Below are 54,763 nucleotides of genomic sequence, written 5' to 3'. Positions count from 1 at the left end.
CAGGGCCAGCTCCAGAATCATCGACACGCGATGAATCGAGCTGGCGAAGGTGGTGACAATCACTCGCCCTTCGGCATTGGCGATGTGGCGATCCAGGTTGGGGAAGACGGAGCGCTCCGGCGGGCAGAAGCCAGGAACCTCGGAGTTGGTGGAATCGCTGAACAGACAGAGGACGCCCTTGTCACCGTAGTGAGCCAGGCGGGCCATGTCGAAGTTTTCGCCGTCGACCGGGGTGTGGTCGAACTTGAAGTCACCCGTGAAAATCACGGTCCCCACCGGTGTGGAGATGGCCAGCGAGAAGCTGTCGGCCATCGAGTGGGTGTTGCGGATGAACTCCACGGAGAAGTGCTGACCCACCTTCACCACATCGCGCGGACCGACGGTCTGCAGGGTGGTGCGGTCGCGGACACCGGCCTCATCCATCTTGCCGGTGAGCATCGAAAGGGCCAGACGCGGCCCGTAGATCACCGGAATGTTGAAGTGCTTGAGGTGATGGGCGATGCCACCGATGTGGTCTTCATGACCATGGGTGACGATCATGCCGCGGATCCGCTTCTGGTTCTCGCGCAGGAAGCTGGTGTCGGGCAGCACCACATTCACCCCGTGCATGCCGTCGCTGGGGAAGGCCAGACCGGCATCCACCAGCATCAGGTCATCGCCGTACTCGAACACACAGGTGTTCTTGCCGATCTCGTGGAGACCACCCAGGGGAATCACCCGAAGGAAGGGCTCCTGACCCTTGCTGGATCGCGCGTTGTTGGCCATGGAAAACGATGGGTAAAGAACGGGTTGCGTGAGCCGATAAGCCGGACCGGGCTAGGTCTGACGGAGGGCGGCCATGGCGGTGGAGAGCGAACGTTTCATGTCGTCAGAGAGGGGGCACAGGGGCGGACGGGGCGCACCGACAGACCAGCCATTGAGTTCCAGGGCAGCCTTGACGGGAATCGGATTGGTGGTGGCGAACAGGGCCTTGAACAGGGGAATCAACGCGTCGTGCAGGGCGAGTGCGGAGGCACCATCGCCGTTCAGATAGGCCTCGATCATGGCGCGGATCTCAGGGCCCGCCACATGGCTGCCCACACTCACTACGCCCACGGCACCCACCGCAAGCATCGGCAGGGTGAGGCCGTCGTCACCGCTATAAATCGCCAACTGCGGACCGCAGGCCAGCCGCAAAGCCGTGACCTCTTCCGTAGTGCCGCTGGCGGCCTTGAAACTCACCACATTGGGGCAGTCCATCAGCCGGGCCACCGTGGCCGGGGCGATGCTGCAACCGGTGCGGCCAGGGATGTTGTAAAGCATCAACGGCAGCTCAGGTGCCGCTTCAGCGATGGCCCGGAAATGGGCCTCCAGACCCTCCTGGGGAGGCTTGTTGTAGTAGGGCACCACAACGAGAGCGCCATCGGCACCGGCCGCCGCCGCTTCCTTGGTGGCCTCCACCGCTTCCGCTGTGGAATTGCTGCCCGTGCCCGCCAACACCTTGGCGTCACTGCCCACGGCATCACGAACGGCCTGCAGCAGTTGCAACTGCTCGTCCCAGCTGAGGGTCGGCGATTCACCGGTGGTGCCGCACACCAGCAATCCTTCGGATCCCTGATCCACAAGATGCCGGGCCAGGTTTGCGGCAACGCTGAGATCCACAGCACCGCTGGCATCAAAGGGGGTCACCATCGCGGTGACCACACGGCCGAAGGGAGTTGGGGAGAGGGTGGCGGCCTGGGTCATCACTTTTGAATCAAGAGTTCAGCGATCTGAACAGCATTCAGCGCCGCTCCTTTGCGGATCTGGTCCCCACACAGCCAGAGCTCCAGAGCATTGGCATCACTGATGTCCTGACGGATCCGGCCGATCGCCACCGGGTCGCGACCGGTCACATCCGTCGGCATCGGGAAACGGTTCGCCGCCGGGTCGTCAATCAGCTCCACACCAGGTGCAGCCGCGAGCAGCTCACGTGCCTCATCAACCGGGAAAGGGGACTCGAACTGGATGTTCACCGCTTCGGAATGGGCCCGCAGCACGGGCACTCGCACGCAGGTGGCGGTGAAGCGCAGATCCGGCAGACCCATGATCTTGCGGGTCTCGTTCACCATCTTCATCTCCTCCTCGCAATAGCTGTTGGCCTGCAGGGGAGAGTTGTGCAAAAAGAGGTTGAACGCCAGGGAGTAGGGCAGCACCTCTCCTTTCGGAGTGCCGCCGTCCAGCACAGTCTGCGACAGGTTTTTCAGCTCCTCCATGGCCCGGGCACCGGCACCACTGGCGGATTGGTAGGTGCTCACCACCACCCGGCGCATCGCCCGCTTGGCCGCCAAAGGAGCCAAAGCGAGGGTGAGCAGGATCGTGGTGCAATTCGGATTGGCGATCACGCCCTTGTGGGAGAAGGCCGCATCGGGGTTGACCTCGGGCACCACCAGCGGCACACCCTCCTCCATCCGGAAGGCACTTGAGTTATCCACCATCACCGCACCGGCGGAGGTGATCGCCTCGCGCCACTGCTTGGAGACAGAACCACCGGCTGACGCCAGCACCAGGTCGACCCCCTCAAAGGATTGGGCCGAAACCTCTTCCACTGTGAGGGTGCGGCCATTCCAGGTTTGGGTCTGGCCGGCCGAACGGGCCGACGCCAGCAGCTTCAGCTCGCCAACGGGGAAACGGCGCTCTTCAAGCAGCAGCAGCAGTTCCTGGCCAACAGCACCGCTGGCTCCGAGAACTGCAACGTTGAGAGGGCGATTGGGAAGGGTCGAAGACAAGCGGTGGAGTGAACGATCTGAACGAAAACCCGTCGTTTCTCAGATCTGACATCACTGCGTAGAGAACGTGATGTCGATCGAGCGACGCGCTCAGCTTACCGATCCAGCCTGAATTCACCCGTTGCATAAAGTGCTGGGCTGCCCTTTCCCTTCCCCCATGAGCGCTGCAGCCCTGAAGGTGACCACCGAAGCCCGACCCAGCAGCCGCCTGGCGGTGACGGTCACCGTTCCTGGGGAGCGCTGCAAGACGAGTTACGAAGACGCCATCAACAGCCTCAGCCGCAGCATCAACCTGCCGGGCTTCCGCAAGGGCAAGGTGCCGCGCACGGTGCTGGTGCAGCAGCTGGGAGGCGTGCGGATCAAAGCCACGGCTCTGGAAAAGCTGATCGATAACGCCTGGCGTGACGCCATCCAGCAGGAATCGCTGGAACCGATCAGTCAGCCTGATCTGAGCAGTGGTTTCGACGGTCTGCTGGAGAGCTTTGAGCCCGGCAAGGAACTCACCTTCACCCTGGAAGCCGACGTCGCCCCGACGCCGAAGCTCAAAACCACCAAGGGCCTGAAGGCGGAATTTGAAACCGTCGCCTACGACGCCTCACGGGTCGACGCGATGCTTGAGGACTCCCGCAAGCAGATGGCCACGGTCGTTCCGGTGGAAGGTCGTGCCGCCAAGAACGGCGACATCGCTGTGCTCGGCTTCAAAGGCATCTACAGCGATGACGGCAGTGAGATCGAGGGCGGCAGCGCCGATTCGATGGATGTGGACCTGGAAAACGGCCGGATGATCCCCGGCTTCATCGAAGGGGTCATCGGCATGAAGGTCGGCGAGACCAAAACCGTGGATTGCCAGTTCCCTGACGACTACCCAAAGGAGGACGCCCGCGGACGTAAGGCCGCCTTCGAGATCGAACTGAAGGACCTCAAGACACGCGAACTGCCCGAGCTGGACGACGAATTCGCCAAGCAGGCCAGCGAGCAGGAGACTCTGGCGGACCTGCGCAAAGATCTGGAGCAGCGACTCAAGGACGACGCCGAACGCCGTCAGACCAGCAACCGCCGCGATGCCCTCGTCGCCGCCCTGGTGGAGCAGCTGGAGGTGGAGCTGCCGGAAGCCCTGATCCAACAGGAAAGCCGCAACCTGCTGGAGCAGACCGCAGCCCAGTTCGCCCAGCAGGGCATGGATGTGAAGTCGCTGTTCACTCCTGATCTGGTGCGCAACCTGATGCAGAACTCCCGCCCTGAGGCCGAAGAGCGTCTGCGCCGCAGTTTTGCCCTCACCGCCCTGGCTGAAGCGGAGGACATCAAGCTCGACGACAAGGACGTGGACGCCAAGATCAAGGAGGTGAAGAAAGAGCTCTCCGCCGACGCCAAGATCGATCCCGAGCGCCTGCGTCAGGCCGTGATGGACGACCTGATGCAGGATCGTCTGATGGGCTGGCTGGAGGAGAACAGCACCCTCACCGAAAAGGCACCGGCTGCGGATGACAGCAAGCCTGCGGCTAAGAAAAAGCCCGCCGCCAAGAAGACCGCGGCCAAGAGCAAGTCCAAGGCGGACGCCAAGGACTGAGCAACGCCCATAGATTGGCCCAACTTCACCGCATACCGATCGCGTGATCGACGCCCGCAGTCACCACCCCATCCAGAACCGCTGGCGGGCCGCCATGCCCGTCTCGGCACCGGGGCCGCTGCCCACGGTTGTGGAACAGTCCGGTCGCGGCGACCGCGCCTTCGACATCTATTCCCGCCTGCTGCGGGAGCGGATCATCTTCCTTGGCACCGGCGTGGATGACGCCGTTGCCGATGCCCTGGTGGCACAGATGCTGTTCCTCGAAGCCGAGGATCCCGAAAAGGACATTCAGATCTACATCAACTCACCAGGCGGTTCGGTCACGGCTGGCCTGGCGATCTACGACACGATGCAGCAGGTCACCCCTGACGTGGTGACCATCTGCTATGGCCTCGCCGCCAGCATGGGTGCCTTCCTGCTCTCCGGAGGCACCAAAGGCAAGCGACTCGCCTTGCCGAATGCCCGGATCATGATTCACCAACCCCTTGGTGGCGCCCAGGGGCAGGCGGTGGACATCGAGATCCAGGCCAAGGAAATCCTCTACCTCAAGGAAACCCTGAACGGGTTGATGGCGGAGCACACCGGCCAGCCGCTCGACAAGATCTCGGAAGACACCGACCGTGACTACTTCCTTTCTCCGGCAGAAGCGGTTGAATACGGCCTGATCGATCGCGTGGTGGACAGTTCCGGGGACGGAGGAATCATTACGGAGGGCTGACAGACGCCCTTCCGTTCTCGATCCTGTGTGTTCAGGGAGACCCCATCGGTTGATTCCTGAGTTGTTCTCCTGTGTGGTGCCCAGCGTTCGATGGCCAAGTTCGACGCCCATCTGAAGTGTTCGTTCTGTGGGAAATCCCAGGACCAGGTGCGCAAGCTGATCGCCGGACCTGGCGTTTACATCTGCGACGAATGCATCGATCTCTGCAACGAGATCCTGGATGAAGAGCTGGTGGATGGTCAGGGCAACCCCCGCCACAGCCATGAGCCGAGCCGAAAGGCCACCCCAGCCGCCCGCAAGAGCAGCAAACCGGCCCCGACCCTGGCCTCCATTCCTAGGCCTCAGGACATCAAGAGCTTCCTGGATCAGCAGGTGGTCGGCCAGGACGCGGCCAAGAAGGTGATGTCTGTGGCGGTCTACAACCACTACAAACGTCTGGCCTGGCAGGGAGATGGCCAGGGCGAAACCGAGGAAACGGCAACCCGGCTGCACAAGAGCAACATCCTGCTGATCGGACCCACCGGCTGCGGCAAGACGCTATTGGCCCAGACCCTGGCCGAAATGCTGGACGTGCCCTTCGCCGTGGCCGATGCCACCACCCTCACCGAAGCGGGCTACGTGGGTGAAGACGTGGAAAACATCCTGCTGCGGCTGCTGCAGAAGGCCGATATGGATGTGGACCAAGCCCAGCGGGGGATCATCTACATCGATGAAATCGACAAGATCGCCCGCAAGAGCGAGAACCCCTCAATTACAAGGGATGTGTCCGGCGAAGGTGTGCAGCAGGCCCTGCTGAAAATGCTGGAGGGCACGGTGGCCAACGTGCCGCCCCAGGGCGGGCGCAAGCACCCCTATCAGGACTGCATCCAGATCGACACCAGCCAGATCCTGTTCATCTGCGGTGGTGCCTTCGTCGGTCTGGACGACGTGGTGCAGAAACGCATGGGCCGCAATGCCATCGGCTTCATGCCCAGCGACGGCCGTGGACGCAGCCGCGCCAATCGCGACCTTCAGGCCGCCCAGGTGCTGCGGCACCTGGAGCCGGATGATCTGGTGCGCTATGGCCTGATCCCCGAATTCATCGGCCGGATGCCGGTGAGTGCCGTGCTGGAGCCCCTGGACGAAAGCGCCCTGCAATCGATCCTCACCGAACCCCGCGATGCTCTGGTGAAGCAGTTCCGCACCCTGCTGAGCATGGACAACGTGCAACTGCAGTTCGCCGATGACGCCATCGAAGCGATCGCCCAGGAGGCTCACCGGCGCAAGACCGGGGCCCGCGCCTTGCGCGGCATCGTTGAGGAGCTGATGCTAGACCTGATGTACGACCTGCCATCCCAGACATCGGTGAAGGAGTTCACCGTCACCCGGGCGATGGTGGAGGAACACACGGGCGGCAAAGTGCTGCCCCTGCCTGGCGCGGAACAACAGAAGACCGCCTGAAGTCTTGGCTGCCGCTGACCACCTGGAGGTGCCGCGTCAGCACGGCCTGTTCAACCACCACGGCATCGACCTCGGGGACGGAACCGTCGCCCACTATCTGGAAGGGCGTGAAATTCTGCGCAGCCCCTTGGAGGAGTTCAGCCAGGACCAACCGCTGCGGGTGATCAACTACGTCGAGGCGTCTCCGCAGGGTGTGACCCTGCGCCGGGCCATGGGGCGTCTGGGAGAGCAGGACTACAACCTGCTGTTCAACAACTGCGAGCACTTCGCCACCTGGTGCAAAACCGGACGTCATCGCAGTGGCCAGGTGGACTCCGTGCTGGAACGGGCCCGCCACTGGAGCGGGCTGATGCCTTCGGCGCTGATGCGGGGCCTGGAGCTCCTGATGCAACGGGGCCTGCTCGATGACGACGCCCGCGCCATGGCCAGGCGAGGCGTGGAGAAGCTGGAACGCCTGCGCCTCTCGCTGCTGCACAAGTTGGAGGGTCTGCTGGAACGAGCAGGAGAGGGAACCGATCGCCGGCTGTTGCTCACGGGCCAGAGCCTGGCCGATGAACTGGCCGCCGTCGAAGACCTGAAACAACGCATTGATGCCCTGCTCCAGCAGCACCCCGCCCTCCCAGGCTCCGATTCCTCTGAGTAATCTCCTCTCAACGCTCGCGGCGCATGAGTTCGGCCTACCAGCCGCTGCATCACAAATACCGGCCCCAGCGCTTTGATCAGCTGGTGGGGCAGGAGGCGATCGCCGCCACCCTGGGCCACGCCCTCACCAGCAATCGGATTGCCCCGGCCTATCTGTTCAGCGGCCCCCGCGGCACCGGCAAAACCTCCAGCGCCCGCATCCTGGCCCGCTCGCTCAATTGCCTGAACAGCGAGGGGCCCACTCCAGAGCCCTGTGGCACCTGTGAGCTCTGCACCACGATCGCCGCCGGCACCGCCCTCGATGTGATCGAGATCGATGCCGCCTCCAACACCGGCGTCGACAACATCCGCGAGCTGATCGAACGCTCCCGCTTCGCACCGGTGCAGGCCCGCTGGAAGGTGTACGTGGTGGACGAGTGCCACATGCTCTCCACAGCAGCCTTCAACGCCCTACTGAAAACCCTGGAGGAGCCCCCGCCGCAGGTGGTGTTCGTGCTCGCCACCACCGACCCGCAACGGGTGCTGCCAACGATCCTCAGCCGTTGTCAACGCTTTGATTTCCGCCGCATTCCTCTGGATGCCCTCAACAAGCATCTGAGCTGGATCGCCGCACAGGAAGCGATCGAGATCAAGCCTGAGGCCATTCATGTGGTGGCTCAGCGGTCTCAGGGAGGCCTGCGTGATGCGGAAAGCCTGCTGGATCAGCTGAGCCTGCTGCCGCCACCGATCGAAGCCGCTGCGGTATGGGATCTGCTGGGGGCCGTGCCCGAGCAGGAACTGCTGGAGCTGGTGGGGGCCATGAGCAGCGCCGAACCTGTGCAGCTGCTGGAGGCCACCCGCAACCTGCTGGACCGGGGCCGGGATCCCGGGGCCGTGCTGCAGGGTCTGGCCGGGATGCTGCGCGATCTGGTGCTGATGGCCGCCGCTCCGGAGCGACTGGAACTCACCAGCGTGTCGCCCCAGTTCCGCGAGCAGCTGCCCGCCCTCGCCAAGACCATCGGCAGGGTCCGCTTGCTGCAATGGCAGGCACAACTGCGCGGCACCGAGCAACAACTGCGCCAAAGCGTGCAGCCGCGCCTGTGGCTGGAAGTGCTGCTTTTGGGGTTGCTGGCGGAACCGGTGGCGGCTCAGAGCGCAGCCGCAGCGCCGGCCCCAAGACAACCAGCAACAACGCAGCCGGCAGCAGCAAGCCCACCGACAACACCAGTCGCCCCTCCTGCTCCCACGGCTTCCGCCGCAGCCCCTGCAGCAACCCCAGCAATCGAGGCGCCCAGCCCCAGCCCAAAACCTGGCCCTGCGCCATCACCGGAACTGCCGGCGGTCTCCACCCCTGCAACGGCCGCCAGCACCAACCTGCCCGAGCTCTGGCAACAGATCCTGGGCAGCCTCGAACTGCCCTCCACCCGAATGCTGCTGTCGCAGCAGGCCCAACTGGTGCGCCTTGATGCCAACCGTGCCGTTGTGCAGGTGGCAGGCAACTGGATGGGGATGGTGCAGAGCCGAGCATCCCTGCTGGAACAGGCCGTGGCCAAAGCGCTTGGAGGCTCGCGGCAGCTGGTGCTGGAGGCCAGTAACAGCGCCATGCCACCTCCGCTGGCAACAGCCCCGGTCACACCACCATCAATCACTCCACCGACCACACCCCCCCCGATCGCTCCGGACATCACAACCATGCCGGTCGGGACAGCCCCGGTCGCAACAGCCCCAGCAGCGGTCGAGCCCCCAACTCCGGCACCCTCAGCAACACCAGCGTCAGCTCCGGTGTCAGCGCCAGAACTGCCGCACACCCAAGCCAAACCATTGGACGCCAACCCGGCAACTGCACCAGCAGAACCCAACCCTCAACCCAGTCCTCCCTCAGGCCTGGATCGTCAGGCCCGCAACCTGGCGGACTTCTTCAATGGTCAGGTGCTCGACGTTGACGACGTCAACTGAGTGAACGTCGATTCAACGACCCTCGCCACGGTCATGCCGTTCAACAGGCAACAACCTCAGGCCTGAACCGGATGCTCCTGACCATGGCTGGTTTTGGCCCAGACCAAGCGTTTGGGGAGCAGTGACATCCGCAGCGTCACCCAGGGAATCACCACAAACCAGTGGCCGAGGTAGGCGATCGCCACAAGGAGATTGGCCAGGCTCGCTGAGGGGATCTCCGGCCCTTCGCTGCCACCACGACAGCCGCGCCAGTAAGCCAGACCCGAAACGCTGAAGGCCACAACAGACAAGGGCCAGTAGACCGGCAGGCTTCGGGTGATCAGAGCCGTGCTCAGATCAGCGAAGGACACCACCGGCAGGGCGTACTGGAGCAGAAAAAAGGCCGTCAGATCCCAACGCTGGCGAAAACTGAGCTGGGCCGAGGTCAGCACCGGCCAGTAATCAAAGAAGCGCTGCAATCCGCCTTCCGCCCAGCGCTGCCGTTGTTTCCACAAGGCATGGAGACCAGGAACCGCCTCTTCCTGGACCGGAGGGTCCCACAACAATCCCACCAAGGCCCCATGGGTCAGCAGGCGGAAGCTGAGATCCAGGTCATCGGTGACGGTGTCTTCATTGAAACCACCACTGGACTCGAGCACGGAGCGCTTGATCAGCTGTCCGTTCCCCCGCAGTTCGGCCACGCCTCCATTGGCCAGTCGGCCCGACTGGATCACCGAATCCAGAGCCATCTCCATCGCCTGGGATCGGGTCAACCAATTGCGATCGGCATCAATCACGGCCTTGCGCAGCTGCACCGCCGACCAGCCACCCTCCACGGCGTAGGGAACAAGGCGCTCGAGTAAGTCGTCCTGCAACTGAGCATCCGCATCAAGCACCAGCAGCCACTCACCTTTGAGGCAGCCCAAAGCGGTGTTGAGCGCACCCGACTTGCCCCCACCGGCATTGCGCTGGCGATGGATCACGTTCAGCTCAGGGTGCTGGCTGGCCAGATCGTCCAGCAGCTCAGAAGTTCGGTCAAGACTGCCGTCGTCGATCACACAGGTGGTGAGCTGCCCGGACGGATAACGCAGTGAAGTAAGCCGTTCCACCAAACGCGGCACCACCGCCTCTTCGTCGCGGGCGGCCACCACCACATCCAGGCTGGGAAGCTTCGTCCGATCAATCTCCGGCATGGACACCGATGACCCACGCATCAGCTGCCCGCGCATGACGGAACGGAGGCCATAGCCCCCAAGCATCAGGGCAAGACTGATGGCGGGCCAGAGCGAACGGGCGGAGTCCAGCCAGTGGGGAGCAGCACCAGCACATCCGCATGCGAACAGGAACGCTGCCGATTTCACCCGACGGTGATCACCCGATGTGGCGTTCGAGCTCATCCAGCTGCCCAGGTGGGAAGGACTTTAAGGGGACTGCACCAGTGTTGAGAGTGGGCCGTAGACAGTCCCTGGGTAGTAATGGCTCAGGATCCGCTCCACAGGCCAGCCACGCCAAGCCAGATCAATGGCTCCAGCCTGCGACAAACCAGCCCCATGGCCAAAGCCACCACCAACCACCAACCAGCGTTCAGTCCCCTGAGGCTCCAAGACGAACAGGGTGCTGGGCAGCGTGCGGAGGGTCCGGCGAATGGCATCCAACTTGAGGATGACCGGAGCGGCGTCGCTGCTGCCTGAGATCTGCAAGGCCAGCACCCTGCCGCTGGCGCCCCGCTCGAGCACCTTCAATTGCAAAGGCGAAACCAGCGGGTCTGCGGCTGCGCCAAGGGCCTGACGCAAGGTCGGGCCCGAAAGGATTCGGGTCCAGCGGAAGCGGGGGTGCCGCTGGCCAAAGGCCCCGCTGCGATCCGCCAGCAGCACCTGCACCGCCTGGCGCTGCTGCAGGGGCAAGGGATGACGGTTGCTCCAGCCCTCATCCCCATCCGGCTGCGCACGCAAATAAGTGGTGGGCTGCATGGCCCAGGCTTCCGGCCCGGCAGCCATCACCCCGCCGTTGGTGGCGTGATACACGGCGCTGATCGGCTGATTGTTCAGGCTGAGCAACTTGCCCTGGGTGGCTGCAATCGCCTCGCGCACAGCAGCTCCCGCATGGCGGGGATCGCTGTAGACCTGACACTGGGTGTCGCTGCAGAGGTGATAGCCATCAACGCTGAAGCGATGGCTGTTGGCCAGAGCCCAGGTGCGCGCCAGAACGGTCTGGGCCTGCAACGCCGCCATCGGTGAACCGGCACCGATCTCATGGGGCACCACCCCCTCGAGGTAGCGCTCCACCGGCACCTGCTCCACAAGGGTCCAGCTGCCATAGGCATCCATTTGCAAGCGGAAGGGCCCTTCAAAACGTCCACCCGCCCAGAGCAACCCATCCGAGGCCTCAATCAAGAGAGGTCCTTGCAGGGGGCGCTCACCCTCCAGCGTCTGCAACACCGGTTCGACGGTGCTGGTGACGGTGCTTTGCCAATCGCGCACGGCCAGACCATCGGGAACAGGCGAGCCCTCCGGCGCCCACACCTCCCACTCCTTGGGATGGGCCACCTCGGCCGCAACTCCAAGAGCACGCCAACGGGAGGCAACACGATCCGCCGACTCAAAGCTGGCGTAGGGACCTGCAATCCGGCGGGCCAACTTGAGCGGACGGGCCAAGGCAACGCTTCGCCAGGTGATCACGAAACCTGAACCAATCCCTTGCTCCCCGGTGGCGTCGCGAAGAGTGAGCGATCCGGCAAAGGCACGCAGGTTCAAAGCAGCGGCGGTCGCCGTGGCACCAAGGTGATCCTCCAAGGCCACCCAGAGCACCGGTTCATGACCTTCAACCCGCGGTGGGTCAGCGACAGAACGGTGCGTCGCCCGCTGAACCGGTTCCACCACCGGGGGCTCAGACACGGCGGATTGCAGGCCATCACCCTGCTCACGGGCGCGGCAGCCCAGGCCCACGCAAAGCAGCAATGTGAGCGTCAGGAACCGAATCATTCAGCAGGGGGCACGTCGGGACGTATTGTTGTCGTTTGTGTCCGAACGAGCAGACCAATGCCCAAGCTGAAGACCCGCAAAGCTGCCGCGAAGCGGTTCAAAGCGACCGGCACTGGCAAATTTCTGCGTCGTCGCGCTTTCCGGAACCACCTGCTGGACCACAAAACGCCCAAGCAGAAGCGTCATCTGGCCACCAAGGCCGTGGTGGACCGCACCGATGAAGAGCGCGTGACCCTGATGATGCCCTACGCCTGAGCACAGCTGCTCAGACGAGACCGTTCAACAAGACCTGATCCAACCCTTCCAACCTCATGGCCCGCGTCAAGAGAGGCAACGTCGCCCGTAAACGCCGCAACAAGATCCTGCGTCTGGCCCGTGGCTTCCGTGGTGGCAACGGAACCCTGTTCCGTACAGCAAACCAGCGGGTGATGAAAGCCCTCTGCAATGCTTACCGCGATCGTCGTCGTCGCAAGCGTGATTTCCGTCGCCTTTGGATTGCCCGCATCAACGCAGCTGCCCGCCTCAATGGTGTGAGCTACAGCCGTCTGATGGGCGGTCTCAAGAAGGCCGATGTGCGCCTGAACCGCAAGATGCTGGCTCAGCTAGCAGTTGTTGACCCCGGCAGCTTCACCAACGTCGTGGCTGCAGCTAAGAGCTGAATTTCCCAACCGTGAACCTGCTGCCCCAGACCTACCTGCTGGGCCTGGTCGGCCTGCTTGCCATCGTTGCGGTGGTGGTTGGCCGACAATTTTTTCGTGTGCGTCGTGATGAAGCACGCCTGATTGAGCTCGAGAAATCCGACACGGCCTCGTCACGACAGGCGTCTGACCTCTACGAACTCGGATCCGTTCAATTGCGAAAGCGGTTGTACCCGCAGGCGGCTGCCACCCTGAAGCAGGCACTGAAACGCCTGAGTGGTGAGCCGGATGAAGCCCGTGCGCTGATCGAAAACGCTCTTGGCTTTGCTTTGGCAGCACAAAAGGATTACTCCGGTGCCACCAAGCATTACAAGCTTGCTCTGAAGTCGAAAGCGGACTACCCCGTAGCCCTCAATAACCTGGCTTTTGCTCAGGAGAAGCTGCTGAAGGACGCTGAGGCGATCTCCCTCTATGAGCAGACACTTCAACTGGAACCCGACAACGCCACTGCAAAGAAAGGGCTGAAGAAACTCAAACGGCGGAACAGCTGAGTTCTTTCAGATCTCCTTGTTGCCTCACAAAAATATGGTCACCAGAGCGGCTGAACCGGGGGTTCTTCCTCACAGCCACTGGTCAATGCCAGACGTCCACCCACTCCAGTGCTGGGATTGGCCACGTTGATCAGACGAGGTGCCTGCCAGCTGGTGGGACTGAACATCTGCAGGCCAAGGAAGACGCCACCAGGCTCAAGGCCTGCAATCAAAGGATCCGCCAAGGGAATGAGATCAAGCTGATCCGACCTGGCATGGAGATTGCCTTGTACCGGTGTGGTCACGGAGCCAAGGGTCATCGTGCCCCGAAGGTCCACCATCTGGCCCATGGCCGTCATCTGGGTGATGTCCAACGTGACATCAACGGTGGGATTTCCATCAAAGGGTTCAAACGTGCCGCACCATTGGCGGGGCAGCGATACCGCCAGCTCAGCAGCGCGTGCGACAGGGTCGAAGCTCTCGACTTCGATGGCATCGAGCTCCAGAGGAACCGCCAGCTGAATCGGATCCAGAGGCAGCTGAGGGTTGGTCTTAAACGGCACCTGGCTGCCAGCCGGGAGATCCATGGCGAGCAGGAGCGGCATGGAAGACGATGGATGATGCAGGAACGGTAGGCCCTTTTGCTCAGACGCGTCATGGATTCGCCCTCCCCCAGCTCCGACCCCCTGACCATCGGCGGACGTCAGTTCAACAGCCGCCTGTTCACGGGCACCGGCAAATATCCATCCATGGCATCGATGCAGCAGAGCATCGAGAGATCCGGCTGCGACATGGTCACGGTGGCCGTGCGCCGGGTGCAGACCGTGGCCGCAGGCCATGAGGGCCTGATGGAAGCCATTGATTGGCGGCGGATATGGATGCTGCCCAACACGGCGGGCTGCACCGATGCCGAAGAGGCAGTGCGCGTGGCACGGCTTGGACGGGAGCTGGCCAAGCTGGCGGGACAGGAGGACAACACCTTCGTGAAGCTGGAGGTGATTCCTGACTCCCGGCATCTTCTGCCCGATCCAATCGGCACCCTGAACGCCGCAGAACAACTGGTGAAGGAAGGGTTCACAGTTCTGCCTTACATCAATGCAGATCCCCTGCTGGCCAAACGGCTGGAGGAGGTCGGATGCGCCACGGTGATGCCTCTGGGCTCTCCGATCGGCTCGGGTCAGGGACTCAACAATGCCGCCAACATCGGTCTAATCATCGAAAACGCCGGGGTTCCAGTGGTGGTGGATGCCGGCATTGGTGTTCCAAGCGAGGCGGCACAGGCCCTCGAGATGGGCGCCGATGCCGTGCTGGTCAACAGCGCCATCGCCCTGGCGGGCGACCCCGCCGGAATGGCCGAGGCCATGGGTCAGGCAGTGATGGCCGGGCGGACCGCCCACCTCTCCGGGCGCTTGCCGCGGAGGGATCAGGCCTCTGCCAGCTCACCGACCACGGGCCTGGTGCAGTCACCCCAATGAAGTGAAGAGACGTGAAGTGAGGTGAAGCCTGCTTCACAAAGGCAGGCAATGAGCATTTGGACTCATAAGGTCCGACCAGTCGCATTGGACCCATGTCGGTCACCACGGAAGACGGCGGTCGTCTCAACGCCTTCGCCAAGGAGCCACGCATGGAGGTGATGGACGTCGCCACCAGCCAGAGCCGTAACCGCAGCTCAATGATGATGTTGGTGAGCGGTGGATTGATCGTGGCCGCGATGGTGGCGGTGACCGTCGCCATCAGCTGAGACGGTTCACACTGAAAATCCCTGTAGTAGCTTGCCAAGACTGAGCATCACGCTCGTTCCAGCAGGAGTTTGGGGTGAAAGTTCTCGTTCTCGGCGGTGACGGCTTCTGCGGCTGGCCCTGTGCGGTGAACCTGGCGGATCAGGGCCACGACGTTCTGATCGTGGACAACCTCAGCCGTCGCAAGATCGACATCGACCTTGAAGTTGAGTCGCTGACACCGATCGTGAGCATCGGTGAGCGCCTCAAAGTCTGGGAGGAAACCGGCGGCAAGCCGATGAGGTTTGTCCACATGGACATCGCCCATGAGTACCAGCGGTTGCTGGATCTGCTCCGGGACGAGCGCCCCGATTCCGTGGTCCACTTCGCGGAACAGCGGGCCGCCCCCTATTCGATGAAGAGCAGCGCCACCAAGCGCTACACCGTCGATAACAACGTCAACGGCACCCACAACCTGCTGGCGGCCATCGTTGAAAGCGGTCAGGACATCCACGTGGTGCACCTCGGCACCATGGGTGTCTACGGCTATGGCTCCCACCGCGGCGCAACCATCCCTGAGGGCTACCTCAAGGTAGAGGTGCCCCAGCCCGACGGCAGCCGCTTTGAGGAGGAAATCCTCCACCCGGCAAGCCCCGGCAGCGTCTATCACATGACGAAGACGCTCGACCAGCTGCTCTTCCTCTACTACAACAAGAACGACAAGGTCCGCATCACCGACCTGCACCAGGGCATCGTCTGGGGAACCAACACCGATGCCACAGACCGTGACCCGCGACTCACCAATCGCTTTGATTACGACGGCGATTACGGCACGGTGCTGAACCGCTTCCTGATGCAAGCCGCCATCGGCTATCCGCTCACCGTTCATGGAACCGGGGGCCAGACCCGCGCCTTCATCCATATCCGCGATTCCGTGCGCTGCGTCCAGCTGGCGCTGGAGAACCCTCCGGAACAAGGGGAGCGGGTGAAGATCTTCAACCAGATGACCGAGAGCCATCAGGTGGGTGAACTGGCCAAGAAGGTGGCTGCCCTCACCGGGGCTCAGGTCAACAACCTGCCCAACCCCCGCAACGAGGCTGTTGAAAACGATCTGATCGTGGACAACCGCTGCTTCATCGAGCTGGGCCTCGACCCCACCACCCTCGATGACGGCCTGCTGAAGGAAGTGGTGGAAATCGCCACCCGCTACGCCGACCGTTGCGACCGCAATCGCATCCTCTGCACCTCCGCCTGGACCAAAACCCAGGCCCAGGCCATCGGCACCGCGTCCTGATCGAGCTTCATCCTTGAAAGTCGCCTTCTTCACCGAAACTTTCCTGCCGAAGGTTGATGGCATCGTCACCCGTCTGACCAAGACGGTGAAGCATCTGGTGGACGCCGGCGATGAAGTGGTGGTCTTCTGCCCGGAGGGCTGTCCAGATGAGTACATGGGGGCACGCCTGATCGGTGTTCCGGCAATGCCGCTGCCGCTCTATCCCGAGCTCAAACTGGCCTTGCCTCGCCCGGCGGTGTCCGACGCGATCGATGCGTTTCAACCCGATCTGATCCACGTTGTGAACCCGGCGGTGCTGGGTCTTGGCGGCATCTGGCTCGCAAAAAACAAAGGCATCCCCCTGGTCGCGAGTTATCACACCCACCTGCCCAAGTACCTCGAGCACTACGGCCTGGGAATGCTGGAGCCCCTGCTTTGGGAAATGCTCAAGGCCGCCCATAACCAGGCCCTGCTGAATCTGTGCACCTCCACCGCCATGGTGAAGGAGCTCAGCGACAAAGGCATTCAGCACACTGATCTGTGGCAGCGGGGCGTGGACACGGAGTTGTTCCGTCCCGAGCTGCGCAGCGCGGAATTGCGCCAACGGCTTCTCGGGGGCCATGACGACCGTGGAGCGCTGCTGCTCTACGTCGGCCGCCTCTCGGCGGAGAAGCAGATCGAACGGATCCGCCCCGTGCTGGAGGCCCTTCCCGATGCACGACTGGCCCTGGTGGGCGATGGTCCCCACCGCCAACAACTGGAGAAGCACTTCGAGGGAACAGCCACCACCTTCGTCGGCTACCTCGCCGGGGACGACCTGGCAGGGGCCTACGCCAGCGGCGATGCCTTCCTCTTCCCCTCCAGCACCGAAACGCTGGGGCTGGTGCTGCTGGAAGCTATGGCAGCCGGCTGTCCGGTGGTCGGCGCCAACCGTGGCGGCATCCCCGACATCATCACCGACGGCGTCAACGGCTGCCTCTATGAACCCGACGGCGCCGATGGTGGCGCTGCAAGCCTGATCGAAGCCACCCGCCGCCTGCTGGGCAACGACCTGGAACGCCAGGCCCTGCGCAGTGCTGCCCGCGCCGAAGCCGAGCGCTGGGGCTGGGCAGGCGCCACCGAACAATTGCGGACTTATTACCGCACGGTGCTGTCAGCGCCTCAACTCACGGCCGCCTAGCGCTGCCGGGTGCGCTCCCACTCGGCCAGCACCTTCTTGGCCATGGGTAGAGCGTGAACCGATCCCCCGCCAGGAGTGTTCTGGGCAAAGGCCACCACAACGATCTTGCCGTCGGAATATGGGGCATAGCAGACGAACCAGGCGTGATCAGGGCCTCCCGTGCTGTCTTCAGCCGTTCCGGTTTTGCCAGCGGCCACAGGAATGCCAGGGCCATTGAGTCCGGCACCGGTTCCGGCCTCCACCACTTTGCGCAGGCCCTCCCGGATCGTTTGCAACGTTGATGGCTTCATCGACACCTTGGTGCGGTGCTCCGGACTCAGCCAGTCGATGTCACCGGCGGCGAGATGGGGCGTCACCAACCAACCACCATTGGCGAACACCGCATAAGCACGGGCCAACTGCAAGGGAGTGATCTGCACCACGGACTGGCCAATGGAGGCACTGGCCATGTCCTCCGGGATCCATGGAGTGGTGCCGGGATCGGTCCAGCCGCGGCCGCGGGCAGCCCAGTCTTCATCCCCCACAAGCCCGACACTCTCTTCCCAGCCGATCTCAATGCCGGTTTTCTGCTGGAAGCCCAGCTGATCAGCCGCCTGTTTGAGAGCTTTGGAGCCAACCCCTACGCCCACTTGATAAAAAAACGTGTTGCTGGAAAAGCGCAGGGCATCGGCATAGCCGATATGACCGAAACCAGCACCGTTGTGATCCGAGAAGCAATGGCCGCCGTAGGTGATGCAGGCCGTGGTGTAGAGCTTGGTGTCGGGCGGGAATTGGCCCGACTCCATGCCCGCCATCGCCGTCACCGGCTTCCAGGTGCTGCCGGGGTCATAGGGATTCATAGCCCGGGACAGCAACGGCTTCTTCGGATTGGAGAAGAGGGCGTCGTACTCCTTCTGGGTAGTGATCAGCTTGGAGAAGAAATTCGGATCAAAACTGGGACGGCTGGCCAAAGCCAACACGGCACCCGTTGCCGCCTCCAACGCCACCACGGCGCCACCGGGCTTGTCGGCCAGCGCCTGCTCCGCCACCCGCTGCAGATCCAGGTCGAGGGTGAGCACCAGATCCTTTCCTGCTTGAGACGGTCGATCGCCCAGATTGCGCTGGACCTCGCCCATGGCATTCACCTCGAGCATCTGGCCGCCCCACTTCCCACGCAGATGGCGCTCGTAAGCCGCTTCAACACCGGTACGACCAATGCGGTCGCGAATCTTGTATCCCTTCTCCGCCAGGATTTCGAATTCGCTTTCCGTGATCGGCTGGGTGTAGCCGAGGGCATGGGCCGCCAGGGTTCCATTGGGATAGGAGCGCAGGATGTCGACATCCACCTGGGCACCCCGCAACCCCAAGGCCTGTTCCCGGAAGCGCAGCACCTGTTCCGGCTTGAGATCGAGGGCCAACGTGGTGCGGTAACCATCCCGATCCAGGCCCTTTTGCCGGCGCTGGTCGAGCAGATCAGGCTTCAGGCGCAACAGCCGTGCCAAGCGTTCCCGCAGATCAGGCCAGTCGTCATCGCTGACCAGACGCGGCTCGAGGTACAGGGAGTAAGTGAGTTTGCTGGTGGCCAGCACCCGGCCTTTGCGATCAAGCAACCGACCGCGAATGGGCGAGCGTGGCACCAGACGGATGCGATTTTCATCCGCCAGTTCACGAAAGCGCGACCCCTCCAGCAGCTGCATCCAGACCAGGCGGCTAACCATGGCGCTGCAAAACAGCAGCACCAACACCAGCAGCACCAGAGGTTGCTGACGCAGACCGGTCTGACGCTGCTGGGCGGAACGGGTCATTCCTGTTGCTGCGCTGGCAAACGGCGGCGCAACTCCTCGAGGCGCTCTTCGATCCGCCGCAAGGTCGGCAGCAAATCGTCGGGCCCGTCCTGTTCAACCGTTGCGGGTTCGTCCACAGAGACCGAAACCGGCATCACCGGATTGCCCAGCCCGGGGCTCACGGCATCCAGCTGTTCTCGCACGTCGCGCGCCACGGGCTCACCCTCCTGACGCAAATCAGCGATGGGGTCCTCCGAGCCGGCCGTAAACACCTCCATCACCTTGCCGGGACCCCCCTGACGGGCACGTTCCAGCACGGCCAGCCCCACTGGGAGCACATCCTGCATCAAAGACAGACGCAACTGGTCGAGCGGGTTGTCGGAGTTGGAATCAGCGGCCATGGGGCCAGATCAACGGACCCCAGTCTGTCCCGAAGGAAGCGCCAATGTCGGACAAGCGGCACGGTCCGCCGCCAGGGACCATCCCATCACGCCACTGAGCACCATCAGCATCACGACAGGCACCAGGGCTTTCTGGGTGGTGTCCAGCAGAATCCACTCGCGCCAGGCACGCCAGAAGCGGCTGCGCTCAAAGCGGCGGTGCTCACGGGTTTCGTCGCGCTGACGCCGCCGGATCGCCTTGTCCACCCAACGCTCGAAGGCCCGCTTCTTGGTGATCGTCATCTTGCGTTCCACCTCGAGCATCTGCCCGGAACCCAGTTCGGGATGGAAGGTGCTGATCAGCTCCAGGCTCTTGAGGAACATCTCCACAGCGCCATCGTGGACTGCGGTGGCGTGATCATCCAGCTGTCCCCAGTCGAGTTCGGGGTAAAAACGGCTGCGGTTGGCCGTGATCTGATCCTCCGTCAGCTGGCCGGGCTCCCGCAGCCAGCGATCGGTGTTGCTGTCGAACCGCCGCCAATAGAGGAAAGGGTTCAGATAGATCGTGCGGCCACCCAGCTGAATGCTGTCCTGCTGCAGCCGACGCTGCAGCTGAACATCCTGCTGTTGTGTCGCCGTCATTTCCCAAAGGCCGGTGGCCCAAGGTATCGGTGATGCAGGGCCGTCGCCAGCTGTGATTCAGCCTGCGTCAGCCGCGAGTTATTCCCACTCGATCGTGCCGGGGGGCTTGCTGGTGATGTCGAGCACCACCCGGTTCACCCCCTTCACCTCATTCACGATCCGATTGGAGATGGTCTCCATAAGGTCGTAGGGAAGTCGGGACCAATCGGCGGTCATGCCGTCCTCACTGGACACACAACGCAGCACGATCGGCCAGGCATAGGTGCGTTTGTCCCCCATCACCCCAACCGAACGCACGGGCAGCAGCACGGCAAAGGCCTGCCAGATGTCGTGATACAGCCCTGCTTCCTTGATTTCCTGGCGAACAATCAGGTCGGCATCACGCAGGCAGTCCAGCTTCTCGTCGGTAACTTCACCCAAGATGCGGATGGCCAGACCAGGCCCCGGGAAGGGATGGCGGCGCACGATCTCCTCGGGCAGGCCAAGGCTGCGGCCCACCTTGCGCACTTCATCCTTGAACAGCTTGCGCAGGGGCTCCACAAGCTTGAACTGAAGGTCTTTGGGAAGACCGCCCACGTTGTGGTGGCTCTTGATCTTCACGGCAACCCGCTCGCCCGTCTTGGGGTCCACGTTGGTGCCGGCGCTTTCGATCACGTCGGGATAAAGCGTGCCCTGGGCCAGGTAATCGAAGGGCCCGAGCCGCTTGCTCTCCTCTTCGAACACCCGGATGAACTCGGTGCCGATGATCTTGCGCTTCTCCTCCGGATCGGTGATGCCCTTCAGCTTGCCGATGAACCGCTGACGGGCATTGATGTACTCCACATGGATGTTGAACTTCCGATCGAAGAAGTCCATGAGGAACTCGGGCTCACCCTTCCGCATGAAGCCCTGGTCGATGAACATGCAGGTGAGCTGATCACCAATCGCCTTTTTGAGCAGGAAGGCGAGGGTGGATGAATCCACCCCACCGGAGAGAGCCAACAGAACGCGCTTGTCGCCCACCTGCTCCCGCACCAGGCCAACGGCCTCATCGATGAACGCCGCGGTGGTCCAATCCGGATCACAACCGCAAACGTGATACACGAAATTGCGGATCAGGGCCATGCCGCAGGTGGAATGCACCACCTCGGGGTGGAATTGCACCCCGTAGAGCTTGCGTTGCAGGTGCGCCACCGCCGCCTCCGGCGTGTTGGCGGTGTGGGCCAGACGCACAAACCCATCGGGCAGAGCCTTCACTGAGTCGCCATGGCTCATCCACATCGTCGAACCGTTGTCGACATTGGTGAGCAGGTCCGTGGGGTCGTCCACTTCCAGGGGCGCCTTGCCGTATTCGGCCTTGCCCGTGGCGGCTTCCACAACGCCCCCAAGCTGCTGCACCATCAGCTGCATCCCGTAGCAAACCCCCAGCACGGGAATGCCCAGATCCCAGATGCCGGGATCGCAGAGCGGCGCATGTTCGGCGTACACGGAACTGGGACCACCGCTGAGGATGATTCCCCTCGGAGCCATGCGTCGCAGCTCCTCGGCCGACGTGCTGTAACCGAGCACCACCGAGAACACCTCGGTCTCGCGCACGCGCCGGGCGATCAGCTCCGAATACTGGGAGCCGAAATCAAGGATGACGATGGCCGGCTGACGCTGACCGTCGGACGAGGGCTGGGACATCGATCCTGGGAGGTATCGCTCGCGGACGAGCGTCAATCCCTCAATGTAAAGAAGCGCTTCTCCCCCTCCGGTCCCCACCAGCGCAGGGTGCGGCTTCGATCGAACAGGGCAGCACCAATCCGCATCGACCAGGCGCCGTAGCGATCCACATAGGACTGGCTCCGCCGCTCCACGATCGCGGCCAGATGCTGGCCAAGGGCCATGGCTTGATCGGCCTCCAGTGCCTGAAAGGCCTCCTCAACGGATGCAGCACCCCGCAGTTGCAGCAACTTGGCCACCGACAGACCGGCATCCAGCCCCAGGGCCACAAGCACCTCCAGACGGCCGTCGGCCAGATGGTGATGGGTGTGAAAAATGCCGCCAGCCAGCTTGATCAATTTGCCGTGATAACCCAGCAGCAGCAGATCGCGAACACCGGCCTCCGCCGCGGCCACCAGCACGGGCCCCACCCAGTTCCCCACCTTCAACACGGGCCCCAGACCCTGCTGGCAGGCCAGATCCAAGCCGTTCTCACCGATTACCAGAACGAGGCGTCCCTGAAACGCCGCATCCGCAGCGAGCGCCCTCAGGTCTGCCAACACCTGCTGCAGTTGATCCGGTGCAGCGCTGCGCTGCACCTCCGCCTGGGTACCGATCAACGCCAGACCATCAACAACACCGAAAGCGGCATTGCTGGTGCGTTCGGCCAGGACGCGGCCCCTCGGAAGAATCGGCTGCACCAGCAAGCCCCGACCCGGCGGCACCAGGGGCAACAGATTCCGCTCCAACAGCCCACGGGCAAAACCGGAGAGGCAAACGTCCCCCTCAGCGCCAAAACGACCCACCCCTTCTCCGGCCTGCAGCTCGAGCACCGGCTGGGATGCAGCGATCCAGGCCACCCGCACCCAGACCTCAAGATCGCGCGTCAGATCAAGGCCAGGCCCTGGATCACAACGGCTGATGCCCAGGGCCTCTCCTGGGGCCAGAGGAGCCGCTGAGCAGACCGGCACCTGCAGAGACGGTTGATCTGAGCCTTGACTCAACTGCTGCTCAGGCTCAAACGTCTCACCAAGCAACACCTGCAGGGCCGCCTTGGCCGCCGCCGCCACCCACACCGGCAGGGTCAATCCAGAACTGGAGGGGGCGATGGAACCGGACAAGCTGTTTTCTAGAGTCGCCGATTGGCATCCCCCGCGCCATGCAGGACAAGCTCACCCTGATGATTCCGGGCCCCACCCCGGTGCCGGAAACGGTGCTGAAGGCCATGGGTCGTCACCCCATCGGCCACCGCAGCGGGGAGTTCCAGGCCATCGTGCGGCGGACCGCCGAACAGCTCAAGTGGCTGCACCAGACGACAAGCGACGTGCTGGTGATCACCGGCAGCGGAACCGCCGCCATGGAAGCGGGGATCATCAACACCCTCAGCCGCGGCGACAAGGTGCTCTGCGGTGACAACGGCAAGTTCGGCGAACGCTGGGTCAAGGTGGCCCGCGCCTACGGACTGGATGTTGATGTGATCAAGGCGGAGTGGGGCCAACCCCTCGATCCCGAAGCCTTCCGCTCAGCGTTGGAAGCCGACAGCGCCAAAGCGATCAAGGCCGTGATCCTCACCCACTCGGAAACCTCGACAGGGGTGATCAATGACCTGGAGAGCATTGCCCGTCACGTGAAGGCCCACGGCACGGCCTTGACCCTGGCGGACTGCGTCACCAGCCTTGGTGCCACCAACGTCCCGATGGATGAATGGGGACTGGATGTGGTGGCCTCAGGCGCGCAGAAGGGCTACATGCTTCCACCGGGACTCAGTTTTGTGGCCATGAGTGCACGGGCCTGGGAGGCCTATGAGCGCTCCGATCTGCCCAAGTTCTATCTGGATCTGGGCCCTTACCGGAAAACGGCGGCGAAGGACAGCAACCCCTTCACCCCGGCCGTGAACCTCTACTTCGGCCTGGAAGCTGCTCTGGACATGATGCAGAAGGAAGGTCTGGACGCGATCTTTGCCCGCCACGCCCGCCATCGCGCTGCCGCCCAGGCAGGCATGAAGGCGATGGGCTTGCCCCTGTTTGCCGCCGAGGGTTGCGGCAGCCCGGCCATCACCGCAGTGGCCCCCGAAGGCATCGATGCCGAACAGTTGCGTAAAGCCGTGAAGGAGAAGTTCGACATTCTTCTGGCTGGAGGACAAGACCATCTGAAAGGTCAGGTGTTCCGCATCGGCCATCTCGGCTACGTCTGCGACCGGGATGTGCTGACCGCCGTCGCTGCGATTGAATCCACCCTCCAGTCCCTTGGGCTGCACAAAGGCAGCATGGGAACAGGGGTGGCTGCAGCCTCCGCCGCTCTCGGCTAAAAAACAGATGGCGAGAGCGATCTCGTCCCTTTGCGGGTGTAATTCAGTGGTAGAATGTCAGCTTCCCAAGCTGGACGTCGCCGGTTCGAGTCCGGTCACCCGCTTGAACAAATTTCAAACGTTCATCAAGAACGAGACTTAACGAGCTGAAGAACCTGAGGCCCGGCAGATCCAGCACGGCGTTCGTGTCCCAGTGCCTGCAAGATCAACGAGCCCGCCTCATTGATTCGGCCATCTTCTGCGCAGTGGCGAGCCTTGATGAACAGATCCTGAGCTGCCGATTCATGGTCATGACGTTGTTGTGCAGCCGTCTCCGATTGTTTTGTTTTCGTAAGCGTCAGGGTCAACGTTCGAATTCTCTTATCAACAAAAGATTAGCTCTAATTGATATTTAGACCATCCCACACGCGATCTGCCCGGTTGTTGATCAACCCCGTCGATCGCTTGAATTCAGATCAGGTACCCGGTTCCTCTGCGTTGCCCCCCAGATCGGCAATCCGGTCACGCAACTGCGAGCAACGGCGCTGATCGCCTTTGGCTTCAGCGAGGGCGAGCGCGAATTCCAGCTTCTCGAGCTGATGACCACCTTCAAGGAAACCTGACCGGGTCCAGATGGTCATGCCATGCAAGGTGCGAGAGGCACAAGCATTGGAGGCAGGGATGGTGATCGCCATAGTTGCCTTTCTTTTTATTTTGGCACCGCGCGCCACCCCTACGCGACATCGCGGCTCGCTTCTGTTTCGGCCTCCTGACCCCAGGCATGGTTCTGGGAGGACTCTTCAGCCATTTCAGGCTCTGGGATCGGAGCTGTGCTCTCCAAGAGCTCCCGCGTTTCCCGCAGCAGAGCTTCAACGCCCTCGAGCGTGGAGATCTCTTCGTCTGGAACAGCATTAAGATTCTGCTGCTGCTGGCGCAGTTGCAGCTCAAGCGCTTCCTGACGCTGTTCCAGTTTCACCAAACGCTGCGACAGAGCCGTGATGGTTTGCGCGAGATCTTCCGCAGTGCGGGTGATCCGAAAGGACACGGAGGACGTCATCACCGAAAGCTGATGGTTGCGCTGATGACAACACAGGAGCGCCGCTGTCTCAAGATCAAGCTGACATGACGCGATCGAGACCGATGCCTTCCTTGGCAACGCTGGCGCTGTACCTGCTGGCTGGAACCGCCATCGGACTGCTGGCTCTGTTCAGCGGCATTCCCGCCGCACCTTTGGCAGGGGCCTTGCTGGGTGCTGGCATCGTCAGCATGAGCGGCCAGCTGGAACCAGCCACATGGCCAGCGGGAACGCGCACAGTTCTGGAGATCGGCATCGGCACCGTGATCGGAACTGGCCTGACGCGAGCATCCTTGGAGCAACTGCAACTTCTCTGGAAACCAGCGGTTCTGATCACCCTGGCGCTGGTGCTGACAGGACTGGTCGTCGGCCTCTGGACCAGCCGCTTGCTCGGTATTGATCCCGTCGTGGCCTTGCTGGGCGCTGCCCCGGGTGGCATCAGTGGCATGAGCCTGGTCGGTGCCGAATTCGGCGTCGGTGCCGCGGTAGCCGCTCTCCATGCCGTGCGGCTGATCACCGTGCTGCTCGTGCTGCCGCTGGTGGTGCGGCTGATCGTGCCCTCGACAGCTGGAAGCTGATCGATACCTTGGGATCAATCCACAACTGACGTAATGGGTCCCATCAGGTCATCGCTGGTTCTCTCCGCCGCGGCCCTGATCGGCGCTCTCAGCCCCATGATCTCCCCCCTGCAAGCGGCCGAAGCCACCGAAGAGAAGGGAGCCAAGATCTATTGCTTTATGCGGTCCAGCGGCAACGACCACGAGGTGAGCTGGAAAGCCGCCTACGCGGTGATCAAACGGCAGCGCAGCGGCGTGTTCAAAACATCCCCGGAGCATGCCTCGGTGATGATTACGGAAGCCGTCGTCCAGGACCCCGGCAATTTCCCCGACTGTGGCCAGTTCCTTGGTGATCTGTTCGGCGGGAACACCCAACCAGCCACCGCTGCCGCCCTTGCAAACTCCTCCTCCGTCACCGAAAGCAGCATCGAGAGCAGCCACGACACCACGCGCTACAGCTACTGAGCCCTCAGGGCTACTGGGGCTGACGCTTCTGGCTGCAGTGTTGGTGGCTGGCTGCCAGAGCAAGCAACCCGCGACGCCTGCCAACACACCGACGCCGCTGGTCTCCAGTTGCCTCAGCGGGTTCCGCATGGATGAGCTTGAGCTGATGGTCAAACGCTGTGATGAGGCCATCGAGCAGACACCGGATCAGGCCGATCTGCATCGCGACCGCGCCCTGGTCTTGACCCTGCTTGGCGATCAAGCCAAAGCCTGCGACGACGTCGCAACGGCAGTGTCTCTGCTGAAGCGGTCGAGCCAGCCGGTCGACCCGATGCTGCAGCACGAACTCCAGGTGCGTCAGAGCAATTGCAAGCAATCCCGCACCATGGCGGGGAGTGATTGACGTTGCAGCGACAAACGCCGGGGCCCCAGCAACACCTCGATCCGTTCCGCCTTGCTCGCCAACAAGCCATCCACCAGCTGGTCGGCTGCGCCGAGTTGCAGCCAATGACAGGTCAGGCCATCTCCCATTCCCAGACGATGACAGCGGTCTTCGGCTTGGTCGAGATCGCCCGGCGTCCAGGGGCGTTCCAGCAACACCACATGACGGGCCCGGTGCAGGGTGAAGCCAAGGGCACCGGTGCCGAAGGTGGCCAACAGACAATCGTTCTGACCCTGCTGGAACCGATCCACACTCCCCTGGCGTTCAGCAGGGCGCTGACGACCGGTCAACAACTCGCCACCAAGGGTTTGCTGCAACAGCTGCAATGGGGCCACGAAGCCACTGAACAGCACTACAGCCTCGCCTTGCCGGCGCAGTGACTCCACCAGCTGCTGGGCCGCCGGCAATTTGAATTCCGCAGCGATCTGGCGCATGGAGGTGAGCAAAGCCAGGTGCTCTGCATCCCGTCGCACCTCTCCGAGCTGAGCCCGATGCCGGTAGTCGTCCAACACCAGCTCGACACGATGGTCGAAACCCGTGAGCTCAGCCTCCGACAGCGCCACGGGGTGAAGACGTCGCTGCTTGGGAGGAAGGTCCACCACCTGCTGCTTGCGGCGATGCAGGATCAATGGTCGAGTTAAGCGCCGCAGCTCCTCCAACTGACTGGCGCCGGACGCCTGCCAACGTTTGCCGGATCGACCCTCCCGCCAGTGCCCCTGGCAATACCGCTCTTCGAACTGGCGTTGATCCCGAGCAATCGGATGATCCATCGCCGCGAGCAGGGGATACAGCTGGGACGGGCGACCGTTCTTCATCGGGGTTCCCGTGAGCATCCAGATCGCCCGCAGACGGGGATGACGGGCCAGACGCAGCAAGGCAGCCGTGCGCTGGGCCTGAAGCGACTGGGCGTAGTGCGCTTCATCCACCACCAGGAGCGTTCCCGCTGGTGGCAGGGTGTCGGGAAGCCGAGCCCAGCTCGCCAGCTCCAGCTCAACCCCAAGGGCCTCTGATTCCCGGCGCCAGTGGGGATGCAGGCCAACGGGAGCCACCACCAGCAACCGCAGCTCGGCGCAACGCATCAGGGCACGGGCCGCCAACAGAGCTGTAAGGGTCTTCCCCAACCCCATCTCATCCGCCAGAACGGCACCGCGACGGGCCAGGAGCCAGCGGACCCCGGAGCGTTGATGGCGCAGAGGTCGACGACCATCCTGCAGGACTTCGTCGAGATCCGCTGCAGCCACAAGGGTTCGGTGCGGTGGCAGCGGTGGCAGCGGCTGCTGGCACCAGTCGAGCCACTGCTGCAGTGCAGAGGTGACGGGGAAACGGCGCCCCAGGGCCTGCTGAAGCGCATCGGCTGCGGCCAAGGGAAAATCCCATCCCTGGCCAGCGCCGTTCCAACGGCCCCTGGGCTTGATCCGACGCAACTGGGACTGGGTCACCGCATCAAACGGGCTGACCACCCGGATCAGCCCTGCTGGAGAGAGGTCCAGGCAACAGGTCAATGTGGGCTTTGGCGGCACCAACAGGCCCCCACAAACAAACACTTTAGTGAACTCAGGTCAGCGCGCAAGCATTGAGATCAAGATTCACATCACAGGCTGAAAAATTGTCGAAAATGCAGCGCTCGACACATTGACGGGCTTTTCGTTCAAGGCAGAATTGCCTCAACCGATGCATTCGGATGCATAGCAGGGACGCGGTTTTTCTCGACGAACTCTGTCCCAAATTACGCGTTCGAAGATGGCGACAGTCTCTACACACTTTTACCGGCAAAAGTTGCATTTATTGCGGCAAACCTTCCGAATCAATTGATCACATTCACCCTCAGGCCAAAGGGGGTTCAAGCGTTACTGAAAACTGTGTGCCGGCCTGCTTGTCCTGCAATGGCCGCAAATCCGACGCCGACGTTTTCGACTGGTACCGGCGACAGCGCTTTTATGACCCACGCCGCGCCATGGCGATCCGGGCCTGGATGGATGGCGACCTGCGACTCGCCGTCCGCCTGCTGCAGTGGGCCCAACCGGATCAGCCCATCAACGAGCCGGACGACATCTCAATCGCAGCTCAGGCTGCCTGAGGCTCACCAAACCCGGCATACATCCGAGGAGTGATGACGCTGGCAGATGGAGGCCTGAACGCCTGGGTCTTCAGGGGCCAGCACCACAGCACCGACGAGCAGGGCAGCCGTCAGGATGGCCCGGAGCACGATGGGCCCGGAGCGGGAACGATGGAGAGACGACGACGTCACGACAGTACATTTGACCTAATACAGGTGTACTGATGCTTGCCGATCTTGTCAAGCGGTCGCAGCCGCTGGCGGCTGACGCCAAGCTTCTGTTGCTGGGCGGCGGATACAGCGGACGTTGTCTGGCCAGCCTGGCCCGAGCTCTGGAAACACCGGTTCTCTGCACCCGCCGTTCCCTCGACTCTGCCGAGGCGGATCTGCTGTTCGACAGCAACGGTCAGGACCAGCTCGACCCTGCAGCCCTGGAGGGCGTGACCCATCTGCTGTCCACCATCCCCCCGGATCGCGAAGGCAACGATCCGGTCTTATTGAAGCTGCTGCCAACGCTCAGAAGCCTGCCGCTGCGCTGGGCGGGCTATCTCTCCACCACAGGGGTTTACGGCGATCGTCAGGGCGGTTGGGTGTCGGAACAGGACGACCCGGCACCAGCGCTGGACCGCAGCATGCGCCGCCTCAACTGCGAACAAGCTTGGTTGCGCTCAGGTCTGCCGATCCAGATTCTGCGTCTGCCAGGCATTTATGGACCGGGCCGGTCAGTGCTCAACGGCTTGCAGCAAGGGCGGGCCCGCTTGATCGGCAAGCCTGGCCAGGTGTTCTGCCGCATCCATGTGGAAGACATCGCAGGGGCCTGCTGGCACCTGATGCATCGCGCCGGACAGGACGCTCCGGCAAGCCCGGGCAATAGAAGCATCGTAAATGTGGTGGATGACCTCCCGGCTCCCACCGCCGAACTGATGCGGTATGCGGCAGACCTGTTGGGTTGTGCCCTGCCGCCGCTGGAGCCGTTCGACCAGATCGTGGACAGCATGAGTCCAATGGCGCAGTCGTTCTGGAGCGAGAACCGCCGCGTCAGCAACCACAGGCTCTGCCATGAGCTTGGTTACACATTGCTGCATCCGAACTACCGCGTTGGGCTGCAGGATTGCCTGAACCAGGACAAACTCAATCCGTCTGACCTGCGTTCTCCCCCTCAATCAGCCAACGGTTGAAATCAAAACCCTCGCCTTCCTCAGGCAGGGAAAGCCTCGCATCCTCAAGGAAACGGGAGAGATGCAGTTCGATCCAGCCATTGCTCAGGCCAGCGGCCAATCCCACCAACAAACACCCCAGCAGCAGCAAACGCAGCACAGCGATGGGCCCCCACGATTCCACGAACCCTAGGCATGAGCTGGTGATCGCTCTCGGCGATCCCGCGGGCATCGGCATGGAAGTGGTGCTCAAAGCCCTCGCCTCAACCACGCTCCCCCCAGAGCTCCAACCCCTGCTGGTGGGTTGCCGACGCACGCTGATCAGCACCCACGCGCGACTGCAGCGGCAAACGAGCCACCCCCTTGCCGACCCCGCAGCCCTCAGGATCGACGATCAACCGCTAAAAGCCAGCGTTCAGCCAGGACAGCCCACCACCAGCGGAGCCGATGCGGGGTTTCGCTGGCTGACTCGCGCCGTCGAACTGCTGCAGGAACGGGGGTCCCGCGCCCTGGTCACCGCCCCCATCGCCAAACACCTCTGGCATGCGGCCGGCCACCGCTATCCCGGGCAGACCGAACGGCTGGCTGAGTTGGCTGGACGCCAGCGCTCCTCAATGCTGTTCACCGCCGTCTCTCCCACCAGCGGCTGGCGCCTGAACACCTTGCTGGCCACCACCCACATCCCCCTCAGCCAGGTCCCTGAGGCGCTGAGCCCAGACCTGGTACAGCACAAACTGAACGTGCTGGAGGGGTTCTGTCGACGCTTTACGAGCACACCCCATCTGCGCATTGCCGGTCTGAATCCCCATGCCGGTGAAGCCGGTCAACTGGGCCACGAAGAAGCCGAATGGATGCTGCCGCTGCTGGATCAATGGCGGAAGGACCATCCTCAGGTGCAGCTGGTGGGTCCCGTTCCTCCGGACACCTGCTGGATCAGCGCTGCTCACGCTTGGCAGTCACCAAACCAGCCTGGTCCTGATGGAATCCTAGCCCTGTATCACGACCAGGGGCTCATTCCCGTGAAGCTGCTGGCCTTCGACGCAGCGGTGAACACCACTTTGGAACTGCCGTTCCTACGCACCTCCCCCGACCACGGCACCGCCTTCGACATTGCAGGCCAAGGGATCGCCAGCCCTGAGAGCACGACGGCAGCCCTTCAGGCCGCCTGGGACCTGAGCTGACTCAGGCCGGCTTGACCCGCATCAGAACCTGACCGAATTCAACGGGCGTGCCGTTGTCGACCAGGATCTCCACCACTTCACCGCCAACCTCAGACTCCAGCTCGTTCATCAGCTTCATCGCCTCAAGGATGCAGACGGTCTGGCCGACGTTGATCCGGCTGCCCACCTCAACAAAGGCAGGTTCGCCCGGAGCGGGAGCGCGGTAGAAGGTGCCCACCATGGGAGCCGTGACTTCGAGCAGGTCACTGCGGGTTGCGGTGGATGCAGGCGGTGCAGCTGCAGGCTCGGCGGGCGCAACGGGCGCTGGTGCAGCAGCAACGGGAGCGGGCATGACCGGGGCCATGACGGCCTGGGCCGGCAGGTTGCGACGGATTTCCAGACGGAAGTCGTCCCCTTCCAATCGGAACTCCTGGATGTCGCTCTCGCCGAGCGCTTCCAGCAAGCGGTGCAGTTGTTCGTGATCCAGCTGCATGGTCATCCGTTTTCGCGCCCGAGGTAACTGTCGTTGCGGGTGTCCACTTTGATCTTTTCTCCCACAGAAAGAAAGAGCGGAACCATCACTTGTGCACCGGTCTCAAGAATGGCGGGCTTGGTGCCACCGGTGGCGGTGTCGCCTTTGACGCCAGGGTCGGTCTCTTTGATCTCCAGAACCACAGAGTTGGGCAGTTCAACCTCGAGGGGGGTGTCGTTCCAGGACACCACGTTCACCTCCATACCCTCTTTGAGGTATTTGCGGCTCTCGCCGATCTGGTCGGCGCTGAGGCGGGTCTCCTCGTAGGTGGCCATGTCCATGAAGACATAGTCCTCACCTTCCATGTAGGTGTGCTGAAGCGAGGACTTCTCCAACATCGCCTGAGGAAGCATTTCCCCGGCGCGGAAGGTCTTCTCCACCACGTTGCCGGACTTCACCGCCTTGAGCTTGGTGCGCACGAAGGCAGATCCCTTGCCGGGCTTGACGTGCAAGAACTCGACAACACGCCAGACGGCCCCATCGATCTCAATCGTGGTGCCGGTGCGGAAGTCGTTACTGGAGATCATTCCCACCGAACGGTTCATCGGACTATACGGCTGTGCCAAAGTCCCGTCAGCACTGGGGTTCCCCCTTGGTCCATCAGCGTTTGAACGCCGTCCTTGCTGTTCTGATCAGCTTTGCTCTGATCACAATCGCCGCCCCTGCCTGGGCCGCATTGCCCCAGGGCAATGCTGTGAAGGACCCTGCCGCGATTCTTCGGGACGCGCTTCCCTTCGATCAGGACGACATCCGCGAACTGCAGCATCGGCTGGAACTCACCAGTGACGATCTGCGGGCCAAACGCTGGACAGCCCTCGGCAAGACGGTGTCACGCACTGAATCGCTGCTCAACACCCGCCGCGACACCATCCTGAACGCGGTCCCTGAAGCCAAACGCGGTACGGCAGAAGCACTGTTTGAGCGCGTGGATCAGGGCCTTGAAGACCTCAAAGAGAAGGTCAAAGCCACCGACAAACCAGGCTTCATCGCCGATCGACGCCGGACGCTGAGCTTCATCGGTGATGTGGAGGACCTGCTGGTGCCCGAAGGCTTTGAACGGGAGATCCCCGCAGAATTTGATGCCCTGCCACGGCTGCAGGGACGAGCCACCCTCAACATCAGCACAACCCAGGGAGAGCTGACCACCGTGGTGGATGGCTACAACGCCCCACTCACCGCAGGCGCCTTCGTGGATCTCGCCCTCAAGGGCTTCTATGACGGACTGCCCTTCATCCGGGCCGAAGACTTCTACGTGCTTCAGAGCGGTGATCCGGAAGGTCCGGAGATCGGCTACGTGGATCCAAAGACCAAGCAGGAGCGCCATGTGCCCCTGGAGATCCGCGTGCCGGGCGAAGACGACACGATCTACAACGAAACCTTTGAAGACGTGGGCCTGTTCATGGCCACACCAACCCTCCCGTTCGCAACCCTGGGCACCCTTGGCTGGGCCCATTCAGACCAGGCCCTCGACGACGGATCCTCGCAGTTCTTCATGTTTCTCTACGAGGCAGAGCTCACCCCGGCTGGTCTGAACCTCGTGGATGGCCGCAATGCAGCCTTCGGCTACGTGGTGGATGGATTCGATGTTGTGGAGGAATTGGGCGTCGATGACCGGATCACCGCCGTGAAGGTGGTGGAGGGAGCGGAGCAGCTCAAAGCCCACGCATGAGCCCGACCCTGGCGGAGCTGACTGAAAAGGAGCTGCTCAGGCGGCTGGCTCGCTTCGCTCCTCCGGATCAGCTCAGTGACGACACCGCAGCCCTGGCCGCAGACGCCCGGCCACTGCTGATCAACACCGACGTTCTGGTGGATGGCATCCATTTCAGCGATGCCACCACAACCTCCATGGATGTGGGCTGGCGCGCCGTTGCCGCCAACCTGTCCGACTTGGCCGCCAGTGGTGCCGTCGACATCGATGGAATCACCGTGGCCCTGGTCGCCCCAGGCCACACCCGTTGGGACTGGGTGGACGGGGTGTATCAAGGCATCAGTGCCGCCTTGGGGCAGTACGGCGGCGTTCTGCTGGGAGGTGACTGCTCCAAAGGAGAGCAGAGGCTGCTCTCGATCACGGCACTCGGCCGTCTCGGACCCCTGCGTCTGCATCGCAACGCAGCCCGCCCTGGCGATGTGCTGGTCACCAGTGGGCCCCATGGGCTCAGCCGACTGGGCCTCGCCCTCCTCCAGAACGATCCAAACGTGCGTGACATCGCTTTGTGCACAACCCTGCGGGACCAGGCGATCGCACGCCACCAACGCCCGACACCTCGGCTGAAGGACGTCCAGCAGCTGCTGGCCTGCAAACCGAAGCATCTGCCCTGGCGGGCCGGGGGAACCGACAGCAGCGACGGACTGCTCTCTGCCGTCGCAGGTCTCTGCAGCAGCAGCGGCTGCGGAGCGGTGGTGCACAACGACCAGCTTCCAACGGCCGAAGGCTGGCCTGAGGGAGCTCGATGGACGGATTGGTGCCTCGCCGGAGGAGAGGACTTTGAGTTGGTGCTGAGCCTTCCCGAAGCCTGGGCCGATGCATGGCAGCGATGCATCCCCGAAAGCCAGCGCATCGGCCAGATCAATACTGAAGCGGGCGTCATCCGCTGGGCCCACAACCACGAGCCAGTGGACACAAGCGGATTTAATCACTTCGGTCAGCCCTGAGCGACCCCCTAAGCGACCGTGCCTGACCAAAAAAAATCCCCCCCAGGTCGGGAGGGATCAAAAAAGCGATCAACGGGCGATCACTTCCAGTTCTTGGCCACCACTTCGGCGAGGTCAACAACACGCTGGCTGTAGCCCCACTCGTTGTCGTACCAGGCCAGGATCTTCACAGCCTTGTCACCCATGGCGTAGGTGAGGTCGGCATCAAAGATGGTGGACTCGTTGGTGCCGGCGTAGTCGGTGGACACCAGGGGCAAATCGCTGTACTTGATGATCCCCTTCATGCCGTTCTCGGAAGCCGACTTGATGGCGGCCTTGATGTCGTCGACGCTGGCGGCACGGGAGGGGCCGAAGGTGAGGTCAACAGCGGAGACGTTCGGGGTGGGAACGCGCATGGCGAAGCCGGTGAGCTTGCCCTTCACCTCGGGGTAAACCAGAGCCACGGCCTTGGCTGCACCGGTGGTGGTGGGAACCATGTTCAGAGCTGCAGCACGGGCGCGGCGCAGGTCGCGGTGGCTGTTGTCCAGGATCCGCTGATCGCCGGTGTAGCTGTGAATGGTTGTCATCAGACCCCAGTCGAGGCCGAAGTTCTGATCCAGAACCTTGACGATCGGTGCCAGGCAGTTGGTGGTGCAGCTGGCGTTGCTGAGGATGTCCCAGTCTTCGTGGCGGTACTGGTCGTCGTTGACGCCCACAACGAAGGTGCCGACGCGATCACCCTTACCAGGGGCGGTGAGGATCACCTTCTTGGCGCCAGCTTGGATGTGCATGCTGGCTTTCTCATCGGTGTTGAACACACCGGTGGACTCGATCACCAGGTCAACGCCCCACTCCTTCCAGGGGCAGTTGAGGGGATTGCGGTCAGCGAAGAACTTGATCTCCTTACCGTTGACGAACATCGAGCTGTCCGTGGTCTTGATGTCCACGGAGGGATCGAGACGCCCAAGGATGGAGTCGTAGGTCAGGAGGTGAGCGCTGGTGGCGGGGTCGGAGGTGGAGTTCATCCCCACAATTTCCAGGCCGGTGTCAGCACCCCGGCTGATCCATCCCCGCAGAACATTGCGACCGATCCGGCCGAATCCATTGATCGCAACGCGCAGGGTCATGGCAGAAGCGGCAAAGCCGCACAAGGGTTTTGGCCGCCGATCATACAGAAATCAGCAGAAATACCTTGTTCCAGCCCGCTTCAATCAGCTCGATTCGGCCCTCAGCACGGCAGACAAGCAGCGGCAGCTGACTTATCTTTCTTCCGACTGAAGCCCTCCGTTGCCGCGCCTGCTCGACCGTCAGACACCAGTCCACTTCATCGGTGTCGGCGGAATTGGCATGTCGGCCTTGGCCCGGATTCTCGTTGACCGCGGTCACTTGGTCAGCGGCTCAGACCCGCGTGACAATGCGACAACACAACAACTGAAGACCCTCGGAGTGAAGGTCTTCCGTCAGCAGGACGCCACCTGCATTGATGCCGTCACGGAAGCAACAGCCGCTGGCTCACCGGTGGTGGTGATCAGCACAGCCATCCCTGAGAGCAATCCGGAACTGCAGCGGGCCCGACAGCAGGGGCTGGAGATCTGGCATCGCTCCGATCTCCTGGCGGCGCTGATCGAGCAGCAACCCTCCATCGCAGTGGCCGGCAGCCACGGCAAGACCACCACCAGCACCTTGATCACCACCTTGCTGCTGGAGGCCGATCAAGACCCAACCGCTGTGATTGGAGGCATCGTCCCCAGCCTCGGCAGCAATGGTCACGCCGGCCAGGGAAAGCTGCTCGTGGCCGAGGCGGATGAATCCGACGGTTCGCTGGTGAAGTTCAGCCCCAGCCTGGGGGTGATCACCAACCTGGAGCTGGATCACACCGATCACTACTCCAGCCTCGACGAGCTGATCTCCACCCTGCAACGCTTCGCAGGGGGTTGCGATCGCGTGCTGGCTAATCACGACTGCCCGAACCTGCAGGAACATTTCCAGCCAACGGCCTGGTGGTCCAACCAGAGCGCCGAATCCGTTGACTTCGCCGCCCTGCCCTTGAGCCTGGAAGGCGATCGCTGTGTCGCCCGTTTTTATGAAGCCGGCCAGCCCGTCGGCGACTTCACCCTGCCGATGGCCGGGCTGCACAACCTGAGCAATGCCACAGGCGCCTTGGCCGCCTGCCGCATGGAAGGACTCCCCTTCGACCAATTGGTAGAAGGCCTGGCTGGCCTAAAGGCACCGGGCCGCCGCTTTGACCTTCGGGGCACCTGGAAGGGCCGTCACATCGTTGATGACTACGCCCACCATCCCAGTGAGGTGCAGGCAACCCTGGAGATGGCACGCCTGATGGTGCGCAGTGGCCGCAGTCCGCTCCCCACAGCACCACAACGGCTCCTGGCGGTGTTCCAGCCGCACCGCTACAGCCGCACCAGGCAGTTCCTCGATGGCTTCGCCAAAGCCCTAGAGAACTGTGATCTGCTGCTGCTGGCTCCCGTCTATCCCGCAGGCGAGCAACCGCTGCAGGGCATCAGCAGCAACGCCCTGGCGGATCGGGTGCGCAAGCTGAAACCGAATCTTGAAATCGCCGTCGCAGACAACCTCGATCAACTCACCGAGCTGGTGATCCAGCACAGCCGCGAGAACGATCTTGTTCTGGCCATGGGTGCTGGCGACGTGAATGGACTTTGGTCAAGGCTGACGTCATGACCCAGCAGTGCGATGCCCGCCTACCGCAGGCCCGAGTCAAGCTGGCGGACTACACCACCTGGCGGGTGGGAGGAGCGGCCGAATGGCTGGCCGAACCCGCCAGCCTTGAGGAAACCCAGGCCTGGATCGAATGGGCCGCTCATCAGGGCATGCCCTGCCGCGTCATCGGCGCTGGGTCGAACCTGCTGATTCACGATGACGGCCTGCCGGGGCTCTCGCTCTGTCTGCGCAAACTTCAGGGGCTGCAGCTTGATGCCACCACGGGGACCGTGGAGGTACTCGCCGGCGAACCGATCCCGTCACTGGCAAGACGCGCTGCCCGCGCTGGATTGCATGGTCTGGAGTGGTCGGTTGGCATCCCAGGAACCGCTGGCGGTGCGGCTGTGATGAATGCAGGAGCCCAGGGAGGCTGCACAGCGGAATGGCTGGAGTCAGTGCGGGTCATGCCCATAGAAGGGGGCAACTGCTTTGAGCTGCAGCGGGATCAACTGGACTTCGCCTACCGGCACAGCCGTCTTCAAGACGACAACCTCGTGGTGTTGTCGGCACGGTTCCGCTTGCAGCCCGGTCACGATCCGGATGAACTGAAGCGGGTCACCACGGCGAACCTCAGTCACCGCACCACCACGCAGCCCTACCAACAACCCAGCTGCGGCAGTGTCTTCCGCAATCCCGAACCGCTCAAGGCCGGACGGCTGATCGAGGAGCAAGGTCTGAAGGGAACCCGGATCGGCGGCGCCGAAATCTCAACCGTGCATGCCAATTTCATCGTCAACACCGGTGATGCCGAGGCGAAGGACATCGCCCAGTTGATCCAGCTGGTGCAGGACCGCATCGAATCCGAACACGGAATCCGTCTGCACCCCGAAGTGAAGCGGCTGGGATTCGCTTCGGCGGCTTAACCTTCCGGCTCCCACAGGATCGCCATGGCAGGGTTCGGACTCCCCAATTTCGGCCAGCTCACCGAAGCCTTCAAGAAGGCCCAGGAGATTCAGCAGAACGCTCAGGCCCTGCAGGACGAACTGGACGGGATGGAGATCGAAGGCAAGAGCAGCGATGGCCGCGCCAGCGTTTGGCTGTCGGGCAACCAGCAACCGCTGCGGGTACGACTGGACCCAGCCCTGCTGCAGGAGGGCCAACAGGCCAGCGAAACGGCCACCCTTGAAGCCCTGCAGGCGGCCTATGAGCAATCCACCGCCACGATGAAGGGCCGGATGGAAGAACTGACCGGTGGCCTGAATCTCAACCTCCCCGGGATGAGCGGCTGAGGCTGCTCTGCTCGATCAACGCGGCCTTGTAGAGGGCATAGCGTTCCCAGTCCGTGGACACACCGCAGCCGGGCTCACCGCGATGCAGGCAGTCGCGGAAACGACAGGGCCAGGGATCAAGTTGCTGACGCAGCTCCGGAAAGAGGACCCCCAGTTCCCGGGGGTCATCCGGCAGATCAGGGCGGTTGAACCCGGGGGTGTCAGCCACCCTCGCGCTCGGCCCCAGGGGAAACAGCTCTACGTGGCGGGTGGTGTGGCGCCCGCGCTGCAGTCGACCAGACACCGCAGCCGTGCGCAGTTGAAGGTCAGGGCGCAACTGGTTCAGCAGGCTGCTCTTGCCCACCCCAGAAGGCCCACACAGCACCGAAAGCTGCGCACCAGCCAAACGCTGCCGTAAAGCATCAATGCCAGTTCCGGCTGCACTGGACAGCGCCAGCGGGTCATAGCCCCACCCTTTCAACCGGGTCACCAGCCGCTCGAGCGCTGCACCTGAAAGAAGGTCTGTCTTGGTGAGCAGCAGGATCACCTCCAGCCCGGTCTGTTCCGCCGTCAACAGAAAGCGACTGGCCTGATCAGGGTCAAAACTGGGCTGTTCCACTGCCAACACCACAGCCACCAAGGAGACGTTGGCCACCGGTGGGCGTGTGAGAAAACTGTGGCGTGGCTCGACCTCGGCCACCACGGCACGCCCCTGGCCTGGATCAATCGCCTCGACGCGAACCCGATCGCCCACATAAACGGCTTCACCCCGATGGCTGAGCCGGGTGCGACGGGTGCAGAGCAGCCGCCCTGGGCATCCATCAGGTGCGACATCCAGCTCCACCTCCAGGTAGTTGGCCTGGAGCGCCACCACCATCCCGGATGCCACCGAACGGCCGGTGTCATCCACCGCAGATCACCTCGATGGTGATGGCATCCGGCGTTTGATCAATGCACTCCACACGATGGCCTGCATCCCTCAGACCTGGAAGAACCATGGCCTCAGGCTCACCCCGATCGAGACAGACCTCAAGACAGTCACCGCTGCTCATCTGCTCGAGGGTGAGCTTGCAGCGAATGAAATTCACCGGACAGGGCGTTCCCCGCAGATCCAGGGAACGCCTGCTCATCCCTTCTGACCAAACAAGCGAGCGAACAAACCACTGTTGTGGTGGTGGTGTTGCTTGCCGCGGGCGGAATGGTGACCCGCCAACTGCTCGAGGAGCTCCCGCTCCACATCACTGATCCGCTTCGGCAGATCCACGGTGACCGTCACGCGCTGATCGCCCCGTGCCACTGGATTCCCTAGCTTGGGAATGCCCAAGTTCGGCAGGGTGAGTACCGTACCGGGCTGGGTGCCGGCGGGGATGTCCAGCTCCTTGCTGCCATCCACGGTTTCCACCTCAATGGTGTCGCCAAGAATCGCCTGGAGGTAGCTGACCTTGACCTCCGAGAAGATGTTCAGGCCATCCCGCTGCAAGCGCGGGTGATTGCGAACGGTGAGGAATACGTAAAGGTCACCGGACGGGCCTCCCCGGGGTCCAGCGTTGCCTTCACCGGTCACACGAAGCCGTGTTCCGGTGTCGACCCCGGCAGGGATGTTGATCCGCAGCTTCTTGCGCACCTGTTTGACACCCTGCCCACCACAGGACCCGCAGGGATCCGAAATCACCTGGCCCGTACCGCCACAGTTGGGGCACTCGGCGACCTGAGTGAAACTGCCGAAGGGAGTTCGGGTGGCACGGCGCACTTGCCCGGCGCCGCCACAGGTGCCGCAGGTGGTGGGTCCACTGCCCGCTTTGGCACCGCTGCCGCCACAGGTGTCGCAGGTCTCCAGATGCGGGATCTTGATCTCCTGCTCCTGACCGAACACCGCCTGCTCGAAATCAATCGTCAGGTCGTAACGCAGGTCATCCCCCTGCTGAGGGCCCTGACGCCGCGGCCGACCAGCTCCAGCACCCCCAGGTCCACCGAAGCCCTGGAAAAACGTCTCGAACAGATCCGCAAATCCGCCCATATCCCCCATGTCGGGAGCACCGGCCGCACCACCAAGTCCGGCTTCACCGAACTGGTCATAACGGGCCCTGGTCTGGGGATCACTGAGCACCTCGTAGGCGCGGCCGATTTCCTTGAAACGATCTTCAGCTCCCGGATCCTTGTTGATGTCGGGGTGGTACTGACGCGCCATGCGCCGATAAGCCCGCTTGAGGCTGTCGGGATCCACATCCCGGCTGACGCCGAGCAGGTCGTAGAAGTCGGCCATCAGGCCTCCTCCGCCGTCTGATCCGGTGCCGCTGGGGCCTCAGCAGGCGCTGACGCCGGATCGGATGGTCCGGGACCCATCGACACCTTCACCATGGCGTGGCGCAGCACACGCCCATCGCGGTGGTAGCCGCGCTGGAGCTCCTCACAGACCACGTCCTCCGCAAACTCGCTGCTTTCCTCCCGCAGCACGGCCTCATGCAGGTTGGGATCAAACTCCTGGCCAACCACTTCCATGCGGGCCACCCCCTGCTGCTTCAGCACCTCCACCAGTTGCTTGTACAGACCCTGGTAACTGCGATGCAGCGCCTGGGCTTCCTCACCTTCAGGATTCAGCTGCTGACGGGCCCGCTCGAAGTTGTCGACGACGGGGAGAATCTCCGTGAGGGTCGAGCAGACCAGCTGCTGACGCATGTCGTCCTGGTCGCGGCTCTGGCGCTTGCGGAAGTTGTCGAAATCCGCCGCAATGCGCATGTATTGGCTGTTAAGCGTCTCGTGCTCCTGCTTCAACGCGCTCAACTCCTGCTCGAGCTGCTGCATGCGATCGGCCGGATCCACCGCTGCAGGAGCCTGTTCAGACGTCGCCTCGGGCGCATCAGAAGCGGACTCCGGCGTGGCTGGAACAGCACCGGACTCAACGGTCTGGTCCTGCTCTGGGGTGGAGGCGTCGCCGCTCATGCTGACCGCTCAGGGATTGCTGTCTAGACATGTTGAAGGGCAACGCTTACCTCCCACAAGCTGCGGAAGCCCGCACCTCGTTCGCCATCCATGACTTTGACGCTGCCCACCCCCGATGCCGGCAACACGGCACAGCAGCGTTTCACCCTTGAATTGCTGTTGCAGCAACCGGTTCCGGGCCCAGAGCAACTGCTGGCAAGCCGCAACCTGCTCAGCGTCGCCCTCCCGGACGTCAGCCCCGATCAATGGCGGGCACTGCAGGCCATGCCGATCGCAATCGGTGCTGACCACCTGGACATCGCGATCCCCAGCCAGTGGCGAGACCAGGAATGGCAACACTTGATCGATCAGCTGCCGGACCAACACCGCACGATCCGCCTGCACCCCGCCATCGAAGCGGATCTGCAGCGAGCCTTGGCCAACCTTGTGCTCAATGGGGATGTGTCCCGCGCTGAAGCGATGGGCAAAGCCAGTAAACCAGGCGAATTGCAGCGCTTGATCGGTGAAATCTGAAGCCAGGGGGTAAGCATCGATGGCCGCCTTCATTGCCTCCTACGCCGGGCCCACCGGACAACCACGAACGGTGACGATCAAGGCAGCCAACCTGGCTGAAGCCAGAAAGCTTTTGCGGCGTCGGGGCATTCGCGCCGAAGAGCTTCGGCCCGTCAGCGCTGGAAACACCCAGAACGGCAAAGCAGACGGGGCCGACACGGCTGGGCTCAAATCGATCAACCTCAACCGCATGTTTGAGAAGACGCCGGGCGCCAAGGAGAAGGCCTTGTTCGCCAGCAAGCTGGCGGCCCTGGTCGATGCCGGCGTGCCGATCGTGCGCAGCCTCGATCTGATGGCGACGCAGCAGAAGCTGCCGATGTTCAAACGTGCGCTCACCAAGGTGAGCCTCGACGTCAATGAGGGCATTGCCCTGGCAACAGCCCTGCGTCAGTGGCCGAAGGTGTTTGATCAGCGCAGCATCGCCATGGTGGAAGCCGGTGAAGCTGGCGGCGTCCTGGATGAGGCCCTGAAGCGACTGGCCAAGCTGCTGGAAGACAACGCCAAACTTCAGAACCAGATCAAGGGAGCCTTGGGCTATCCCATCGCCGTGCTGGTGATCGCCATCCTGGTGTTCCTGGGGATGACCATCTTTCTGATCCCGACATTCGCGGGGATCTTCGAAGATCTAGGCGCCGAGCTGCCGGCCTTCACCAGGCTGCTCGTTGATCTGAGCGCCCTGCTGCGTTTCTCAGCCTCGCTTTATGCGATCGGAGTGATCCTGCTGGCGATCTGGATGTTGAACCGGTTCTACGCCACCCACAACGGTCGTCGAACGATCGACCGCCTGATGCTGAAGCTGCCACTTTTCGGCGAACTGATCCTGATGACAGCGACAGCTCAGTTCTGCCGCATCCTCAGTTCGCTCACGCGGGCCGGTGTGCCGATCCTGATGTCGATGGAGATCTCGAGCGAAACCGCCGGCAACGCGATCATTTCCGATGCCATCCTTGCCTCGCGAGGCATGGTTCAGGAGGGCGTGCTCCTGAGCAATGCGCTGATCCGTCAGAAGGTGCTGCCCGACATGGCTCTGAACATGCTGGCCATCGACGAGGAAACCGGTGAGATGGACAAAATGCTCAGCAAGGTGGCGGACTTCTACGAAGACGAAGTCGGCGCCATGGTCAAGGCGCTCACCTCGATGCTCGAGCCCGCGATGATTGTGGTGGTGGCCGGAATCGTGGGATCCATCCTGCTGGCGATGTACCTGCCGATGTTCACCGTGTTTGATCAGATCCAGTGAGCCCAGCAGCGATGGCCTGGCCCGCCAGCCAACCGCCGCTCCAGCAAGCCTGAAAGTTAAAACCGCCGGTCACCCCGTCCACATCAAGCAGTTCACCCGCCAGGTAAAGACCGGGGCAGCGGCGGCTCTCCATCGTGGCGAGGTTGACCTCCCCCAAGGCGACACCGCCGGCGGTGACGAACTCCTCCCCAAAGGGTCCTCGTCCCTGGATCGGCACACGCTGCGCACAGAGCAGCTCCACCAATTGACGCTCCGCCTTGATCGGCAGATCCGCCCAACGGCGCTCTGGCTCCACCCCAGCCATGGTCAAAAAGGCTTGCCACAACCGCCGGGGCAGATGTTCGAAGGGCTTCGCTGCTGCAAGGGTTCGCCGGGCCTGCTCCTGTCGCCATTGCTGAAACCGCTCGGTCAGTCCCGACCGTCCCAACCCAGCGCTCCAATCCAATTTCAGCTCACCCTTGTAGCGGTTCTGATGCAGGACCCTGGCGGCAAAGGCTGAGAGGCGCAACGTGGCGGGTCCACTCAGACCACGATGGGTGATCAGCACCCGCCCGGTCTGGCGGAAGCGCTGATCGCCGAGCTTGAGATCAAGGCCCACATCGTCGATGGCAATGCCACTGCAGGCCGACAGGGCCGGTGCCTGCAGGGCAAGGCTGAACAGCGATGGCACCGGCGGCACCACCTGGTGGCCGAGGGCTGCCGCCAGGTTTCGGCCACTGGGATGCCCCCCCGTGGCCAGCATCAAGCAGCCCCCATGCAAAGGCTCGAGGCCTCGGCCCTCGAGCACAAACCTCCCTTCGGGGTGAACGCGCACCTTCTGGACCATCGCCTTCGTGCGCAGCTGGACACCCGACGCTCTTGCCGCCTTCTGCAGGCACTGAATCACGGCCTCAGAACGGTTCTGCTGCGGAAACATCCGTCCATCGGGTTCCTCCACCAGCGTGAGCCCATGCTCGTCAAACCAGGCGATCGCATCGCCGCAAGCGAAGCGACTGAAGGGGCCCCGCAGGGGTCGACTGCCACGGGGGTAATGAGTCGCTAGTTCACGGGGGTCCCAGCAGGCATGGGTCACATTGCAGCGACCGCCACCACTGATGCGCACCTTCTGTAGGGGTTCTGGGGTGCCTTCCAGCACCAGCACCTGCCGAACCCCATGCTCAGCGGCAGTGATCGCCGCCATGTACCCGGCAGGACCACCGCCAACAACGATCAGATCAAGCGGGCTGGAAGCGGAGGGCGACACCGTTGTTGCAGTAGCGCTTGCCGGTGGGTCGCGGTCCGTCATTGAACACGTGGCCCTGGTGCCCACCACAACGGCTGCAGTGGTATTCCGTACGCGGCAGGATCAATTTGAAATCTACTTTCGTAGCGATGGCTCCATCCAGGGGCTGCCAGAAGCTGGGCCAGCCGGTGCCGCTATCGAATTTGGCCTCCGACGAAAACAAGGCTGCATCACAACCAGCGCAGTGATAGGTGCCGGAACGCTTCTCCCCATTGAGCGGACTGGTGAAGGGGCGTTCCGTTCCCTCATTGCGCAACACGTCGTAGGCCTGGGGAGACAACCGATCACGCCACTGGTCGGCATTGAGATCCCACGAGGGATCGCCAGCTTTTGATGCGGCCAGCACAGGCTGAGGTCTCCAGAGACTGCCAAACACCCCTGCCATTGCCGCCAACAGCAACGATCGACGGGACAGAACAGCGGCACTCAAGCTCATCGGTGCTGAAGCGGGAATCTCGGGCGGTTCTAATGGATTGATGACTGCCTCCGGATCCACCGCTGCCTACCGCTTCAGTGTGGCCCCGATGCTGGATTGCACCGACCGCCACTTCCGGGTGCTGATGCGGCAGATCAGCCGCAGGGCCCTGCTCTACAGCGAAATGGTGGTGGCCCAGGCGCTGCACCACAGCAAGCGACGCAACAAGCTGCTGGACTTCGATCCTGTGGAGCATCCGATCGCCCTCCAGGTGGGGGGGGACGACCCAGCCCTGCTGGCCGAAGCGGCACGACTGGCGCAGGACTGGGGCTACGACGAGCTCAACCTCAATGTGGGTTGCCCCAGCCAGAAGGTGCAGGCCGGAAATTTCGGAGCCTGCCTGATGGCAGAACCGGATCTGGTTGCCCGCTGCGTGGAAGCCATGGTGGACGCAGGGGGACTCCCCGTGACCGTGAAGCATCGGATCGGCATTGACGATCTCGACAGCGATGCGCTGCTGACGAACTTCGTGGATCGGGTGGCGCTGGCAGGGGCCAGCCGCTTCGCTGTTCATGCCCGTAAGGCCTGGCTGGAGGGCCTTGATCCCAAGCAGAACCGGACGATTCCTCCGCTGCAGCATGAGCGCGTGGTGGCGCTAAAGCAACGCCGCCCCGACCTGGTGATTGAACTCAACGGGGGGCTGGAATCCCCTGAAGACTGCCTTCAGGCACTGGAAGGGTGCGATGGCGCCATGGTGGGCCGAGCGGCCTACAGCCATCCCCTGCGCTGGACCAGCGTCGATGCCCTCATTTTCGGGGAGGAATCACGCCAGATCCTGGCGTCAGACGTTGTGAACGGACTGCTTCCCCATGCGGCCGCTCATCTGGAGCGAGGAGGACGAATCTGGGACCTCTGCCGTCACCTGGTGCAACTCGTGGAAGGCGTCAGGGGTGCACGGCACTGGCGCCGGGAGCTGGGGGAGAAAGCCCAGCGCCCCGGGGCCGATCTGGATGTGCTGCTCAATGCCGGGCAGCAGCTCAAGGACGCAGGGCTCTGATCAACGGCTGAGGTCAGCCCTCAGCTCCGCCGTAACCGGAATAGTCATCGCCACCGCCACTGGACGATCCACGGCGACGACGGCTGCGCCCTTCGTCGTAGGCATTGCCCTCCCCAGCGTTATCGCGGGCGCCATAGCTGCGGTCTTCCCAGCCCCTTGCACCGGAGGGACGATCACCGCCGCCGCCACCGCCATAGCCGCCACCGCCGTAGCCACCGCCACCGCCACCGCCGTAGCCACCGCCGTAGCCACCGCCACCGCCGTAGCCACCGCCACCGCCACCGCCGTAGCCACCGCCACCGCCACCGCCGTAGCCACCGCCGCCGCCACCACGACGGGGGGCGCTGCCGCGGGGCTCCGCTTTGTTGATCCGCAGAGGACGGCCCATCAGTTCGGCACCCTGCAGCCCCTCAATCGCTGCCTCTTCGGTGGACTCGTCGGCCATCTCAATGAAGGCAAAACCACGCTTGCGGCCTGTATCCCGCTCGAGGGGCAGCGCGCAGTTGGTCACTTCACCGAACTGGGCAAACAGTTCGATCACATCTTCCTGCTCAGCGCGGAAGGGAAGGTTGCCGACAAAAATGCTCACGTTTTGCGTGGACCGGGTACGAAACAGTGGACCGATGAGGCCTTGAACATTGCCATCGGGCCATGACTCCGGAACGAAGTGACATACCTCTGGCTGATTAAGCGTAGACCCGGTTATGGGTGAGAGTCATCCCACCGGCTGAGTTCCGTTGAAACGCTGTAACCAGCGCTGAAGCTGTTCATCAACACGCTCAAATCCTGTCCCCCCTTCACTGCGACGGGCGGCCACAACAGCACGGGGAGCCAAGGCATCGTGCAGATCCGCCTCAAAGGCCGGGTGGAGTTCCTTCCAGGCACTCAGATCAAGGTCCCGCAACAGACATCCCTGCTCCAGACAGCGCCGGACGACAGCACCGACCAATTGATAAGCCTCGCGAAATGGAACACCGCGAGACACCAGATAGTCAGCAACATCCGTTGCGTTGGAGAAATCCTGCTCCACCGCTTCATTGAGGCGCTCGACTCTGAAATCAAGGCCTTCCTCAAACAAAATCGCCATCGCCTCAACACAATCACGGGTTGTGCGGAAGGCATCAAACAGCGCCTCCTTGTCTTCCTGAAAATCCTTGTTGTAGGCCAGAGGAAGACCCTTGATCATGGTCAGCAATCCCTGGAGATGTCCGAACACCCGTCCAGTCTTGCCCCGAACCAACTCAGGCACATCGGGATTCTTCTTCTGAGGCATCAGGCTGCTGCCCGTGGCACAGCGGTCGCTAAGCCGCACGAAGCCGAATTCCTCGGACGCCCAGGCGATCACCTCTTCCGCCAGACGGCTGAGGTGCACCATCACCAAGGAGGCGGCAGCGGAGAACTCAACGCAGAAATCGCGGTCACTGACCGCATCGAGGCTGTTGGCATAAACCTCTGCAAAACCGAGCTCCTTCGCGGTGCGCTGGCGATCAATCGGAACCGGCGTACCCGCCAGGGCGGCAGCGCCAAGCGGGCAGATGTTCACTCGTTTCCGCACATCCTGAAGTCGCTCACGGTCGCGCTCCAGCATCTCGACATAGGCGAGCAGGTGATGGGCGAGACAGAGCGGCTGAGCCCGCTGCAGGTGGGTGTACCCAGGAATCATGGTGCGGCGATGGCGACCCGCCTGGGTCAGCAACGCCCCCTGCAACCGCTGCAGATCCTGATCCAAGCCATCCAGCCGTCGCCGCAGCCAGAGGCGGAGGTCAGTCCCAACCTGATCGTTGCGGCTGCGTCCGGTGTGCAACTTCTTGCCCACGGGACCGAGCAAGGCAATCAGGCGGCGTTCCACGGCGAAATGAACGTCCTCATCTGCCAGGCCGGGCTGGAAACTGCCGGATGCCGCCTCAGCACGAACGGTTTCCAGACCCTCCACCAGCTGCTCAGCCTCCGCTTCCGTGATCACTCCCACGCTGGCGAGCATTCGGGCATGGGCGATCGACCCATCGAGATCCTCCTGAAGAAGGGTCAGGTCAAAACCGATGGAGGCGTTGAACGCCTCGATGAAGGGATGCAGACCCTGCTCAAAACGATCGCTCCAGGTGCCTGCTGCACCACCGGTCACCCCACCAGCCATCAATTCATCCATCGATTTCCTCAGCTTGTCAGGCGATTGACCGTCCCTGCACACTCGGCAACGTGACCGCCTCCGGAACTTTCAGCACCACAAGCGACGCGTCGTCCTCCAGCTGACGATCCGGACCAACAAAACGATCCAAACGTTCAAACAGGCTTTCAAGAATTCCCTGCGCTCCCTGACCACTGCGACAGGCCGTTTCAAGAGCACGAATCAGCCGCGACTCATCGAAACGATCGCCCGTGATCCCCGGTGCTTCGGTGACGCCATCGGTGTAGTAAAGCAACACGTCTCCCGGTTCAAGGCGAATCTCGCCAAGGGCGAACTCAGCTTCGGGTTGGAGACCGATCAGCAGCCCAGCCGCATCGAGCCGCATGATCACCCGTCGCTCGGCACGCCAAAGCAGGGGCGGGTTGTGGGCCGCATTGGCATAACGCAGCCGCAGCGTGCGCGGATCCAGGTCGGAATAAAACAGCGTCACAAACCGATGCGACTGCGCCAGGTCTTCCTGCGCTAACTGGTTGAGGTCGTGAAGAATCCGATCCGGTGGCAGACCGCTGAGAACCTCCGCGCGCAGCATTCCGCGCAGCATCGTCATCAGCAAACCAGCGGGCACGCCCTTGCCCATGACATCACCCATCACCAGGGCCCAGCGACCCCGCTCACGGCGTCGACCGATGAGTTCCGGACGGGTGGGAATGAAGTCGTAGTAGTCACCGCCCACCTGAAATGCAGGCCGACAGCGCGCGGCCAGATCAACGCCCTCGATCACGGGGCAACGGTCGGGCAACAACTGGGCCTGAATCTCTGCACCAATGCTGAGTTGTCGATCCACCCGCTCATGCCGGCGGGCGTCCTGCAGCATCTGATCGTTTTCGATCGCAACGCCAGCAAGATCCGCCACCAACTGAACGTGCCGACGGTGCACCTCGGTCCAGACCATCGAGCCGTTACGGGCGTACACGTAAAGGCGGCCCCGCGTCCGACCACGAGCCGTCAGAGACGTGGCAAACAAAGCCGCTTTGGGAAGGCAGCGTTGCACCAGCCGGTCGAGCGCCAACAGCTGCTGATCGTCGCTGCCGAAGCCCACAGCAGAGCCGGGTTCAAAGGCTGCCAAACGCCGCAACAGATCCTGGGACGGCTCAGCTGGACTCCCCTGCAGCTGATCACGCCAGAGGCGACCATCCGACTGAAACGGAACAAGCAAGGCCCCCTCAACACCCACCAGACGCGAGGCCACGACAGGCACAAGCTCAAGAAAGCGCTGGAGGTTGGTGAAGCTGCGGAGGGCAAACCCCAGGGAGACCAACAGATCCTGATTACGGCGCTGCTCGCTGCTGAGGCTGTCAAACAGCTGACGCAACGAAGCCATGGCCTCGGGCGAGGGGTTCCCGATCCGCTGCGCAGAACTGGGATGTCGTCCGGGCGGCTTGCTGCTCAACCTCGCACCCCCAGGGTCCGCAAGGTAGCAACGCTTCAACGTCCAGCCAGCAGAGCCTCAACGAATTCAAAACTGTTGAAGGGGCGCAAATCGCGAATCCCTTCCCCAGCGCCGATGAAACGAATCGGCAATCCAGCCTCAGACGACACCGCCAGCGCGACGCCGCCTCGGGCCGTGCCATCGAGTTTGGTGATCACAACGCCGGTGAGGCCGGCCGCCTGGGCAAAGGCCATGGCCTGGCGAAGCCCGTTCTGACCCTGACTGGCATCAAGAACCAGCAAGGATTCAACCTTCGCCTCCGGCGCCAAACGGTCGATGATCTTTCTGACTTTTTGGAGTTCCTCCATCAGGTTGTGCTTGGTCTGCAAGCGTCCGGCAGTGTCCACCAACAGCAGATCAGACTTGCGCGAGTGAGCGGCACCAATCGCGTCGAAGACAACGGCAGCGGGATCGGCGTTGCTGCTGGGGTTGGACACCACCGGAACATCACTGCGCTCTCCCCAGACCTCAACCTGCTGGACTGCTGCAGCCCGGAAGGTGTCGGCGGCCGCGATCAGAGCTGAATAGCCGCTGCGAACAGCAAGGTTGGCAAGTTTTCCAAGGGTGGTGGTCTTACCAACCCCATTCACCCCAACCATCAACCAGATGTTGAGGCGATCCCGTTCGGGCGCCAAAAGAGGAACACCACTGGCCTGGATCGGGGCATCCAACAGGCCACGCAGTTGTTCCTTGAGGAAGCGAATCCCCTCCGCAGGATCGACCACCTCCTCATTCATCCGCTGTCGCAAGGCATCCAGCACCTGATCGGTGGCCTGGACGCCGGCATCAGCCCGGAGCAACAGGGTTTCGAGATCGTCGAGAACCTCCGGCGTCAGCGGATCGTCACCGAGATTTTCCAAAAGGCTGGTGACAAAGCCCTGACGGGTCTTTTCAAGACCGCGGCGCAGCCGACCCAACCAATCGATTTCCTCGAGGGAAACCTGATCAACTCGACGGCCCTGGGCTGCAAGCACCTCAGCAGACCAGGTGAAATCCTGATCAAAGTCACCCAACTGCGGCTCTTCTGAGTCGACAGCTGGCGCAGGGGTTGGAGCCGGCTTGGGTGCAGGGGGAGCCTCGAGAGCCCGTTCATCCAGATCCTGCTGTCGCTGCTGGCGTTGAGCCGCGGCCTGCTCCAGCAGCGATAGTCCGGGGGCTGGCGCTGGAGACGGCGTCGGTAAGGGTGCTGGAGACGGGGTTGGTAGTGGTGCCGGTCCTGGTGTAGGTGAAGGCGCTGGTTCTGGACTGGGCGCAGGGGTGGGCTCGGGGGCCGCTTCGGCAACAGAGGCCGCAGCCTGTTGTTGAGCCTTCAGCCGGGCATAGGCCTCACGGGCCCAAACCAGAGCCTCATCCTCTTCCTCACTGGCTGCGGGAGCTGGAGTCGGCTCCGCCGATGCTGAAACGGAAGCATCAGCCCCACCAGCCGTCGGTTCCGGTGTCGGCGCGGGGGTGGGCGTCGGCTCCGGCGTCGGTGACTCCTCAGCCTGTCGTTCGAACCAGTTGAACACCATCAGGCCGATGCTTTCGATTGAGCGTCATGGAAGCGACGCAACACACCATTGATCATCCGGCGACCCTGCTCATCGCTGTAACGGTTAGCCAGCTCAACCGCCTCGTTGAACGCCACCGGAGCCGGAGTACGCAGGCTTTCCAGGTCAACGACAGCCAACCGGAGGATGTCCCGATCGATCCGCGGAAGCCGGGTCAGTCTCCAGCCCTCCATCACCTGATCCAACCGTTTGTCGATGCCCTCGCGCTGGGTAAGCACCTTCTGAACCCGGTCCATGGCGCCGCGGCGAATCTGCTCCTGGTCGCCAAGCAGCAACAGCCGAGGCAACTCAAGACTGGCGGACAAACCATTCAGCACCTGTTCAGCGGAACTCAAAGAGGCGCGCAGATGGGTGCGGACGGTGTCATGGGTTCCTGATTCGCCCTGCTGTAGCTCGCTGTCCAGCAGGGACTGCTGCGCCTGATCGAGCTCTGAAGCACTGGCATCAAGCGACTCACGCCAGTGCTGGGTGAGGGTGTCGAGGGCCTGGTCCAGGATCGAATCAAGGGCCAGGTCAGCAACTGAGGCTGACTTCTGTTCCGGCACTTGACCAAGCACCAGCAAGGCCAGCTCGCGTGTAAGGGATCGTGTGGCCATGACTCAGCTGGAAGGAGATGCAGAAGCCCGTAACTGGGCCATAAGGCTGGAGAAACTCCGATTCACAGGAGCTTCACGATCATCGGGGTTGACGATGCCGGCCGAAATGATCGTTCGGAAAGCTTCTTCAACGCTGATCTCAAGCTCTCGGACGGATCCAGCTGGAACAAGGGTGTACCAACCGGTGGTGGGATTCGGAGCGGTGGGAATGAACACACTCAAAAGAGGCTCCTTCAGATCGGATTGAAGGGAAGGTCCCACCTCCCCGGTGACAAAACCAACGCTGAACAATCCCTCCCGTGGGTACTCAACGAGAACAACACGACGGAAGCGAGAGGAGTTGTCGCGGAAAAAGGTCTCAAGCAGCTGCTTCAGCGTCTTGTAAACCGATCCAGCCAGGGGTATCCGGCTCAAGGTGCCTTCACCGAACTCCAACAGCCAGCGACCCACGATGTTTCGGGCCATCAAGCCGATCAGAAGGATGCCCATCAGAGGCACCGTGAGACCGAGAGCCAGATTGATCAGATCCTGAAGCAGTGGATTCAGGGTGATAAACGGATTGAACTGCTTCGGTATCGAGGTCAGAAACGCCAAAACAAAGCGACTGACGATCGTTGACAGCCAAATCGTTGTCGCCAGCGGGATGACCACCAGCAACCCTGCAATCAGGTCGTTTTTCAGATCCTGCCGAAGCCTTGCGGACAGCGGCAGATCAGGTCTGGGATTGGACTGGACCAAGGAGCTACTGCGCCCAGCTTTGAGTGAGGTCTGACCAACCTAACCAGCGGTCAGAGCACTGCCGTGAACGCAAGGAGCGCAAAGGCAATCGCAAGAACCACAGCCGTGATGGTTCCACCGATGAACCGCTGCTGGGATTCACGGGCCTGGCCGGCCTCAACAGTCTTGAGTTGGGCTTCCATCTGGGCGATCTGATCGTCCACCATCTTTTGTGCCGCCCGCAGCTTGTCGTCCTCCGTGGCATCGGCAGCGAGTTGACCGGCCTGGGCCAGCTGCTCACCAAGGGAGGTGACCTGCGCTACATCGGCGCGGAAGGCTCGGGCATCCTTCAGCGCTTCGCGGCCCTGGTCCAGATTGCGCTGACGGGCCACGTCACCGGCACCCCCATCCAGGGACATGGGCACGGCAATCACCATGCCGAGGGCCAACAGCGCTGAAAGGACGGCGATCAGCAGACGCAAAGGAGTGCGCTGCTTATGGGGGTGATCCAGCCGTGATCCGATCAGGCAGATCAACAAACCGGCAAATCCCAGGGGAGCAAGGGCCACCAGCGGTCCGGTGACCTGCGGGCGTGGAGCATCCGCACTCGAGTCGACACCAACAAGAACAGCAAGCATCTGCAGGACGAGGATCACCACGAGGGTCAAACCAAGCCAGCGCAGCAAGGGAGCAACCCGTCCTGTCTCAGTGCCGGTCACAGAGAAGATGCTGATAAGCGCCCAACCTTAAGGTCGATGCAAGGGCATGTCACCGATCAACAAACTCGATTAAGCGAGGCTCTGAAGCGCCGCGCCGCTGAGGAAGGGTTCAATCCCGTTGGCATTGCCAGAATCCCGGGAAGTCCAAGGCTGCAGCTGCGCACCAACGCCCTGCAGCGCTGGTTAGACCATGGTCATCAAGCTGACATGGCCTGGATGGCCGCCCCCCGTCGGCGAGACCCCAGGCTTCTGTTGGAAGGAGCCAACAGCGTGCTCGCAGTTGGCCTCAACTATTACGTCGACGCTCAACCCTCCCCCGGCTCCCTCAAAGTCGCCCGCTACGGCTGGGGGCGGGACTATCACCGTGTTGTGGATCAACGGCTGCGACGAATCGGTCGCTGGCTTACGGAACAACGGCCCGACTGCGGTTGGAGAGCCTGTGTTGACGCCACACCGCTGCTGGACAAGGCCTGGGCTGAGGAAGCCGGCCTGGGCTGGATCGGCAAGCACAGCAACCTGATTCACCCCGAACGGGGCTCCTGGATGGTGATCGGCCATCTGCTGACAACGGAGCCCTTGAACGCCGACCCACCAGCACGCAGCCTCTGTGGACGCTGCACTGCCTGCATCGATGCCTGCCCCACACATGCGATCCGCGAACCTTTTGTGGTGGATGCAAGACGGTGCCTGGCCTTTCACACGATCGAAAACCGTGAGGACGACTTACCGGAGAACATTCGCGCCGCCCTTGGAGCGTGGGTGGCAGGGTGTGACATCTGCCAGGACGTCTGCCCCTGGAACCATCGAAGCTTGCCTCAGAGCAGTGATCCCGAGGTGCAGCCACGCCCATGGCTGCTGAATCTGCAAAAAGAGCAGATCCAGAGCTGGGACGACCGCGTCTGGGACCAAAACCTGCGGGGATCGGCGTTGCGACGGATCAAACCCTGGATGTGGCGTCGCAACGCCGCTGCGGCACAACCGGATCCCACACCTACGCTTTAACGACTCCACCCTCGCTCCAGTGCTGCGTCGAATTGGCTTGCGTCGAACGCTGGCGGCTGCACTGGTCGTTCTGGGGGGTTGGTTCGGCGCCCCAGCAGCCAACGCCCTGATCCCCTACGTCTATCTGCCCACCGAAGAGGACCTCAAGGGCTCATCGATCGGCATCGGTCGGACCGCTGCACAGCTGCTTCAGCTGGGGCAGGCCAAGGACGCAGCACGACTCGCAGCTCTGGCGGTACGGCTCAACCCCAATGACGAACGGTTCTGGTCGATCCTTGCGGAAGCTCAACTGCGCAACAACAACCTCAAGGACGCAAGCCGATCGCTGGCCCGGGCCAAGCAGCTGAATCCTGAAAAAGCCGGCCTGTGGTTCGCCGAAGCAGCGATCGCCCTGCGGGCAGAGCGACCGGACGATGCCGTTCCCTTGATTACCCGCGGACTCCAATTGGATCCGAACAATGCTTCGGCCTATTTCGACCTCGGCAACGCCAGGATCATGCAGGGCGAACTCCCTCTGGCCCTGAAGTCGTTCGAACAAGCCACGGGCCTGAAGCCGGAGTTCTGGGAAGCCCTGAACAACCAGGCCCTGGTGCTTTTTGAGATGGGCCAGCGGCAGGAAGCGGTGCGGCGTTGGCGCCGGGTGTTGAAGCTGGAGACCAACGCAGAACCGATGCTGGCCCTGGCCGCAGCGCTGCATCAACAGGGTGAGCAGACCGAGGCGATCCAGCTGGCATCCACAGCATTGGCCAAGAACCCCAACTACGTTCTGCCCCTGCATCAAGCCGAACAGCTTTGGGGTGTGCGCATCCGTGAGGCGACGGCAGAATTGCTGAGCGAGCCGCAGCTCACCAACAGCGTGGAACGAGCCCAAGCCAACGCAACGTGGAAGAAAAGCCAGTGATCATCTGTAGGCTGAGCGCCTTCCGGTCGGAGAGCGACAGACCGAATGGCTGAGGAGCGCGTTGAACCGATCGCCCT

The 54,763-nt window shown here is 62.6% G+C and carries 63 protein-coding genes and 1 tRNA gene (2 of these 64 running past the window's edge); 32 read left to right on the top strand and 32 right to left on the bottom strand.

The features are described 5' to 3' along the window. The 3 genes in view from DXY02_RS08145 to DXY02_RS08135 are tightly spaced (at most 51 nt apart) and all read right to left on the bottom strand, a layout consistent with a single transcriptional unit that may run on beyond the window. Nucleotides 1–765 carry the beginning of a ribonuclease J gene (locus tag DXY02_RS08145; protein WP_114988866.1) on the bottom strand. 1,275 nt of this gene lie to the left of the window's left edge, so the window shows 765 of its 2,040 coding nt (coding positions 1–765); the start codon lies at nt 763–765; the stop codon falls past the left edge of the window. A 51-nt stretch (nt 766–816) separates the two neighbouring features. Further along, a complete protein-coding gene (gene dapA, locus DXY02_RS08140) occupies nt 817–1,725 on the bottom strand; it encodes a 4-hydroxy-tetrahydrodipicolinate synthase (protein WP_114988865.1) in 909 nt (302 codons plus the stop codon). Continuing rightward, nucleotides 1,725–2,747, bottom strand: a complete 1,023-nt coding sequence (locus DXY02_RS08135) for an aspartate-semialdehyde dehydrogenase (protein WP_114988864.1) — start codon at nt 2,745–2,747, stop codon at nt 1,725–1,727. Before DXY02_RS08135 ends, dapA begins: the two co-directional genes overlap by 1 nt. Nucleotides 2,748–2,904: 157 nt before the next feature. On the opposite strand from DXY02_RS08135, the gene tig reads away from it, so the two are divergent. From tig to DXY02_RS08110, 5 genes are all read left to right on the top strand, one after another. Next, nucleotides 2,905–4,314, top strand: coding sequence for a trigger factor (gene tig / locus DXY02_RS08130; protein ID WP_114988863.1), 1,410 nt, complete (start codon nt 2,905–2,907; stop codon nt 4,312–4,314). A 43-nt stretch (nt 4,315–4,357) separates the two neighbouring features. Further along, a complete protein-coding gene (gene clpP / locus DXY02_RS08125; RefSeq protein WP_114988862.1) occupies nt 4,358–5,032 on the top strand; it encodes an ATP-dependent Clp endopeptidase proteolytic subunit ClpP in 675 nt (224 codons plus the stop codon). 90 nt (nt 5,033–5,122) lie between these two features. Then, complete coding sequence (gene clpX / locus DXY02_RS08120) at nt 5,123–6,472, top strand: ATP-dependent protease ATP-binding subunit ClpX (protein WP_114988861.1); 1,350 nt, start codon at nt 5,123–5,125, stop codon at nt 6,470–6,472. Between the two features lie 4 nt (nt 6,473–6,476). After that, nucleotides 6,477–7,115 (top strand): lecithin retinol acyltransferase family protein, encoded by a 639-nt coding sequence (locus DXY02_RS08115; protein WP_114988860.1) that lies wholly within the window; start codon nt 6,477–6,479, stop codon nt 7,113–7,115. 23 nt (nt 7,116–7,138) lie between these two features. Then, the gene (locus DXY02_RS08110) at nt 7,139–9,049 is read left to right on the top strand and encodes a DNA polymerase III subunit gamma/tau (protein ID WP_114988859.1); all 1,911 of its coding nucleotides are present in this window, start codon (nt 7,139–7,141) and stop codon (nt 9,047–9,049) included. A gap of 56 nt (nt 9,050–9,105) precedes the next feature. On the opposite strand, the gene DXY02_RS08105 is transcribed toward DXY02_RS08110, so the two are convergent. Both DXY02_RS08105 and DXY02_RS08100 read right to left on the bottom strand, forming a co-directional pair. After that, nucleotides 9,106–10,425, bottom strand: coding sequence for a glycosyltransferase family 2 protein (locus DXY02_RS08105; RefSeq protein ID WP_114988858.1), 1,320 nt, complete (start codon nt 10,423–10,425; stop codon nt 9,106–9,108). Between the two features lie 24 nt (nt 10,426–10,449). Further along, nucleotides 10,450–12,009, bottom strand: coding sequence for a SpoIID/LytB domain-containing protein (locus DXY02_RS08100; RefSeq protein WP_114988857.1), 1,560 nt, complete (start codon nt 12,007–12,009; stop codon nt 10,450–10,452). A 57-nt stretch (nt 12,010–12,066) separates the two neighbouring features. Here DXY02_RS08100 and rpmI point away from each other — a divergent pair, with 57 nt between their 5' ends. The 3 genes from rpmI to DXY02_RS08085 are packed head-to-tail and all read left to right on the top strand — an operon-like array spanning nt 12,067 to nt 13,198. After that, nucleotides 12,067–12,264, top strand: coding sequence for a 50S ribosomal protein L35 (rpmI, locus tag DXY02_RS08095; protein ID WP_006852081.1), 198 nt, complete (start codon nt 12,067–12,069; stop codon nt 12,262–12,264). A 56-nt stretch (nt 12,265–12,320) separates the two neighbouring features. Beyond that, the gene (gene rplT, locus DXY02_RS08090) at nt 12,321–12,668 is read left to right on the top strand and encodes a 50S ribosomal protein L20 (RefSeq protein WP_011363098.1); all 348 of its coding nucleotides are present in this window, start codon (nt 12,321–12,323) and stop codon (nt 12,666–12,668) included. A gap of 11 nt (nt 12,669–12,679) precedes the next feature. After that, nucleotides 12,680–13,198 (top strand): hypothetical protein, encoded by a 519-nt coding sequence (locus DXY02_RS08085; RefSeq protein WP_114988856.1) that lies wholly within the window; start codon nt 12,680–12,682, stop codon nt 13,196–13,198. 38 nt (nt 13,199–13,236) lie between these two features. Here DXY02_RS08085 and DXY02_RS08080 read toward each other — a convergent pair whose 3' ends face one another. Further along, complete coding sequence (locus DXY02_RS08080; RefSeq protein ID WP_114988855.1) at nt 13,237–13,782, bottom strand: hypothetical protein; 546 nt, start codon at nt 13,780–13,782, stop codon at nt 13,237–13,239. Between the two features lie 51 nt (nt 13,783–13,833). Between DXY02_RS08080 and DXY02_RS08075 the strand changes: the two genes are divergently transcribed. The 4 genes from DXY02_RS08075 (at nt 13,834) to DXY02_RS08060 (ending at nt 17,348) form a co-directional block, all read left to right on the top strand. Then, a complete protein-coding gene (locus tag DXY02_RS08075; RefSeq protein ID WP_114988854.1) occupies nt 13,834–14,652 on the top strand; it encodes a thiazole synthase in 819 nt (272 codons plus the stop codon). 92 nt (nt 14,653–14,744) lie between these two features. Then, nucleotides 14,745–14,918 (top strand): photosystem II assembly protein Psb34, encoded by a 174-nt coding sequence (psb34, locus tag DXY02_RS08070; RefSeq protein ID WP_114988853.1) that lies wholly within the window; start codon nt 14,745–14,747, stop codon nt 14,916–14,918. A gap of 74 nt (nt 14,919–14,992) precedes the next feature. Further along, the gene (locus DXY02_RS08065) at nt 14,993–16,189 is read left to right on the top strand and encodes an NAD-dependent epimerase/dehydratase family protein (RefSeq protein WP_114988852.1); all 1,197 of its coding nucleotides are present in this window, start codon (nt 14,993–14,995) and stop codon (nt 16,187–16,189) included. A 13-nt stretch (nt 16,190–16,202) separates the two neighbouring features. Beyond that, nucleotides 16,203–17,348, top strand: coding sequence for a glycosyltransferase family 1 protein (locus tag DXY02_RS08060; RefSeq protein WP_114988851.1), 1,146 nt, complete (start codon nt 16,203–16,205; stop codon nt 17,346–17,348). Here the strand turns inward: DXY02_RS08060 and mrdA are convergent. The 5 genes from mrdA to cbiD form a co-directional block, all read right to left on the bottom strand. Beyond that, on the bottom strand, nt 17,345–19,132 hold the full coding sequence (gene mrdA, locus DXY02_RS08055) for a penicillin-binding protein 2 (protein ID WP_114988850.1): 1,788 nt from the start codon (nt 19,130–19,132) through the stop codon (nt 17,345–17,347). The two genes, DXY02_RS08060 and mrdA, sit on opposite strands and share 4 nt — an antisense overlap. Then, nucleotides 19,129–19,512 (bottom strand): hypothetical protein, encoded by a 384-nt coding sequence (locus tag DXY02_RS08050; RefSeq protein ID WP_114988849.1) that lies wholly within the window; start codon nt 19,510–19,512, stop codon nt 19,129–19,131. The genes mrdA and DXY02_RS08050 overlap by 4 nt, the downstream gene beginning before the upstream one ends. A 9-nt stretch (nt 19,513–19,521) precedes the next feature. Continuing rightward, nucleotides 19,522–20,133 (bottom strand): hypothetical protein, encoded by a 612-nt coding sequence (locus tag DXY02_RS08045; protein ID WP_114988848.1) that lies wholly within the window; start codon nt 20,131–20,133, stop codon nt 19,522–19,524. Nucleotides 20,134–20,211: 78 nt separating this feature from the next. Further along, nucleotides 20,212–21,798 (bottom strand): glutamine-hydrolyzing GMP synthase, encoded by a 1,587-nt coding sequence (gene guaA / locus DXY02_RS08040; protein WP_114988847.1) that lies wholly within the window; start codon nt 21,796–21,798, stop codon nt 20,212–20,214. 32 nt (nt 21,799–21,830) lie between these two features. Continuing rightward, nucleotides 21,831–22,937, bottom strand: a complete 1,107-nt coding sequence (cbiD, locus tag DXY02_RS08035; RefSeq protein ID WP_114988846.1) for a cobalt-precorrin-5B (C(1))-methyltransferase CbiD — start codon at nt 22,935–22,937, stop codon at nt 21,831–21,833. Between the two features lie 38 nt (nt 22,938–22,975). On the opposite strand from cbiD, the gene DXY02_RS08030 reads away from it, so the two are divergent. Together DXY02_RS08030 and DXY02_RS08025 are read left to right on the top strand one after the other, a co-directional pair. Further along, nucleotides 22,976–24,124 (top strand): alanine--glyoxylate aminotransferase family protein, encoded by a 1,149-nt coding sequence (locus DXY02_RS08030; protein WP_114988845.1) that lies wholly within the window; start codon nt 22,976–22,978, stop codon nt 24,122–24,124. A gap of 32 nt (nt 24,125–24,156) precedes the next feature. Further along, nucleotides 24,157–24,228 (top strand) — tRNA-Gly (locus DXY02_RS08025). 351 nt (nt 24,229–24,579) lie between these two features. On the opposite strand, the gene DXY02_RS12545 is transcribed toward DXY02_RS08025, so the two are convergent. Both DXY02_RS12545 and DXY02_RS08010 read right to left on the bottom strand, forming a co-directional pair. Continuing rightward, nucleotides 24,580–24,798: a hypothetical protein gene (locus tag DXY02_RS12545; RefSeq protein WP_011363083.1), complete on the bottom strand. Its 219-nt coding sequence runs from the start codon at nt 24,796–24,798 to the stop codon at nt 24,580–24,582. Nucleotides 24,799–24,836: 38 nt separating this feature from the next. Further along, complete coding sequence (locus DXY02_RS08010) at nt 24,837–25,160, bottom strand: chemotaxis protein (protein WP_114988844.1); 324 nt, start codon at nt 25,158–25,160, stop codon at nt 24,837–24,839. Between the two features lie 83 nt (nt 25,161–25,243). On the opposite strand from DXY02_RS08010, the gene DXY02_RS08005 reads away from it, so the two are divergent. Genes DXY02_RS08005 through DXY02_RS07995 form a run of 3 tightly spaced genes read left to right on the top strand, consistent with a single transcriptional unit; the run spans nt 25,244 to nt 26,582 of the window. Continuing rightward, nucleotides 25,244–25,756, top strand: coding sequence for an AbrB family transcriptional regulator (locus tag DXY02_RS08005; protein WP_114988843.1), 513 nt, complete (start codon nt 25,244–25,246; stop codon nt 25,754–25,756). A 33-nt stretch (nt 25,757–25,789) separates the two neighbouring features. Continuing rightward, nucleotides 25,790–26,200, top strand: a complete 411-nt coding sequence (locus tag DXY02_RS08000; protein ID WP_114988842.1) for a DUF6554 family protein — start codon at nt 25,790–25,792, stop codon at nt 26,198–26,200. Nucleotides 26,201–26,243: 43 nt separating this feature from the next. Further along, on the top strand, nt 26,244–26,582 hold the full coding sequence (locus tag DXY02_RS07995; protein WP_244276203.1) for a hypothetical protein: 339 nt from the start codon (nt 26,244–26,246) through the stop codon (nt 26,580–26,582). Here DXY02_RS07995 and DXY02_RS07990 read toward each other — a convergent pair. Beyond that, a complete protein-coding gene (locus DXY02_RS07990) occupies nt 26,537–28,141 on the bottom strand; it encodes a DEAD/DEAH box helicase (protein WP_114988892.1) in 1,605 nt (534 codons plus the stop codon). The genes DXY02_RS07995 and DXY02_RS07990 overlap by 46 nt on opposite strands. Before the next feature lie 161 nt (nt 28,142–28,302). Here DXY02_RS07990 and DXY02_RS07985 point away from each other — a divergent pair, with 161 nt between their 5' ends. Then, the gene (locus DXY02_RS07985) at nt 28,303–28,698 is read left to right on the top strand and encodes an HNH endonuclease (RefSeq protein WP_114988841.1); all 396 of its coding nucleotides are present in this window, start codon (nt 28,303–28,305) and stop codon (nt 28,696–28,698) included. Between the two features lie 3 nt (nt 28,699–28,701). Here DXY02_RS07985 and DXY02_RS12540 read toward each other — a convergent pair whose 3' ends face one another. Continuing rightward, nucleotides 28,702–28,869, bottom strand: coding sequence for a hypothetical protein (locus DXY02_RS12540; protein ID WP_170951517.1), 168 nt, complete (start codon nt 28,867–28,869; stop codon nt 28,702–28,704). Nucleotides 28,870–28,901: 32 nt separating this feature from the next. Here DXY02_RS12540 and DXY02_RS07980 point away from each other — a divergent pair, with 32 nt between their 5' ends. Continuing rightward, entirely contained in the window at nt 28,902–29,855 is a 954-nt protein-coding gene (locus DXY02_RS07980; protein WP_114988840.1) for an SDR family oxidoreductase, read from the top strand. Here DXY02_RS07980 and DXY02_RS07975 read toward each other — a convergent pair. Continuing rightward, on the bottom strand, nt 29,809–30,018 hold the full coding sequence (locus DXY02_RS07975) for a 4-hydroxythreonine-4-phosphate dehydrogenase (protein WP_244276202.1): 210 nt from the start codon (nt 30,016–30,018) through the stop codon (nt 29,809–29,811). The genes DXY02_RS07980 and DXY02_RS07975 overlap by 47 nt on opposite strands. Between DXY02_RS07975 and pdxA the strand changes: the two genes are divergently transcribed. After that, entirely contained in the window at nt 29,999–31,015 is a 1,017-nt protein-coding gene (gene pdxA, locus DXY02_RS07970; RefSeq protein WP_114988839.1) for a 4-hydroxythreonine-4-phosphate dehydrogenase PdxA, read from the top strand. The two genes, DXY02_RS07975 and pdxA, sit on opposite strands and share 20 nt — an antisense overlap. A gap of 1 nt (nt 31,016) precedes the next feature. Here pdxA and accB read toward each other — a convergent pair whose 3' ends face one another. After that, nucleotides 31,017–31,493, bottom strand: coding sequence for an acetyl-CoA carboxylase biotin carboxyl carrier protein (gene accB, locus DXY02_RS07965; RefSeq protein WP_114988838.1), 477 nt, complete (start codon nt 31,491–31,493; stop codon nt 31,017–31,019). Next, complete coding sequence (gene efp, locus DXY02_RS07960) at nt 31,490–32,053, bottom strand: elongation factor P (protein WP_011363074.1); 564 nt, start codon at nt 32,051–32,053, stop codon at nt 31,490–31,492. Before efp ends, accB begins: the two co-directional genes overlap by 4 nt. A 65-nt stretch (nt 32,054–32,118) precedes the next feature. On the opposite strand from efp, the gene DXY02_RS07955 reads away from it, so the two are divergent. Beyond that, nucleotides 32,119–33,195 (top strand): peptidylprolyl isomerase, encoded by a 1,077-nt coding sequence (locus DXY02_RS07955; RefSeq protein ID WP_170951516.1) that lies wholly within the window; start codon nt 32,119–32,121, stop codon nt 33,193–33,195. Next, entirely contained in the window at nt 33,192–34,178 is a 987-nt protein-coding gene (gene thiL / locus DXY02_RS07950; RefSeq protein WP_114988836.1) for a thiamine-phosphate kinase, read from the top strand. Before DXY02_RS07955 ends, thiL begins: the two co-directional genes overlap by 4 nt. Nucleotides 34,179–34,258: 80 nt before the next feature. On the opposite strand, the gene gap is transcribed toward thiL, so the two are convergent. Further along, on the bottom strand, nt 34,259–35,284 hold the full coding sequence (gene gap / locus DXY02_RS07945; protein WP_038556735.1) for a type I glyceraldehyde-3-phosphate dehydrogenase: 1,026 nt from the start codon (nt 35,282–35,284) through the stop codon (nt 34,259–34,261). On the opposite strand from gap, the gene DXY02_RS12535 reads away from it, so the two are divergent. Genes DXY02_RS12535 through DXY02_RS07930 form a run of 4 tightly spaced genes read left to right on the top strand, consistent with a single transcriptional unit; the run spans nt 35,283 to nt 38,122 of the window. Then, complete coding sequence (locus DXY02_RS12535; RefSeq protein WP_170951515.1) at nt 35,283–35,435, top strand: hypothetical protein; 153 nt, start codon at nt 35,283–35,285, stop codon at nt 35,433–35,435. The genes gap and DXY02_RS12535 overlap by 2 nt on opposite strands. Before the next feature lie 9 nt (nt 35,436–35,444). Continuing rightward, a complete protein-coding gene (gene murC, locus DXY02_RS07940) occupies nt 35,445–36,854 on the top strand; it encodes a UDP-N-acetylmuramate--L-alanine ligase (RefSeq protein ID WP_114988835.1) in 1,410 nt (469 codons plus the stop codon). Beyond that, a complete protein-coding gene (gene murB, locus DXY02_RS07935; protein ID WP_114988834.1) occupies nt 36,851–37,756 on the top strand; it encodes a UDP-N-acetylmuramate dehydrogenase in 906 nt (301 codons plus the stop codon). The genes murC and murB overlap by 4 nt, the downstream gene beginning before the upstream one ends. 24 nt (nt 37,757–37,780) lie before the next feature. After that, nucleotides 37,781–38,122 carry a YbaB/EbfC family nucleoid-associated protein gene (locus tag DXY02_RS07930; protein WP_114988833.1) on the top strand — a complete coding sequence of 114 codons (342 nt, stop codon included), beginning with the start codon at nt 37,781–37,783 and terminating at the stop codon, nt 38,120–38,122. Here the strand turns inward: DXY02_RS07930 and rsgA are convergent. The 4 genes from rsgA to grpE are packed head-to-tail and all read right to left on the bottom strand — an operon-like array spanning nt 38,097 to nt 41,041. Continuing rightward, a complete protein-coding gene (gene rsgA, locus DXY02_RS07925) occupies nt 38,097–38,978 on the bottom strand; it encodes a ribosome small subunit-dependent GTPase A (protein WP_170951524.1) in 882 nt (293 codons plus the stop codon). The two genes, DXY02_RS07930 and rsgA, sit on opposite strands and share 26 nt — an antisense overlap. Nucleotides 38,979–39,003: 25 nt before the next feature. Next, entirely contained in the window at nt 39,004–39,231 is a 228-nt protein-coding gene (locus tag DXY02_RS07920; RefSeq protein WP_114988831.1) for a sulfurtransferase TusA family protein, read from the bottom strand. After that, nucleotides 39,228–40,364, bottom strand: coding sequence for a molecular chaperone DnaJ (gene dnaJ, locus DXY02_RS07915; protein WP_114988830.1), 1,137 nt, complete (start codon nt 40,362–40,364; stop codon nt 39,228–39,230). The genes DXY02_RS07920 and dnaJ overlap by 4 nt, the downstream gene beginning before the upstream one ends. After that, on the bottom strand, nt 40,364–41,041 hold the full coding sequence (grpE, locus tag DXY02_RS07910; RefSeq protein WP_114988829.1) for a nucleotide exchange factor GrpE: 678 nt from the start codon (nt 41,039–41,041) through the stop codon (nt 40,364–40,366). The genes dnaJ and grpE overlap by 1 nt, the downstream gene beginning before the upstream one ends. Before the next feature lie 90 nt (nt 41,042–41,131). Here grpE and DXY02_RS13210 point away from each other — a divergent pair, with 90 nt between their 5' ends. Together DXY02_RS13210 and DXY02_RS07900 are read left to right on the top strand one after the other, a co-directional pair. Then, complete coding sequence (locus DXY02_RS13210; RefSeq protein WP_114988828.1) at nt 41,132–41,554, top strand: hypothetical protein; 423 nt, start codon at nt 41,132–41,134, stop codon at nt 41,552–41,554. A 19-nt stretch (nt 41,555–41,573) separates the two neighbouring features. Beyond that, on the top strand, nt 41,574–42,833 hold the full coding sequence (locus DXY02_RS07900; RefSeq protein WP_114988827.1) for a type II secretion system F family protein: 1,260 nt from the start codon (nt 41,574–41,576) through the stop codon (nt 42,831–42,833). Here the strand turns inward: DXY02_RS07900 and DXY02_RS07895 are convergent. Both DXY02_RS07895 and msrB read right to left on the bottom strand, forming a co-directional pair. After that, on the bottom strand, nt 42,808–44,076 hold the full coding sequence (locus tag DXY02_RS07895) for an NAD(P)/FAD-dependent oxidoreductase (protein WP_114988826.1): 1,269 nt from the start codon (nt 44,074–44,076) through the stop codon (nt 42,808–42,810). The two genes, DXY02_RS07900 and DXY02_RS07895, sit on opposite strands and share 26 nt — an antisense overlap. Continuing rightward, nucleotides 44,048–44,551, bottom strand: a complete 504-nt coding sequence (gene msrB / locus DXY02_RS07890; RefSeq protein ID WP_114988825.1) for a peptide-methionine (R)-S-oxide reductase MsrB — start codon at nt 44,549–44,551, stop codon at nt 44,048–44,050. Before msrB ends, DXY02_RS07895 begins: the two co-directional genes overlap by 29 nt. Before the next feature lie 40 nt (nt 44,552–44,591). On the opposite strand from msrB, the gene dusA reads away from it, so the two are divergent. Further along, complete coding sequence (gene dusA / locus DXY02_RS07885; RefSeq protein ID WP_114988824.1) at nt 44,592–45,587, top strand: tRNA dihydrouridine(20/20a) synthase DusA; 996 nt, start codon at nt 44,592–44,594, stop codon at nt 45,585–45,587. A 13-nt stretch (nt 45,588–45,600) separates the two neighbouring features. On the opposite strand, the gene DXY02_RS07880 is transcribed toward dusA, so the two are convergent. From DXY02_RS07880 to DXY02_RS07850, 7 genes are all read right to left on the bottom strand, one after another. Continuing rightward, nucleotides 45,601–46,176 (bottom strand): RNA-binding protein, encoded by a 576-nt coding sequence (locus DXY02_RS07880; protein WP_114988823.1) that lies wholly within the window; start codon nt 46,174–46,176, stop codon nt 45,601–45,603. 126 nt (nt 46,177–46,302) lie between these two features. Then, the gene (gene argH / locus DXY02_RS07875) at nt 46,303–47,721 is read right to left on the bottom strand and encodes an argininosuccinate lyase (RefSeq protein ID WP_170951523.1); all 1,419 of its coding nucleotides are present in this window, start codon (nt 47,719–47,721) and stop codon (nt 46,303–46,305) included. Nucleotides 47,722–47,749: 28 nt separating this feature from the next. After that, nucleotides 47,750–49,162, bottom strand: a complete 1,413-nt coding sequence (locus tag DXY02_RS07870) for a PP2C family protein-serine/threonine phosphatase (protein WP_114988821.1) — start codon at nt 49,160–49,162, stop codon at nt 47,750–47,752. Nucleotides 49,163–49,197: 35 nt separating this feature from the next. Next, on the bottom strand, nt 49,198–50,712 hold the full coding sequence (gene ftsY / locus DXY02_RS07865; RefSeq protein WP_114988820.1) for a signal recognition particle-docking protein FtsY: 1,515 nt from the start codon (nt 50,710–50,712) through the stop codon (nt 49,198–49,200). Beyond that, entirely contained in the window at nt 50,712–51,347 is a 636-nt protein-coding gene (gene nusB, locus DXY02_RS07860) for a transcription antitermination factor NusB (protein ID WP_114988819.1), read from the bottom strand. Before nusB ends, ftsY begins: the two co-directional genes overlap by 1 nt. A 3-nt stretch (nt 51,348–51,350) precedes the next feature. Next, nucleotides 51,351–52,085 (bottom strand): DUF502 domain-containing protein, encoded by a 735-nt coding sequence (locus DXY02_RS07855; protein WP_006849770.1) that lies wholly within the window; start codon nt 52,083–52,085, stop codon nt 51,351–51,353. 50 nt (nt 52,086–52,135) lie between these two features. Continuing rightward, nucleotides 52,136–52,783, bottom strand: a complete 648-nt coding sequence (locus DXY02_RS07850) for an HpsJ family protein (protein WP_114988818.1) — start codon at nt 52,781–52,783, stop codon at nt 52,136–52,138. Nucleotides 52,784–52,819: 36 nt separating this feature from the next. Between DXY02_RS07850 and queG the strand changes: the two genes are divergently transcribed. The 3 genes in view from queG to DXY02_RS07835 are tightly spaced (at most 45 nt apart) and all read left to right on the top strand, a layout consistent with a single transcriptional unit that may run on beyond the window. Continuing rightward, nucleotides 52,820–53,785 carry a tRNA epoxyqueuosine(34) reductase QueG gene (gene queG, locus DXY02_RS07845; RefSeq protein WP_114988817.1) on the top strand — a complete coding sequence of 322 codons (966 nt, stop codon included), beginning with the start codon at nt 52,820–52,822 and terminating at the stop codon, nt 53,783–53,785. A 37-nt stretch (nt 53,786–53,822) separates the two neighbouring features. Continuing rightward, nucleotides 53,823–54,686: a tetratricopeptide repeat protein gene (locus DXY02_RS07840; RefSeq protein WP_244276201.1), complete on the top strand. Its 864-nt coding sequence runs from the start codon at nt 53,823–53,825 to the stop codon at nt 54,684–54,686. A gap of 45 nt (nt 54,687–54,731) precedes the next feature. Then, nucleotides 54,732–54,763: the 5' end (the start) of a DNA topoisomerase (ATP-hydrolyzing) subunit A gene (locus DXY02_RS07835; RefSeq protein ID WP_114988815.1), read on the top strand. It continues 2,437 nt past the right edge of the window; 32 of the gene's 2,469 nt are visible here — the first part of the coding sequence; it begins with the start codon at nt 54,732–54,734; its stop codon lies off the right edge, out of view.

It is taken from the genome of Synechococcus sp. N19, assembly GCF_900474045.1.
Classification (GTDB): domain Bacteria; phylum Cyanobacteriota; class Cyanobacteriia; order PCC-6307; family Cyanobiaceae; genus Parasynechococcus.
This window is presented reverse-complemented; position numbering and strand designations above follow the sequence as displayed.

Bases quoted from the DNA above. Each gene is read 5' to 3' on its own strand.
- dapA (WP_114988865.1), bottom strand. From the start codon at position 1,725: ATGACCCAGGCCGCCACCCTCTCCCCAACTCCCTTCGGCCGTGTGGTC.
- tig (WP_114988863.1), top strand. From the start codon at position 2,905: ATGAGCGCTGCAGCCCTGAAGGTGACCACCGAAGCCCGACCCAGCAGC.
- clpX (WP_114988861.1), top strand. From the start codon at position 5,123: ATGGCCAAGTTCGACGCCCATCTGAAGTGTTCGTTCTGTGGGAAATCC.
- DXY02_RS08110 (WP_114988859.1), top strand. From the start codon at position 7,139: ATGAGTTCGGCCTACCAGCCGCTGCATCACAAATACCGGCCCCAGCGC.
- DXY02_RS08105 (WP_114988858.1), bottom strand. From the start codon at position 10,425: ATGAGCTCGAACGCCACATCGGGTGATCACCGTCGGGTGAAATCGGCA.
- DXY02_RS08100 (WP_114988857.1), bottom strand. From the start codon at position 12,009: ATGATTCGGTTCCTGACGCTCACATTGCTGCTTTGCGTGGGCCTGGGC.
- rpmI (WP_006852081.1), top strand. From the start codon at position 12,067: ATGCCCAAGCTGAAGACCCGCAAAGCTGCCGCGAAGCGGTTCAAAGCG.
- rplT (WP_011363098.1), top strand. From the start codon at position 12,321: ATGGCCCGCGTCAAGAGAGGCAACGTCGCCCGTAAACGCCGCAACAAG.
- DXY02_RS08080 (WP_114988855.1), bottom strand. From the start codon at position 13,782: ATGCCGCTCCTGCTCGCCATGGATCTCCCGGCTGGCAGCCAGGTGCCG.
- DXY02_RS08075 (WP_114988854.1), top strand. From the start codon at position 13,834: ATGGATTCGCCCTCCCCCAGCTCCGACCCCCTGACCATCGGCGGACGT.
- psb34 (WP_114988853.1), top strand. From the start codon at position 14,745: ATGTCGGTCACCACGGAAGACGGCGGTCGTCTCAACGCCTTCGCCAAG.
- mrdA (WP_114988850.1), bottom strand. From the start codon at position 19,132: ATGACCCGTTCCGCCCAGCAGCGTCAGACCGGTCTGCGTCAGCAACCT.
- DXY02_RS08050 (WP_114988849.1), bottom strand. From the start codon at position 19,512: ATGGCCGCTGATTCCAACTCCGACAACCCGCTCGACCAGTTGCGTCTG.
- DXY02_RS08045 (WP_114988848.1), bottom strand. From the start codon at position 20,133: ATGACGGCGACACAACAGCAGGATGTTCAGCTGCAGCGTCGGCTGCAG.
- guaA (WP_114988847.1), bottom strand. From the start codon at position 21,798: ATGTCCCAGCCCTCGTCCGACGGTCAGCGTCAGCCGGCCATCGTCATC.
- DXY02_RS08030 (WP_114988845.1), top strand. From the start codon at position 22,976: ATGCAGGACAAGCTCACCCTGATGATTCCGGGCCCCACCCCGGTGCCG.
- DXY02_RS12545 (WP_011363083.1), bottom strand. From the start codon at position 24,798: ATGGCGATCACCATCCCTGCCTCCAATGCTTGTGCCTCTCGCACCTTG.
- DXY02_RS08010 (WP_114988844.1), bottom strand. From the start codon at position 25,160: ATGACGTCCTCCGTGTCCTTTCGGATCACCCGCACTGCGGAAGATCTC.
- DXY02_RS08005 (WP_114988843.1), top strand. From the start codon at position 25,244: ATGCCTTCCTTGGCAACGCTGGCGCTGTACCTGCTGGCTGGAACCGCC.
- DXY02_RS08000 (WP_114988842.1), top strand. From the start codon at position 25,790: ATGGGTCCCATCAGGTCATCGCTGGTTCTCTCCGCCGCGGCCCTGATC.
- DXY02_RS07985 (WP_114988841.1), top strand. From the start codon at position 28,303: ATGCATAGCAGGGACGCGGTTTTTCTCGACGAACTCTGTCCCAAATTA.
- DXY02_RS07980 (WP_114988840.1), top strand. From the start codon at position 28,902: ATGCTTGCCGATCTTGTCAAGCGGTCGCAGCCGCTGGCGGCTGACGCC.
- pdxA (WP_114988839.1), top strand. From the start codon at position 29,999: ATGGGCCCCCACGATTCCACGAACCCTAGGCATGAGCTGGTGATCGCT.
- accB (WP_114988838.1), bottom strand. From the start codon at position 31,493: ATGACCATGCAGCTGGATCACGAACAACTGCACCGCTTGCTGGAAGCG.
- efp (WP_011363074.1), bottom strand. From the start codon at position 32,053: ATGATCTCCAGTAACGACTTCCGCACCGGCACCACGATTGAGATCGAT.
- thiL (WP_114988836.1), top strand. From the start codon at position 33,192: ATGAGCCCGACCCTGGCGGAGCTGACTGAAAAGGAGCTGCTCAGGCGG.
- DXY02_RS12535 (WP_170951515.1), top strand. From the start codon at position 35,283: ATGGCAGAAGCGGCAAAGCCGCACAAGGGTTTTGGCCGCCGATCATAC.
- gap (WP_038556735.1), bottom strand. From the start codon at position 35,284: ATGACCCTGCGCGTTGCGATCAATGGATTCGGCCGGATCGGTCGCAAT.
- murB (WP_114988834.1), top strand. From the start codon at position 36,851: ATGACCCAGCAGTGCGATGCCCGCCTACCGCAGGCCCGAGTCAAGCTG.
- DXY02_RS07930 (WP_114988833.1), top strand. From the start codon at position 37,781: ATGGCAGGGTTCGGACTCCCCAATTTCGGCCAGCTCACCGAAGCCTTC.
- rsgA (WP_170951524.1), bottom strand. From the start codon at position 38,978: ATGGTGGTGGCGCTCCAGGCCAACTACCTGGAGGTGGAGCTGGATGTC.
- DXY02_RS07920 (WP_114988831.1), bottom strand. From the start codon at position 39,231: ATGAGCAGGCGTTCCCTGGATCTGCGGGGAACGCCCTGTCCGGTGAAT.
- dnaJ (WP_114988830.1), bottom strand. From the start codon at position 40,364: ATGGCCGACTTCTACGACCTGCTCGGCGTCAGCCGGGATGTGGATCCC.
- grpE (WP_114988829.1), bottom strand. From the start codon at position 41,041: ATGAGCGGCGACGCCTCCACCCCAGAGCAGGACCAGACCGTTGAGTCC.
- DXY02_RS13210 (WP_114988828.1), top strand. From the start codon at position 41,132: ATGACTTTGACGCTGCCCACCCCCGATGCCGGCAACACGGCACAGCAG.
- DXY02_RS07900 (WP_114988827.1), top strand. From the start codon at position 41,574: ATGGCCGCCTTCATTGCCTCCTACGCCGGGCCCACCGGACAACCACGA.
- msrB (WP_114988825.1), bottom strand. From the start codon at position 44,551: ATGAGCTTGAGTGCCGCTGTTCTGTCCCGTCGATCGTTGCTGTTGGCG.
- dusA (WP_114988824.1), top strand. From the start codon at position 44,592: ATGACTGCCTCCGGATCCACCGCTGCCTACCGCTTCAGTGTGGCCCCG.
- argH (WP_170951523.1), bottom strand. From the start codon at position 47,721: ATGGCTGGTGGGGTGACCGGTGGTGCAGCAGGCACCTGGAGCGATCGT.
- ftsY (WP_114988820.1), bottom strand. From the start codon at position 50,712: ATGGTGTTCAACTGGTTCGAACGACAGGCTGAGGAGTCACCGACGCCG.
- nusB (WP_114988819.1), bottom strand. From the start codon at position 51,347: ATGGCCACACGATCCCTTACACGCGAGCTGGCCTTGCTGGTGCTTGGT.
- queG (WP_114988817.1), top strand. From the start codon at position 52,820: ATGCAAGGGCATGTCACCGATCAACAAACTCGATTAAGCGAGGCTCTG.